Below are 56673 nucleotides of genomic sequence, written 5' to 3'. Positions count from 1 at the left end.
CGGATTTTCCCCTGCAGCCTTCGACAAGCTCGGGGTGAACGGAACCATCCTAGTTTGGCTGCCGGTGGCGCCGAACGCGGGTTCGCTGCTACCCTCGTCCGCTTCCAGCCACAAGCTTGGCCCGCAAACCGGGCAACAGTTGGCTTGGGCGTGAAAGCGGCGGTCGGCCGGATCGTCGTATTCGCGCTGGCAGTCCGGGCACATCGCAAAGGCCGCCATGCTGGTGTTGGCGCGGTCGAAGGGCACGGCGCGGACGATGGACAGGCGCGGGCCGCAGTGGGTGCAGTTGGTAAACGGGTAACGGTAGCGGCGATTGGTTGGATCGGCGATGTCGGCCAGACACTCCGGGCAGGTGGCGGCGTCGGCGGCGATCGGGGTGGCGATGCCGTCCGGCCGGCTGGCGACGATGCGGAATTCGTCCGGCGCGGCTTGATTCAAGTCCAGGCACTCCAGCGCGTCCAACCTCGCCAGCGGCGGCAGTTCGTGCGGAATCAGGGCGATAAACCGCTCCAAAGCCTCGGCGCTGCCGAAGGCATGAATCATCACGCCTTCGCCGTCGTTCCAGACCTCGCCGGTCAGGCCGCAGCGCCGCGCCAAATGCCAAATTGCCGGCCGAAAACCGACGCCCTGCACCACGCCGCGGGCGCGGATGGCCTTGCCCGCCATCAGCAGATGCGCGGCAGTTGCTCGCCTACCGGCCAATCGACGATGCGCCGGCCGCCGAAAGCCGTGGTCATTTGCACGAAACGGTGCGGATCGGCGACGACTTCGCCGATGATGGCGGCGGCGCTGCCCAAGGGATGCCGGCGCATCGTCGCCAGCAGCGTCTCGGCCGCATCGGCATCGCAGATGCAGACCAGTTTGCCTTCGTTGGCGACGTATAAAGGATCGAGACCGAGAATTTCGCAGGCCGCCTTGACTTGAGCCTTGACCGGAATCCGGGCTTCGTCGATCACGATGCCGACCCCGGACTGGCCGGCCAACTCGTTCAAGACCGCCGCCAAGCCGCCGCGGGTCGGGTCGCGCAGGCAGCGGATCGCGCTCGGTGCTGCGGCGACCAGGTCGGCCACCATGCCGTGCAGGGCCGCCGAGTCGGAAACGATGCTGGTCTCGAACTGCAAGTTCTCGCGGCTGGCCATAATCGCCACGCCGTGGTCGCCGATCGAACCGCTCAGCAGCACCGCGCAGCCCGCTGCGGCGCGCTCGCCGGAAATCTCGACGCCGTCCGGCACCAGGCCGACGCCGGTGGTGGTAATGAACACGCCGTCGGCCTTGCCGCGCTCGACCACCTTGGTATCGCCGGTCACAATCGGCACGCCGGCTTTATTCGCCGCCGCCGCCATGCTGGCGACGATGCGATCCAGGTCGGCCAGCGGCAGGCCTTCTTCCAGGATAAAAGCCGCCGCCAGATACAGCGGTTTGGCGCCGGACATCGCCACGTCGTTCAAGGTGCCGTGCACCGCCAGCGAGCCGATGTCGCCGCCCGGAAAAAACAACGGCGAAATCACATGGCCGTCAGTACTGATCGCCAAGCGTCCGGCCGGCACGTTGAACAAAGCCTGGTCGTTGCGGCGGTTCAGCAAGTCGTTGTCGAAATGCTTGATAAACAACTGATCGATCAACTGCGCCATGGCCCGGCCACCGCCGCCGTGGGTTAAATCGACTTGGCCAGATTTGAGATTGAGTGATTGGTAATAGGACATGGGTTTGTATTATTGATGATCTAACAGATCGCTTAGATGTAGGGTACGCATCACGTACCAGCTGAGGCCACGACAAATGGATGGCAAAAACAGTTGCGCGATGCGCATATATGGACTCCTCCCCAATTGCAAGCCAAGTGTTATCAAAATTGATGTTTCCAACAGAGATCAAGATTGCAGCCATATATTCGGTCTCTTGATGAAGGTACTTGATAGGCCTTCGGACCCTGATGAATCTATCCGCGCGCTTTTTCCACTATCATCCTAACGGTTTCTTAAGAACCTATGCGCGGAACGGGATTTAAAAGCACCGGTCTGACCTGTTGAATGTCATCACTTTTGAGTTACTTGCCTCCGCAATCTGTTGAACTCTGTTTGTCTTGCCCTACACCGGATTGAGGGTTATCCACGCTTTGCCCGACGCCGGAGCCCTTCCCTCGCGTGGAGGCGTTGGGCAAAGGGTGGATAACCCGGCATCGAACGGTGGTTATGCCCCCGCTCGGTATGCTTTGCCCTGCGTCGCCATCGCCCAGAGTATCCGGGCATTCTTGTTGGCCAGCGCCACGGCGGCTTTGTTGAAGCCTCGTCGTTCGATCAGACCTTGCAGCCAGCGACTCAGCGGATCGGTCTTGCCGCTGCACACTTTTAGCACTGATCGCGCACCGTGGATCAACAAGGTGCGCAAGTAGCGGTTGCCGCGTTTGCTAATCCCCAGTAATACCTGTTTGTCGCCACTACTGTGTTGTCTGGGCACCACGCCCAGACTGGCGGCGTAATCACGTGCTCGGGTATAGCCCTTGCCGTCGCCAATGTCCGAAGCCAGGATGGTGGCGGTGATCGGCCCAACACCCGGCACGTCCCGAAATCGTTTACTCAGCGCATTTTGCTCGCATAAGCGGCTGATACGTTGCTCGTGGGCCTTAATGTCAGCGTCGATGGCTACCAGACGCTGATACTGTTCGGCAAACAATTCGCGGCCCGTGGACGTCAGTGCATTGTCGGCGTCTTCCAGAATCAGCGGTAAGGCTTTGCGCACGCTGTTAAGGCCTGTTGCCAGCACGATGCCGCGCTCGGCCAGAAAACCGCGCATCTGGTTGGCCAGCGCCGTGCGCTCGGCTACCCGTTCTTGGCGCAAGCGGTGAAGCATCTGCATATCTTGTTGAGCATCGTCTTTCACCGCTACCTTACGTTTGTTGGGCCGGGTGACCGCCGTGAAAATGGCTTCGGCATCGTTAAAGTCGTTCTTGTTGCCGACTACAAAAGCCTTCACAAACTTGGCATTCAGCAGCACGACTTCATGACCGAGTTTGGTCAGCTCCCGCGCCCAGTAGTGAGCGCCGCCACAAGCTTCTAGGCCAATCAGACTAACCGGCAAGTTGGCGAAATAGCTCAGCATCTCTGCCCGTCTCAGTTTCTTTTTCACCGGCCTGTCGTTCGCCGCCTGGCTGTACAGATGAAAAATGCTTTTTGCCGTATCCAGACCCACCACGTTACTATTCATTTCGGACTCCTCGTCGCTCCGTTTAAATTCTCTGGCGCAGTATGACACCGCGTGGGGTGGGGAGGAGTCCATGCCATCATCCTAGTTGGCTAATTGAAAAGTAATTTAGATTCAATTGCATATGAATGAAACTACGTGGTTTGACATCAGTTATCGCGATATTGGAAATACTTCTCTAAGCATTTTTGCTATATGTACATCTCTGGGCGGACAATAAAGCGGCTCATTTTTCTCTTGATAAACATATCCACGCAACTTTAAATATATAAATGTCTCAGCCAGAATATTTTTATTCTTAGTGTCTTTTATAAATATGCGATATCTTGAAATAAATGGGGCTATACTCTCTGCTTTTGAAACAAACAGCCCATATTGTGCATGTATCCTATCAATTTCTATTATTTTATTATCCTTTCGATTATTCCTCAAATAATGACGCTCACAATTGGCACTAGATTTTAAACCAGCACAAAAATAATCCGGCATTTTCAAAGTCCATTCAACACTGCCTATGTTAGAGTGAGGGCAATTTGAGAAATCTTCTTCAAGCCAGCAAACCCTTGTTTCTGGATATCTGGGTTCGAGTAAATTTAAGCCCCAAGTACCACCTTCATCAATCACCTCAATGTCTATCGGTTTGGAATCATACACGACCTTCATTAGTGTTACATCATGTTGCTGATCACAAATATTTTTGAATGTATGGGATGACTGACTTTCAACTTCTAGGCGTATCGCGTTATTTTTATTTTCTAAGCATTTTAAGTACCAAGCATAAAAACGCATATAACTTGGCACGCTTAGCAGAGCGAGTGTAACAAACAGGATCTTTACAGATCGCTTTGATCTTCTGGTGAAAAAAACAGCAGAAACAATTGTAAACACCCAAAGGATGAGAGTTACTGCTATTTGCATTAATAAAATTATCTCTGCCCCTTTCATTTCTATATCTCATCCGCATGGTTACTAATAACACAAGTACTCGTACATAAATAATCCGGCAAAATGGTGATGAGTTTCCGTAAGCGAACGGCAGCAATGCCTGCGTAACATCAGAAAACATTCAGGGCATACGATCTTCATAGCTACATCAGCAAACACCTGGAAATTTTGCATGCGTAGTTAAAAGGCCGCCATAGCCCGACTATCTAGTTTTTCAGTTTGTAGGGCAAACTAGCCTATCTCGGCATTTAGCCCCTATTATTGCGGCTAAATACCGCTTGATTAATCGCACGATGGAATCCATGAATTGTTACGGGGCGTTTGATATGCCGCAAATTAGCTCCAACGATTTGAAAACCAAAGGCATTGCCGCGATCGAATCGGGGCTTGCCAATGCACCGGAAGTTGTGGTGTCGGTGCGGGCAATATCGCGGGTGAAGGTGCCGAGGCTATAGTTATCGAAAGGTAAGCGAAAAACTAGTCACGTATCAGGCCAAAGTTTGAAAACAGGATTTTGAAATGTCCGAACAGCCTCACTTGCAAGCATTCATCGACAATTACAACGTCAATCTCATTTGTTCGGCAATTCGTTTAGCCAATTTTGTGAAATCTTTTTTCGCTTCCTGTACCGCGTTGGCGTGCGAGCCGATCGCACCATCGGCAGAGGTCAAATTGAATATAGGTTTGCGATGTTCTTGGGCCATGGGAATTAAACTACGGTAATGCTTTATGGTTGCGAGACAGTAGGGGTCTTCTTCCTGGCTACCCAGTGTTTCGGACGGGGTTTCACTTAATACGGATTCACGATACACAAAGGGAATCCGTTGCACCCATTTATCGTAAGCTTTTACCGGCCTTTCCAATCTCACGCCGTGTTGCTGACAAAGATAACCAATCGGCTGCATGTTGCCTTTTGGCAACTGAAAATCCGGGCGTCTGAGTTTATCGGTACTGTTGTTCCAATTATCCAGTCTTTTTTGCCAAAGGTTCTTCCAGGTGCGCAGTGTCGGCCCTAAATTTTTCAGGCCTTGTAACGAAAACAAGTCCGCTCCGAGCGGAATCACCACGTAATCCGTCGCCAACAAGACGGAGCGGTTGATCGCGCCCAAGTTAGGGCCAATATCCACCAAAACCATATCGGCCTGCACTTTGGCGGCCGCCATTTGCATCACTTGCCAAAACGAGCTAAGTATCCGCATCGGCCGATATAGATTGTTGTCGCCCATGCTGTTCGGCCATTCGGCCGACAAAATGTCTTCGTATCCGGATAGATTGACATCGCCGGGCAGCAAATACAGGTCGGTTGAGATGTTTTTTAATATTGGCTCGGCAATGTCGCCGACGTCCGTTAGGGGTTTAACGCACTGGTAGATCGTTGAACCGTCATTCTGACTATCCCAAATCGATTCGATGTCATCCTCTTCGAGAAAGGCACCGGTCAAATTTGACTGCGGGTCGAGATCGATGATGACCACACGCTTTCTTAAACTGGCAAAAGTCCAGGCCAAATGATAGATCAGCGAAGTTTTACCCACCCCGCCTTTGTTATTAAAGAATGTCAGGACCGGTGTCGTCATGGTTTGCTTCTAAGTGTGCACAACACGGTGCTTTGGTTAGTTTCAAACTCGGGAGGTGGATTGCCATTGTTTAGCATTGCTCTTCTGGCTGTCGCAATACCGCGTCCGAAAGCTTGGATAAAACCAAACGTTTTTAGTACGTCGGCAATATTCGGATTACGGTAATCGGTAATGCCGGGTTTGCCGAAGTTTTCCGTTGTCACGTTACCGTAAGGCCCGCCGGGACTGTTGATTTCAATGCGATCATTGAACCAGTAAACCCGCACCGGCGCGTTCGTACTCTCATAAGTCCGATGCAAAACCGCGTTATAGAGGATTTGTTGAAGGGCGGCAGGCGGATAAGGCATTTCTTTGCTGTGAACCGGCCCGGCAGTAATGTCGATTGCGGTGCGATTATGGGCTTTGAGTTTTTCTTCGCACCGGCGCAGCATTTCAACCAATGCCCCGCCGATCGATTCTTCATCGATTACGGGGTCCGCCAATTCGGTGCCGTCGATGCGCAGGAATTGAATGAAGGCCCCAGGTAGAAAGTCTTGCGGTGTCTTGCCGAGTGCTAATAGCCCAAGCACGGTTGGCGTCGTGTCTTCGGGCGACACGACCATTTTGCAGGACGCCAACCGTTCTTCATAAGTTCTGCCGTTAGCTTCCAAGACATCGGCTGCAAATGCCGAGGGTAAAAATTCGTTTTCGAATATCGATTTCGATAAATCGGAAAGCTTGGCGCTGGGCACGGGATAAATGTCGAACGGCAGATTTTTATAGCGCCGTTTTTCGTTGAGTATGCGTTCTTCTTGTTCGTTAGCAATTGAGCGGCGCGGTCCGGTGCGAATCCAGATACGACCATCGTATTTAACAGGAGGCATATCCGACGGCATGACGGTGACCACCGCAATTTCAGCCCCTTTCAATGTGCGTTTCTCGACCGATAGAACCGGCAAAGGCAGGATGTTGCCATCCGTTTTCATGTCGGCTAACGACAACAAAAGTTGATCGTCGATAGTTATTCCCGAAGGCTGTCCGTTATCTTTAGCGCCGATAAACAATACTCCCGGCTGGTTGTATCCCGGTAAATCGTTGGCAAACGCGCAGATAGCTTGGCGAGCCTTCTTCGGGACATCGCCTTTGAACGTTTCTTTTCGTTCCACGCGATCGGATTCTGTATCGTCCAATAGGCGTTCTAATTCTTGGTCGGAAAATTGTTTCATTGCTCGATAAACACACTAATTGAACGGCTGGCGAGATTTTTTCAAAAAAGTTCTCGATCGCGGACGATGCAACTCAAGACAGGCAAACCCTTTGGAATGATACCGCCCCGGCGCGCAACTAGGATAGTTTTCTGTAGCAAGTAACGGCATTCATTTGCTTTTGCACGCCAAGCCGGCTGCTTGCCTCAAGGATTGCAATAGTTGCAATGGCCGGCCGAGGCGAAGCGGCGTTCGCGCGCGACTGCAACCTGATGGCCGCAGCGCACGCACGCATGGAGATCGGCTTTGGCGTCGTCAGTCGGCAGTCCGCAATCCTCGCACGGCAAACCGCGCACGCTGCCGGAGACGGCAAAACCGGGCGCGGCGCAGACCGGGCACAGCGACAAGAGCTTTTGCGCCAACACTTCGGCCGCGCGGCGGATGTTCAGCATGCGGGTTGGATTGGCGAAGGCGCGCATGTCGGTTTCGATGAAGGCCTGCCGCGCGGATGAGGCGGCCAGCGCCCAGGCGACCGCCGCCTGCAACTCGGGCCAAGTCGCCAAGCCTTTGCGAAACTCGGGATGGTCTTGCTGGTCCGGACGCACGATCAGATAGTGCTGCGGAAACCCGGCCGCCAAGGCAAAACGTTCGGCATCTTCCCAGTTGGTCACGGTTTGGTGGGCAAAATTAGTGGCGCCGGATGCCGTGGCGACAACCTCGATACCCAAACCGGCATCGAGCCAGACCAACAATTCCAGGTTGTGCGGCAGCATGAAGCTGACCGGGTCGGGCCCGAACGCGCCTTCGCTGGCCAGACCTATGCTCAGGCCGGACAATTCCATGCCGATTTGCGCCTTGCGCCGGGCTGCTTCCAACTGACTGCCGGCGCGGGCAATATCGCGGGTGAAGGTGCCGAGGCTATCGGTATCGAAGCGGTCGACATGCTCGATTCGGCAACCCAAACAGTGGCCCAGCACCTCGCTCAGCGGGGTTTGCTTGCCGTGCTGGGTCAGCAGGGCCACCTGCTGCCCGCAATAAACGCTTTGGCCGGCGGTCGAGATCGGCATGAATCGCTTCCCCGGCCGCTTATCGGCCGCCGGCCAACAGCGGAAACAGTTCCGTCATCCCACCGGCGATAAATTCCACGGCGATGGAGCTGAGCAACAATCCCATCACCCGCGTCACCAGGTTCATGCCGGTTTGGCCCATGATCGCCACGATCCGCGGCGCCAACAGCAGAAACAGCAGGACGATACTGCTGACAGTCACGATCACGCCGCCGAACAACAGGTAGTGGTTCAACGACAAATCGCGGTGGGCGTAAACAATGGTGGTGCTGATCGCGCCCGGCCCCGCCAGCAAGGGGATCGCCAGCGGCACCACCGCCACCGAGGCCTTGTCCTGCGACTCGGCGTCTTCTTCCGGGGTATGCCGGGAGCGATCATCGCTGGCCCGCAGCATCGACATCCCCATCAGCAACAGCAGCAAGCCGCCGGCCACGCGAAACGCCGGCAGGCCGATACCGAAAAAGCGCAGAATCGGCTCGCCGGCCAGCAACGCGGTCAACAATACCATCGTCACCGCAAAGGCGGCGGTGATGGCGGTCTGCCGGCGTTCGGCCGGACTCTTGCGCGCCGTCAACGCCATATACACCGGCATGGCTGTAATCGGATTCACCACCGAGATCAACCCGGCCAACAGTTGAACAAATTCATTCCAATTCATGGCTTCTTCCCTGCTCGATAAGGTATCAACGTACGATTACGCCGGCCGCCACCGTATGCAACGACACCGGATCGATGACGATGAAACTGCCGGTCGTGCGGTTGTCGCTGTAGGCGTCGGCGCAAAGGGGTTGATGCAACTTCAGCGTGGCCCGGACGATATCGTTCATCTGCGCCGAGTCCGGCTGCGGCTGATAGGCCAGGGTATTAACGTCGACCCGATAACTCAGCTCCGCGAACACGGCGTTGACGCTGCGGGTGGTGTGCTTGACCAAGTATTTGCGCCGCAAATCCAGCGGCTGCTCGGACAGCCAGCAGATATCGGCGCTCAGGGTTTTGGTCACCTGCGGCAACTGCTGCGGATCGCACAGCATGTCGCCGCGGGAAATGTCGATCTCGCTATCCAGGGCCACCACCACGGAACGGTCGGCGCCAGCTTCCGCCAAGTCGCGATCCGCCACGCTCAAACCCGCGACGCGGGCGCGCTGGCCGCCGGGCATCACCGCCACTTCGTCGCCCAAGCGCAAGCGTCCCGATGCCAGCGTGCCTTGATAACCGCGGAACTCCGCATCGCTGGCCCCGTCGGCGGCGTTGCCCAGCATCACCCGCACGACCCGCTGCACCGGCAGCCTGAACGGCGCGACGTCGGCATCGCGTCTGGCCGGGCTGGATTCCAGATGTTCGAGCAGGCTGGGGCCGCTATACCAGGGGATGGCCTCGGACCGAGTCGCCAGATTGGTGCCGTTCAGCGCCGACAGCGGAATCGCTTGCACATGATGACGACCCAACTGGCCGACGAAGGCATTGAATTCGTCGACGATGGCGTGGTAGACCGCGGGCTGCCAATCCACCAAATCCATCTTGTTGACCGCCAGCACCAGCTCGGGGATGCCGAGCAAGTGCGCCAGGTACGCGTGGCGGCGGGTCTGGGTGACGACGCCTTTGCGAGCATCGACTAAAAGAATGGCGAGATCGGCGCTGGAGGCGGCGGTGACCATATTGCGGGTGTATTGCTCGTGGCCAGGGGCGTCGCCGATGATGAACTTTCGGCGCGCCGTGGCGAAATAGCGGTAAGCCACGTCGATGGTAATGCCCTGCTCGCGCTCGGCGATCAGGCCGTCGGTCAACAACGACCAATCGATGGCGGCCAGCCCGCGCTTATGCGAGGTGGCCTGGATCGACGCCAATTGATCGGCGGCAACGTTGCCGGTGTCGTAGAGCAAGCGGCCGATCAACGTGCTTTTGCCGTCGTCGACGCTGCCGGCCGTGATGAACCGTAACAAACCGGACGGGCGAGTCGTCGGCTCCGTTCCGGTGTCAAAGCTGTCGGAGCTTGAATTCACGATTGCGTTCATCAGAAATACCCCTCTTTTTTACGTTGTTCCATGGCCGCTTCGGAAGCGCGGTCGTCCAGACGCGTGGCGCCGCGCTCGGTCAGCAGGCATTGCGCGGTTTCGGCGATGATGTCGGCGACGTTGACCGCAGTCGACGCCACCGGCGCGGTGCAGGAAATATCGCCGACCGTACGGAAGCGGCAACTGACCGTTTCCACGGTATCGCCGGCCCGGGCCGGCGTCAGATGCGTCACCGGCACCAGAATGTCGCCGCGCCGCACCACTTGGCGCTGGTGGGCGAAATACAGCTCTGGCAGTTCAATGTCCTCGCGCTGGATGTATTGCCAGACATCGAGCTCGGTCCAGTTCGAAATCGGGAACACCCGCAGATGGTCGCCCAACGCCACGCGGGTGTTGTACAAGGACCACAACTCGGGGCGTTGATTCTTGGGTTCCCACTGGCCGAATTCGTCGCGCACACTGACGATGCGCTCCTTGGCCCGCGCCTTTTCCTCGTCGCGGCGGGCGCCGCCCAAACAGGCGTCGAAGCCGAACTCGGCGATCGCTTCCATCAAGGTCACCGATTGATGCGCGTTGCGCGATTCCTGCGCATGCCGCAGACGCACCGAGCCCTTGCGAATCGAATCCTCGACGCTGCGCACGTGCAGCTGGCAAGCGTAACGCTCGGCCATGCGGTCGCGGTAGGCGATCACCTCGGCGTAGTTATGGCCGGTGTCGATGTGCAACAGGGCGCAGCCGATCCGTTCCGGATGAAACGCTTTGTAGGCCAGGTGCAGCAGTACTGCCGAATCCTTGCCGCCGGAGAACAGCAACACCGGATGCCGGCATTCCGCCGCCACTTCGCGCAAGATGAACAGGGCTTCGGCCTCCAGCAGATCCAGATGATCCGCTGCGGCAGGACCGAGCCCGTCGTGGGTGGATACAGTCATGTCAAAACTCCTCGGGGTTTAGGGAAACCGGGTGCCAAGCGTTCGGGCCGCCGTAGCGGAAACAGCGGCCGTCGTCCGGCTCGATCCGCAGCAAATGCAGCCAGCGGTTCTCGACCAACTGGCGGACTTCGGCCTGGCTGTCCAGCACCTGTTCGATCATGGCCGCCGGGGCTTCGATGATCACGCTCAGGCGCAGCGGCTCGTGGCGCAGCGCCTGGCCATCGTGCAGCGATTGCCAGGGCAGCCCGACCCGCAGGTCGCCGCCGTTACCTTCCAGGATGCCGATGGTGCCGACCACGTTGTGCAGAACCTTGTTACCGCTGCCGAAGCGCCGGTTGTCGACGGCCGAGGCGTAGTACTGCAGATTGATCCAACTGGCGACGACCATCGGCGCCGTCATGATCAGGTTCAAAATCGCGCCGTCGCCATCCTGGCGATAATCGTAGTTGTGCAGAAACACCCGGCCGTCAAAACCGGCGTGAGCGGTGCGTTGCCGCGGCGCGGCAATGAAGGCGGCGTTTCCGGCCAGGCCCCATTCCGGCCGGATCTGGGCCCAGTCGCGACTGCGTTTCAGCATCGCTTGCCACAGCGTCTTGGCGTCGGCATTAGCCAGACCCAGAGCCGACGCCCGCTCCCGCCGCGACAATTGCGAGGCCTGCTCCAGCCAATCCTGCAATTGCGCTAGATCGGCGGCGAAGTAATGCGGTACCTGGTCCAGATCGAACAGCCGCACCTGATCGGTGGTGGTATCGTGCAGCCCGGCGACGAACCAGGTCTCCCTGGGGATGGCAATGCCTTGCGCCGCCAGACCGGCCCGAACCTCGCGGTCGTTGAGCACGGCCGCGGCCACTCGGGCGTTGGCTTCGCCGCTATGGCCGCCGCAGGCACCGCAATCCAGTCCCGCCGCGTAGGGATTGTTGACCGTGCTGCTGCCATGGCCGCAGAGCAAGACCAGGCGGGCGAAGCCGTCGTTCAAGCTCATGCCTTGCAAAGCTTTGCGGGCCAGTTCGATCCGTTCCCCCAAGGCAATGCCGGTTTCGACCACCGGACCGTTGGCGATCAGCCGCCCGCGCTGGCGGGTGATGACCGGTCCGATCCGCTGCACCACGGCCCGGTCCAGTCCGGCGCTGCCCGGTTTGGCCACCGTACGGGTCAAGCCCAGACTATCGCTCAACAGCTTGCCGGCAAAGGTCAAACCGGAAATCTCGACGTAGGAAAAGCAGGAAACCGCCGAGTGTTTGAATCCCTTCCACAACCGATTCAGGCGTTTGTTGAGCCAGCGTTTTTCCAGGATTTTGCGCAGATCGCCGACATCGGCCTCGGCTACGCTCTCCCTGATCCGGAATTTCGGCTGCAATAACACCGGACATTGCGGCTGGCCGTGATGGTGGCCAAGGCCGATGTACTCGATCGGGAACCCAAAGAAACCGGCAAAACCCAAGGTTTCGATGTCGGCGGATACCGCTTCCAGCGCCCGGCGATAGACTTCGGAACGAACGTCGATGCAAAACACCGCCTGCAGCGCCTTGCGCTCGGCCGGAACCAGCTTCGCGGCAGGCGGCGGCGAGGCCAAGCGGGCCAATAGCGAGCGCTGTCCGGCCAGTTCGTAAGCCCATTGCAGCGCATGGCGAATCTGCAGCGAGTCCTCGGCGACCGCGTCGCTGGACACGGCCGACGCCTGCCAGCGCAAACGCCAGGTCTGCAGTTCCAGCGGCTGGGTGACGCGGATGTACAGGGCATAGTCGTAGGCCAGACGAATCGCCAACAACTCCAGCAAAGCCTCCGCGGCCTGCGCCGGCTCGTTCGGCCAGGTTTTATAGCGCAGCCAGGCGCTCCAGCCGGCGACAGTCAGCAGTTGCCGCTGGCAAAAATCCTCCAGCCGATCGTCTGCCACCCCCAGGCCGGCGAGTATCTGCGAAATCGCCGCGGCCGGACTCTCCGGCAGCGTGGCGATGCAGCGGCGGAAGTCGGCGATGCCGGCCAACTCCGGCGTACGATCGAAGGCCGCTGCCCGCCGCCAGGCCGAGTAAAGCGGTTGATTGCGCCAAGGCATGCGCCAAGCCGACTGGCCTTCGTCGAAATAGGCAGCGCACCATTTCGAGATCTCGTCGGTAATCAATCCGGCCCAAGCGCTGCCGGTCTCGGCATCCAGGTGGTCGGCCAGTGTCGGCCAGCACGCCGGCGCGTGGTTCGCCGCCTCCGGCCGGGCATCGTGCAGCGCATCCAGACACCGCTGCAGCGACACGCTGCTGCCGGCCAGCGCCAAGGCCTGCTCGATATCGGCCATTCGGATCCGGCCGCTACGGTATTGTTCGGCGTAGAACCGGGTCGGCATCAACATCTCGCCAAAGCCGCTGCGGGTTGCCCATTGGCAGGCTGCGGCAAACGGCCGATCGCTCCAACCCAAAAACGGATTGACCGCGACGAAGTGTTGCAACGGCCAGAGCGGCGCGATGCGGTGGCAGGCGCGCGTGGCGGCGTCGATGCAGACGGCGGCAGTTACGTCGTTCGGCGCGGCTTTGTCGATAACGCCGGCGCCGGCCGGAGCGGATTTGATTTTGACTGAGGACAAGGCTGGGTTCATTGCGGCATTCCTCCGGAGTGACGATGGCTAAAGCGGGCCGATGCCAACCGCCGGCTAGCGAGCAGCCGGTTGGCGAGGGTACTGATATAAAAACCGTTGTAGATATGGACGTAGGCTGCCTGCCAGATTCCGGCAGCCGCCGGACCGGGGAACTCGATCTGCAACATCAGGATCGAGAAAAATCCGGCCAGGACGATGCTCAGCAACAGGCCGTCGAACAGACTGTCGACCGGGATCGGCCCGGCCACATCGCCCGTCAGCAGGTTCAGGAAGCCGGTTTGCAATGCGAAATACAGCAAACTGGTGCCAGCGGCGATCAGGCTGGCGCGGAATATTTGTTTGGGGCCAGCCTGATGCGCCAGCGCATTCCACAGCAGGTAGGTCAAGGCCATTTGCAGGATCGCGCCGAGGAAAACGATGCCGGGTTCCGTGCCGGGACTCAGCCCGAACGCAGCGGCGCTGCCGACCGTCAATGCCGCTGCCGCCAAAAACGCCAACAGCAGTTCGCCGGGATGGCGGCTGTCGCGGATCGGCGGCGCCCAGGCGGCACGAGCAATGTCGACCACACTGCCGGAGGCGAGAAAGGCATGCGCTTTGTAGAGGGCATGAGCCAGGATATGCAGCAGCGCCGAGGAAAAGGCACCCAAGCCGCACTGCAGCATCATGAAGCCCATCTGACCGACGGTTGAGAATGCCAGCGATTTCTTGATGCTGGTCTGAGTCAACATGGTCAGCGAACCGAACAGTGCGGTGAAGGTGCCGATCACGGCCAGCATGTGCAAGGCCGCCGGCGCTTGCACCAGGATGTGGCTCATGCGAATCACCAGAAAACCGCCGGCGTTGATGATGCCGGCGTGCATCAGCGCGGAAACCGGAGTCGGGGTTTCCATCACCTCCGGCAGCCAGCTATGAAACGGAAACTGGGCCGATTTCATCACCGCGCCGACGATCAGGGCAAAGGCCGCCGCCGTCAGCGCGGTTTCCTGGCCGGCGCCAAGTTCGGCGGCGAATAAGGCGCCGAACTCCAGCGTACCGAAGGCCTGATACAAGCAGACTCCGGCCAGGATCAAGGCAACATCGCCCAGGCGGCTGACGACGAATTTCTTGCGCGCGGCAATTTGTGCGCCCGGCCGCTCCGGGTAAAACAGCAACAAGCGGTGCAGGCTCAGGCTGGTAGCGATCCAGGCCAGCACGAACCCGACAAAATGCCCGGAAATCACCAGCATCAATACCGCCGCGACGGTCCAGGACAGCCACTGCAGAAACCGGCGCTGGCCCGGATCGCCGTCCAGATAATTGCCGGAATAGCGGATCACGATCGCGCCGATCAACCCTACCAAACTGAGCATGATGGCGGACAGCCGGTCGATGTAGAGCGGAATGCCGGCGACATCGCCCTGAAATTTGCCGCCGACGAAGATAGCGACCGCGCAGAGCAGCGCGGCGAGGACCGCGCCGCCGGCCAGCACGGCGCAAACCACCGCGCTGGTTCTGGCCCTGACCGGAACCAGCACGGAAGCGGCGAGTCCGGCGCACACCAGTTGCGCCGGAGCAGCAATTGCGGCATAGGAAATCCAGGCGGTCATGGCCGCCCCCCTGCCGCAACGGCACGGCCGCAGGTTAGGAAAGTGGCTTGGACACGGTTTCTATTGCGGATGACGGTATGCATGACGATCTCCTGAGCAAGGGTAAGTGCGCGACCATGCTAGCAATCGGCCATCAATTCATCCAATATATGTATTTAATACAAACGTTCTCTTTTATTAATGAAAAAATGGCTGCGCTGAATTATCACCACTTGCGTTATTTCTGGATGATCGCTAACGAAAGCAACCTGACCCGCGCCGCCGAACGGCTGCATGTGTCGCAGTCGGCGCTGAGCATCCAGTTGCGACAACTTGAGGAATCGCTGGGGCAAAAACTATTCGAACGGGAAGGCAAGCGCCTGCAATTGACCGAAGCCGGCCGGATCGCGCTGGATTATGCCAACTCGATTTTCCGGGCCGGCGACGAGTTGATCAGCCTGATGCACGGCCGCTCCGCCGGCGAACGCCAACTGTTGCGGATCGGTGCGGTATCGACCCTGTCGCGTAATTTCCAGTTGGAACTGGTGCGCAGCTGGGTGCAACGCAGCGATGTCGAACTGGTGCTGCATTCCGGCAACCTGCGCGAATTGCTGCTGCAAATGCATGCGCACACGCTGGATCTGGTGCTGTCCAACCGGCCGGCACCGCGCGACGCCCAGGCCAACTGGCACTGCCATCTGCTGGACGAACAACCGGTGAGCCTGGTCGGCAAACCCGATGCGGAGGCCGCGCCGTTTCGCTTTCCGGAGGATTTGAACGGCAGGCCGCTGCTGTTGCCCAGCATCGAAAGCGAGATTCGCGGCGCCTTCGATTTTTTGCTGGAGCAAGCCGGGGTGCGGCCTATCGTGGTGGCGGAGGTGGACGATATGGCGATGTTGCGCTTGCTGGCGCGCGAATCCGGCCACTTGACGCTGGTACCGCCGGTGGTGGTGCTGGACGAGTTGCGCCAGGGCCTGTTGGTGGAACATTACCGGATCGCCGACATTCGCGAACGCTTTTACGCGATTACGCCCAGCCGGCAATTTCCGAATGCATTGTTGAAAGAGTTGTTGACGAATTCGGCCTGAACCCTAACCGCTGCGCCCGAGGCCAGGGCAGCATCGGCCGAACGTCATTCGCCGCTCTTGCCGGGCTCAGCCGTTTCTGACCCGGCCATAACTCCAATACGCCGCGCAAGCACCTTCCGACGACACCATGCACGAGCCCATCGGGTTTTCCGGGGTGCAGACGGTTCCCAATAATTTGCAATCCTGCGGCTTTTTGGCGCCGCGCAGGATGGCCGGACATTCGCAGCCTTTGACGTCGCTGGCTTTGATGGCCGGCAGCGCGAAGCGGCGTTCGGCGTCGAATTCGGCATAGTCCGGTTTGATGCGCAATGCGCTATTGGCGATCAAGCCGAGGCCGCGCCATTCGAACTGGGGGCGCAATTCCAACACCTCGTCGACCAAGGCTTGAGCTTTTAAATTGCCGTCGCGGGTGACGGCGCGGCTGTATTCGTTTTCGACCTGGTGCCGGCCTGCATTGAGTTGACGGATCAGCATCAGTGCCGATTGCATCACGTCCAGTGGTTCGAAGCCGGCGATGACGATGGGTTTGCCGTACTGCTCGGCGAAGGTTTCGTAAGGCCGGCTACCGATCACGCTGCTGACGTGGGACGGGCCGAGAAAGCCGTCGATTTGCACCGGTTCCGGCGCATCCAAAATGGCTTGCATCGCCGCCGGGGTCAGCACGTGGTTGCAGAATACGCTGAAGTTTTTCAGGCCTTCGACCTGGGCTTGTTTGATCGCGACCGCGGTCGGCGGGGTGGTAGTCTCGAAACCGATCGCGAAAAACACCACTTGGCGGTCGGGGTTGGCGCGGGCGATATTCAGCGCATCTTGAGTCGAGTAAACCATGCGGATGTCGCCGCCGGCCGCCTTGGCTTTAATCAGGCTGTTGCGGCCAGTCGCGGGAACCCGCATCAAATCTGCGTAGGTGCAGAGAATGACATCATGCTGTTCGACCAGTTGGATCGCGTTGTCGATGCGTCCGGTCGGCAGCACGCACACCGGGCAACCGGGGCCGTGGATGAATTCGACGTTGGCCGGCATCAGATCCTGCACGCCGTAACGGAAAATGGCGTGGGTATGGCCGCCGCAGAACTCCATCAGCCGATAATGGTGGTCAGGATCGACGCTGTGCGCAATCGCGCCGGCCAGTTGTTGGGCGAGGTCGCGCTGACGGAATTCGTCGATGTATTTCATGAGGCAATCAAACCGGCTTCGGCAAACAAAGCCAGGGTCTTCAAGGCTTCGTCTTCATCGATTTTGTTCAAGGCATAACCGACGTGGACCAACACATAGTCGCCGACGTGCACATCGTCGACCAACGCCAGCGATACCTCGACTTGCACGCCGTCAACCGATACGGTGGCCATGTCGCCGGCGGCTGCGATTTCAACAATTTGGGCAGGGAGGGCTAGGCACATAGAACATTCCTAATATTTATTTTAGCCAATCCGTGCTAGCCAATAATCCGGTTTTCGATGCAAATGAGCTACGGCAACAACGATAATCGATTGACGGTCGATGCCGTACAAAACACCATAAGGAAAACGTTTTATCAGGCAGCGGCGAATTTCGGTATCGATTAAAACGTATGATTTAGGGAAGGCTGTGATACGGCGAATCGCTGCATCGAATTCAGACAAATATTGTTTTCCCAATCCGGATTGTTGCTGCTCGTACCACTGATATGCCTGGTCCAGTTCAGTTTCGGCGGCGGCGAGAAACTCGACGTTCATTTATATTTTTGCATGATCGAGTCATAGCTGACGCTAGACATTTTGCCGTCTTTATACGCTTGCCATCTTTTTTGGGCTTCATCGCGCCAAACCGCATCGATTTGGGGATCGGGCGTATCCAGATCTGCCAGTAACATTTCCGCCAGTTGCAGTTTTTCTAGTGGCATCAGTTGACTAAGTTGTTGATAAATTTCTTGAGTCGTCGACATTTAACAGCTCCAATAAATCAGCGATGACAGCTATCGTATGCGCTTGACTGCAGGCAACGCAAACTACGCATAGCCAATCCCCTGCAACGCCAGCTCCGCCCGCAGCCATTGCAGCCAATGGTCCATGCCTTCGCCGGTTTTGGCCGACAGTTGCAGCACCCGGATTTTGGGATTGACCTGCTTGGCGTAGCGGAGGCATTGCTCGACGTCGAAATCCAGATGCGGCAGCAGGTCGGTTTTGTTCAAAATCATCAAATCGGCGGCATGGAACATGTCCGGGTATTTGATCGGCTTGTCCTCGCCTTCGGTGACCGACAGGATCACCACCTTGTGCGCCTCGCCCAAGTCAAAGGCCGACGGGCAGACCAGGTTGCCGACGTTTTCGATGAACAGCAGGCTTCTTTCCGGCAGGTTCAGGCTTTCCAGGGCGTGGCCGACCCGGTGCGCGTCCAGATGGCAGCCCTTGCCGGTATTGATCTGCACGGCCGGCACGCCGGTGGCGCGGATGCGGTCGGCGTCGCGGGCGGTTTGCTGGTCGCCTTCGATCACGGCGATCGCCAATTCGCCCTGCAAGCGCTTGACGGTTTCCACCAGCAGCGTGGTTTTGCCGGAGCCCGGACTGGACACCAGGTTTAAGGCCAGGATGCCGCGCTCGCCAAAATAGCGCCGGTTGTCGGCGGCATAACGGTTATTGGCGGACAAAATATCCTGTTCGATCTGCACCATCCGCGCCGGCGTCAGGCCGGGCGCATGTGCGTGTTCCGGGCCATGGCGGTGTTCGTGGTGATGGTGGTGCTGGCTATGGCTGTGGGCATGCCCATGGTGATGTTCATGCCCGTCGCCATGTTGATGATCGTGTTCATGCGAGTGTTTCAGGCCCTCGCCGCAGCCGCAGACGCCGCACATTACTCTACCTCCAGTTCTTTGATTCGCATTTGGTCGCCGCCGACGATTTGCAGTTGATGGCTGCCGCAGCGCGGACACACATCGTACAACTGGCTAACGCCGACATTTTCCCCGCACGGCAAACACCAGGCCAGGCCGGGCAAGGCAATGATCTCCAAGCGGGCGCCGTCCGCCAACGAACCGCGCATCACCGCATCGAAGCAAAACCGCATTGCCTCCGGCTCGACGCCGGCCAAGGCACCGATTTCCAACCAGACCGTTTTCACCCGGCCGAAGCCCTGGGTCCGGGCTTCGCGTTCGATGATGTGCAAAACGCCTTCGCACAACGACATTTCATGCATGGGGTTTCCATCCGTCCTGTTTCGGAGCCGTTTCAGGCCGTTAAGTTTCGTCCAATGCCAAACGATACGGCACGCAGGGGTCGATCGCCTGTAGCCACCATGCCGTCTGCCGCCGCAAACTCTCCGGGTCCAGCGCCGTCAGTGCTCGCAAACCCTGCGCCAACACCGCGCCGGGCCGGCAATTCCATTCGGTCGGGGCGATCACCCGATAGTCGACCACCCGGCCGGCCGCAAATTCGACCCAATGCATCAATAAACCGCGAGCGGCTTCGACTCGGGCCAACCCGCCAGCGTCCGCGCCGAAGGCATCGGCCATCCGTGGCGGCGGCTCGCCCACGGCAACATAATCCACTAATTTCGCCACTTCCGTTAACACCGCAACGAAGCGTGCCAACAAGCCGTTACCGTAGCGAGCCAGCAATTCGGCCAGTAGCGGATGACGGCGTTGCCGGCTTAACGGCGTCGATTCGCAACAGACACCCTGCCAATCCGGCTCCCGGCCGAACCGATCCAAATCGCGCGCCGCCAAATACTCGAACCACTCGCCGCTGGCCAGCTCCGGTAGCCAGGCCGGCTCGGTGCGCCCCAGCACAAGCCAGTCCCAGCGATACAACGCGCCGATCACGGCGGCGGCTATGCAATTTTGCCCGACCAGCCAAGCCAGCAAATCCGCTTCGCTGGCAAGCTGGCGCCAGCCGGTCAGATTCTCGCCGAAAACGGCGTGGTCCAGCAAAGCGAGCAGTTCGGCGCGAATGCGGTCGACAGCGAACCGATTGCCCGGCAACCCGCTTGCGGCATTCACCGCTTCAGCGTCGTCAAGCAAAGCAGACTTATATTGTCGGTCCAACCCCATCAGCGCCGCCAACGCGGCTTTATCCGGCGGTCGGCCGACCAAAGCCGGCCAGTCCAGCAAGATGCGCCAACAATGCTCGCGCAGACTCTCCAGCACGACCGACATGCGCAGGCCGGCGTCCGCCTCGGTTTCGCCGCCAAGGCCCAGCGCCGCCCGGCAAGCCAAAGAGGCCGCCAAGCTCTGGGCATTGCCGCAGAGGGTAAAAACCAGCGGCACGGTCGCCAGCACTTCTTCGGCGGTTTTCCCCAACAACACTTTTGCCGCGTCCGGCCGGGTCGAAACGATGCGCGGCGGCCGGCTGGCGCCTAGTTCGATAAGCAACTCGCCGGCCAGCGTCAATCAAGTGCCTCGCAAATTGCCGCGCAACAAATCGCGGCGGCTAACGTTACGCGGCGCCGGCACGGCCAAGACGCGGTTCAGGGCCGCTTCCGCCGCGGCAATCGCCGCGGCTTGGTCGGCAAACTCCAACATCGGCGAAAACAGCGAACATTGGCCGTAGCGCCCCAAAGCCGGTTCCGCCGCCAGCGTAAATTCGAAACTGCCGTAGGGCAGCTCGCGCGAGAACTTGGCTCCCAGCGGCAATTGCTGCCATGCGCTGTTCGGCCCCGGAAACACCATTAAATTCATCGACCACGGCGTCACCAAGACCCCAAGCCAGTCGTCGCCGGCACCACGAAACGGCAGCGCCTGCACCGACAACGCCGAATTCAGCAGCGGTACATCCTGCATCCGATCCGCCAGGATCGCATTGAACGCCTGTTCCAATCCCTGTTGGATCTCGTTGCCAGTGCGCCAGTGCACGCTCAGTCCTCAAGCAATAGAAAACCTTGCTTCGGCGCGCCGCATTCCGGGCAACACCAATAATCCGGCAAGGCGGCAAACGGCGTTGTCGGCGGAATTTGGCTCGATGGATCACCGGCAACCGGGTCGTACACATGCCAGCAAATCTTGCATTCCAATTTAGCGTCGGCCGGCAAGCGCGACGCGTCGCCGCCGTAAGCGCCGGCAAAAAAGCCCTCGCTCATGCGTAGACCGCCAATATTTCCTGCAAGCGTTGCGCACTGTCGGCAATGTCTTCCGCCGAAGCGCAGGCCACGCTGGGGATGTCGCTGACTTCCAGCGTATTTAAAATCAACGTGTCCTGCGAATTGAAATACTGCACCCACCAGACGCTCCGCGTCGCCGTGGCGCCGATCCGGCAGTTGCCGTAACCGCGCGACAAAATCGTCGTGGGGCCTCTGCCCAGGCGTTGCTCCAGCAGCGCCAAGTCCTGCTCGGTTTGCGGCAACAAGCTCAAGTTGATCACGTGCGGCTCGACGCCGGGCCGGTATTCGGCAATCTTGGCATTCAATTCGGCCAACAGCGGCAGCGCATTCATCACCCCTTCCGGCAAATCGTGGATGACCGTATCGATGCGGTCCGCAGCACCGGCGAAAGCGTTGTCGGTTAGCGCCTTCGGCATCACGCCGACCTCCAGCGCATCGGCGATCAAACGGTTTTGTCCGTCCAGACGCTGCTCCCGCCAAACGCCGGCCAGCACCGATTCCTGTACCCGCCAGCCATCTTCGCCCAGTGCGCTGACTTCGCCCTCGCCGAGCAATTCGTCGATAAAGCGACGGTTGGCATCGTCCAGTCCGATCAAATCAATAGGCCGACCGGTCTGTGGGAAATGTTGCAGGTCGTGCAGCAATTGGTCCGCTACCGCTTTGGCGGCGGCCAGCACCGGGCTAGTCAAATTGGCCGAAAGCTGCGGCATCCGATAGGTCGCCATTTCTTCCGGCATCGTCAAATAATCCAGCTCGGCGCCGTCTGCCTCGGCGGGTTGGGAGCCTTGGCCGAAAATTGGGAGGGGTATGCTGGTCATGTTTCGGTGGTTTGTTGAATTAAAGTTGTAGGCTGGATAAGTGAAATGCATCCGGCATTGAGTTATTGGTTTATTTGGAGTCGCTATCGCGAAGATGGTTTTAGATGTCGGTTTCACGAAAAACATCCCTGTTTTTCGCCCTTCGGGCCAGCCTATCGGCTGTTCAAATTCGTTCCAGACGAATTTGTGCGTAGCCCAAAGAAATTATTCAAAGAAGAGCCCCCCCGGACGCTCTTATTTCCTGCGCTCCTGGCTTTTGTCGACGGTCGGCAACGGACTCAAAACCATCCCGAAATTAAAAACGAATCTCGAAAATTGTAGGGTGGGCACATGCTTTTCGTGCCCACCATTGACCCAGGCTCATTTGCTTGTGATCCACGCTCCAACGCAAATGCCGACAACGCCTAATATCAAGATCATGGCGGAAACAACATAAGCTCTGGAAATAGCCTGACGCCGTTTTATAAACTCCTCGGAGCTTTCCACCATGAGTTCTTGCAATCGCTGCATTCTTTGTTGCGGTGTTTGTAGTGCTGATAGTTCCTCGACTAATTTTCTTGAAACGTTTTTTTCGAAAGTTGGCGCATCGGCATAGTCCGCATAACCTTTTGCAACTCCTTCAACTAAATGAGCGTCCTGTTTTGAAAGTGGCAAAGCCAGTGACAGTCCACCTGGTTCGATTTTATGAAATACTCGTAACCAACGAGGAAGCCGAGTCTGATAAAACGCTTTATTCATCGTTCCAATTTTCAGAAAGAACGCCTCATTTCCTTTTATTGTTACAGTCTGGAGAAAAATTTCATTCACATCACTCCAAGGAATGAAGCCAAACCGAAAATGCGCCAGGCCGCGTATATCCAGGCGAATAACCGGACGGCGGATCAATCGTTTTCCCGATGCAATTGATGCGATACTAAATAGTATGCCGCCAGACAGAAAACTTGAACCGGCGAACCAATTTGTTACTGGTACATTAGTAAGTAAATGAGCGCCAAAATAGATCGCACCCGAGCTCAAGATCAACAAAAATGCCAAGAATACAAATTGAGTCGGTTTTGCATAGAATTCGACGGGGTGCTTGTAATTCAACGCTGCCTTGATTCTTGCGTCTACACGTTGCCGCAATTTGAGTTCTTCGTCTTGAATACGTTTCTTATCCCAACGAAATAACAGCACCAATGCAGCGACGACCGATATGGCAAGAACACCATAGACGACACTAGCGTTAGTATTAGCTTCGTCCGTTGATTTCGCCAATAAAGCCAGAACAATCATGCCGGCCAATGTTGCTAGGATTACCAGAAATTGAATAACTGATTCCATTTCCTTTTGAGTTCTTAGGCTGGGGAGAGCAAAGCGAAAACCAACAATATAGGCCAAAGCTGGGTTTACACTGTCGTTCCAACCCAGCCTACCAAAAAACCTTTGCTACACACAATAACCGTTGGAGTGGGCTATTCCCGTTATTCCGCCCCGAGCATCGCAGCTCTTGTGCCCCGTGGGTATTTGGTGAGAATAGCCCGCAGGGGAGCGGCAGGGAGAGCCTGCCCCGCTTTTTCGGGCATGCCGCTCGTTTTCGGAGGGCTAGAGATGGCACTTCCGAAAACTCTCGCCAAAAGCGACAAATTTGCCTGGAGCAAATTTGAACAGCCGATAGGCTGGCCCGAAGGGCGAAAACCAGGGATGGTTTTCGTAGCGAAAGTATTTCGGCCGTCGGGCCGAGACCCGACTTTAAAACACCCGTCGCGACAGCGACACATTTACTCAACAAAACGCTGAAGCTAGAGCTTCCAAGACAACGGTTCCCAACCTGGAGGTTGGGAACTAGAAAAATTCAAATCAACAAGGCACGGGCTTTCTCGGCAACTACTTTGCCGGGAATAGATTGCACTTTGCCCGAGTCGAAATCAGCCACGCGCCGCGCCGACTCCTCGCCCCATAACCGCTCAAAATCAGCCTCAGAAACTTCCTCAAGGCTCAATAACAAACGCTGCGCCAAAGCGGCCCGGTCTTGAAGCGGTAAGGAAAATATTTCGGCTTCCAGTTGTGCGAGATTCATTTCGATACTCCCGAAAAATAACAACATGCCACCCCGTATCGGCGCAGCTTTATTAGTATACGTCCAAGCACCACCCCGTCGCGATAGCGACACCAAATTGTTAAAGAGCTGAAGCCTAGTGCCGGAAACGCTGGGCTTATTCCGACCTGCAGGCTTCGAAATGTTGGGTTACGCTCTAAAGAGCTTTTATGCCCCAGGGCAAACCCAACCGACACATTTTTAAATCAGGCATGCCCACCGCAAACCTTATCCAAATCAAACCCCGGCGGTTGGCTGGTCTCGGCGGCTAAAATCCGGGCAATGTCCCGACCGTATTCCGGCCAGTCGCGCAGGCCGGTGATGGCGCCCAGGTATTCGCCGTGACGCAGAAAGACCAGAGTCGGCCAGCCGGTGAAGCGGTAGCGGGCTTGCAGTTCGCGTTCGATGCTGCGGTCGACCAGCGCGCCTTGCAGCAAGCCGCGAAAAGCTTTCAGCAATTCGGGCAGAATCACGGCCAGATCGGCGCTTTCCGGGAACGCCGCCGGATCGCCGGCAAAGCACAACACCACATCGGCGTTGCCGTAAACGAAGTTGTCGTAATTGTCGGCGGTCAGAAGCGGCAGGCCGTGGCGGCTGTGCAGTTGGGCGATCAATCCACTCATGACCGTAAAAACTCCGGCAATTCGGGTTCGCGCTCGACCAGGTCGGCGAACAGGTGGTCGAAGTTGGTGTGGCCCTGCATCGCCAGCCGCATCGCTTCCAGAGCGTCGTCGATTTGCCGGGCTTTGTCGGCGCTGATGACTTCCCGGGCGGTGTCCAGAAACACCAGTAACCAGGCGCCGGGTTGTTGTTCGCCAACCAGCATGGTGTCGATACGGCTGAGTTGGCCGCGGTATTCGCACAAGGCCGACTCGGCGCCAGCCTCGACCACCCGCATCGGTATGCCGATACACATCAGTATTTCCCCCGGTAATCGACATCGATAGGTAGCGCGTCAGTCAGCGGTTGCGGCGGTCGGACCTCGAACGCGGCCGAGCGGACCACGCGCTCGTCTCCCAACCGGCAAGCGCTGTCGGCGTCGGGGCGTTCGGTTTCGTAACGGCCGATGTTCAGGATCGGATCGGCCAGCTCGACTTCGGTTGCCAGCGGTTCGGCCGTCACGCCGCAATCGGCCAGATAAGCCAACGCCAGTTCGATGGCCGGCTGGATTTGTGCTTTGACCTTGGACGTCAAACTGCCACCGTAGTCCTCGAGCTCTTCCGGCTGGACGCCGATCAGCAACAGACTTTCCGGATAAGCACCGAGCATTTGCGCCATCGCCAGCACCTCCTGAAAACCGGTCTGGTGCAGGCTCATTTTTTTGGCGCCAAGAAAGTTAGGCACGTCTTCGTCTTCGACCCGCTTCAACGTACCCGGCGCCAAACCGTAATCGACCGCATCGAACACCACCAGCACCTCGGCGTTTTGCACGTGTTCGATCAGATAGACGCCCTGAGTACCGCCGTCGACAACCTGCACCTGATCCGGGAAACGGTAATGTTTTTGCAAATGCTCCACCACCCGCACGCCAAAGCCCTCGTCGGCCCAGAGCAGGTTGCCGATGCCGAGCAGCAGAATACGTTTTCGTTCCGCACCGCTCATTCTGCGTCGTCAATCGGGTCGTTGTCTTTGAACGTGCGCCAGCCGGTCGCTATCGTCGACAGCATGCTTTGCCCGGACAGTTTTTCTTCGCGCACGGCGACGTAGACGTGAATCAGCACGAAACAGACGATGAACCACATCACCAAATGGTGCCAGGTATGCACGGTTTGACTGTCGCCGAACGCCGCCAGCACCCAACTGCTGAACCAGGTAAATTGCCAGCTCTGTTGGCCGGCGCCTTCGCCGTACAGGGCCAAGCCGGTTACGATCATGAACAGCAAACCCCAGACGAACAGATGCATGGCCAGAATCGCCAGCGGGTTATGGCCGATATAGTGGCGCGGGGCTTTGGCTATGAAAGCGTACCAGCGCAGCTCGTGCCAGACCCCGTCCCAGAAATGGGCTTTCCAGACCGGCGGCATGAAGATTTGCCGGGCATGTTCGTTGCCGGCGTAGGCCCAATAAATCCGGCCGACAAAGCCGACCGCCAGGATATAACCGGCAGCGAAATGGGCGAAACGGATATAGCCCATCAAGAAGTGTGCCGATGCTTCGCCGGTCGGCGAGGCCAACGGCTCGGCGATCAGGTAACCGGTCAATGCCAGGACCACGATAGCCAGTGCATTAATCCCATGCCAGAGTCTGACCGGCAGTTCGTAAACGTAGACCGCAGAGGCCGGTGCGCTCATTGCGGCCGCCCTCCGCGACGGGCGAACAGGGCCAGTCCGGCAATCACCGTCAATCCCAGCGCATACAAATAGGGCTGGCTGGCGCTGTCCATCGCCAAGTGTTCGAGCCGATGCGAGACGCTATCCAGATCGGGCCGGTTATGGGCTTGGGCCGCGCTTACCACCGAGCTCAAAACCATCGCTAACAGAAATTTGTTCATCGTATTCTCCGTACTGGGCGGCACCGGGATACGGAGCCGCCGGGAAATAGTAGGTCTAGCGTACTTTGACGCGCGTCAGTTCCTGGCCGTCCGGACTCATGACGTGGGTCGAACAGGCCAGACATGGATCGAAGCTGTGCAAGGTGCGCAAAATCTCGACCGGTTCTTCCGGACGCTCGACCTTGGTATTCATCAACGAAGCCTCGAACGCGCCGATATTGCCTTGCTCGTCGCGTGGCGAGCCGTTCCAGGTGGTCGGTACCACGCATTGGTAGTTGGCGATCTTGGTGTTTTCGATTTTCAGCCAATGGCCCAACGCGCCGCGCGGGGCTTCGGTAAAACCGACGCCCTTGACGCTGCTCGGCCAAGTATCCGGGTCCCAGCGCTCGACGTTGGCGGTGGCCAGGTCGCCGGCTTTGACGTTGGCGATCAGCTTATCCATGAAGTAACGCATCTTGCCGGCGGCCCATTGCGCTTCCAGACCACGGGCCGCGGTGCGGCCCAGCGTCGAGAACAGCGCGCTGACCGGCACGTCCAACGTTTTCAAGACAAAATTGATTTGCTCGGTGATCTCCTTATTGCCTTGGGCGTAGCCGATCACATAGCGGGCCAGCGGGCCGACTTCCATCGCATGGCCGTTCCAGCGCGGTGCCTTGATCCAGGAATATTTGGCCGATTCGTCCAGCTCCTGGATGTGGGTGCGATCGCCTTTGGTTTTAGCGCCGATTTTGTAGTTCGGTTCGGTGACGCCGTCCCAGGGATGCAGGCCAACCGCTTCGTCGGCGTACTTGTACCAGGAGTGCGGCACGAATTCCTGAATCTGCTTGGGATCGGTCAGATCGACTGCGTGGACCTTGCTCAGGTCGCCGTTGATGATCGCGCCGCGCGGCATCAGCAGATTGGCGGCCGAGTAGTCGTTGGCCTTATCCGGAATGTCGCCGTAGGAGAGCATGCTGGCGCCGGCCAAGCCGCCGCCGTAGAGCCAGCCCTTGTAGAACTGGGCGATGGCCAGCAAGTCCGGAATGTAGACTTGGTCGATAAAGGTGATGGTGCGGTCGATGATCGACGAAATCAGGTTCAAGCGTTCCATGTTGACCGCGCCGACCGCGCCGACGCCGTCGATATTGATCGCGCACGGCACGCCGCCGACCAGCCAGTTCGGATGCGGGTCCTTGCCGCCGAAGATGGTGCGGATTTTCATGATGTCTTTTTGAAAATCCAGCGCTTCCAGATAGTGGGTCACCGCCAGCAAATCGGCTTCCGGCGGCAACAAATAGGCCGGGTTACTCCAGTAGCCGTTTTTAAATGGGCCGAGCTGGCCGGATTCGACGAATTTTTTCAGCCGGTTTTGGGTGTCGCGGAAATAGCCGGGCGAGGATTTGGGATTGCTCGGCGAAATCTGTTGCTGCAACGCCGAGACCGCGACCGGATCGGCTTTCAAAGCGTTGACCGGGTTGACCCAATCCAGCGCGTGCAGATGATAGAAGTGCACCAAGTGATCGTGGGCCTGCAAACTCAATTGCATGATGTTGCGGATCGAGTTGGCGTTTTCCGGGATTTTGATTTTCAACGCATCCTCGACCGCGCGCACAGAGGTCAAGGCGTGGGTACCGGTGCAAACGCCGCAGATGCGCTGGACGAAGGCCCAGGCGTCGCGCGGGTCGCGGCCTTTCAAAATCACTTCCAGGCCGCGCCACATGGTGCCGCTGGACACCGCGTTGCGGATGATGTTTTCCTCGTCGATATTGACTTCGCAACGCATATGGCCTTCGATCCGGGTCACTGGATCGACCACCACGCGGCGGCCGGCGTCGTTCAGATGAAAACCGTTGGGGGTAGCAGTGACGGTCATGATTATTCGGCTCCGGGTTGTTTATCGGCTTGTTTGGCGCGGTTCAAGGCGGTCAGACCGGCATGGGCGGCGACGCCGGCGGTGACGATGCCGGCGGCGGTGCCGCCGACCATGTCGGCATTGGCTTCGATACCGAACTGGTTGATGCCGGTCAGGCGGTCGTAAAAACTGCCCTTATCCCAGAAACCGTCCTCGGAGCAGCCGATACAGCCGTGGCCGGACTGGATCGGAAACGAGGTGCCTTCGTTCCATTTCACCGTGGAGCAGGCGTTGTAAGTGGTCGGCCCCTTGCAGCCCATTTTGTACAGACAGTGACCCATCCGCGCCGCCTCGTCGTCCCATTGCTCGACGAACTGGCCGGCGTCGAAATGCGGCCTTCTATAGCATTTGTCGTGGATGCGCTGGCTATAAAACATCTGCGGCCGGCCTTGTTTGTCCAGGGTCGGCAATTTGTCGAAAGTCAGCAAATACGCCACCACCGCCGTCATCACTTCCGCAATCGGCGGGCAGCCAGGGACTTTGATGATGGGCTTGTCTGCCAAGCCCGGCACTTTGTGTACGGGTGTGGCGCGGGTTGGATTGGGTTTGGCAGCCTGCACGCAACCCCAGGAGGCGCAGGAGCCCCAGGAAATGATGGCTTTACAGCTTTCGGCGGCGTACTTGAGTTGCTCGACAAACGGCTTGCCGCCGATGATGCAGTACATGCCGTCCTCGGCCAGCGGCGGATTACCTTCCACGGCCAGGATGTAATTGCCTTTGTATTTTTCGACGATTTCATCGACGATGGCCTCGGCCTGATGGCCGGCGGATGCCATGATGGTGTCGTCGTAGTCCAGGGATAGCATCGACAGAATCACGTCTTTAGCCAGCGGATGGCCGGAACGGATGAAGGATTCCGAGCAACAGGTACACTCCAGACCATGCAGCCACAACACCGGAATCCGCGGCTTGGTTTCCATCGCATGGGCGATTTTCGGCGCGAAGGCCGGGCTCAAACCCAGCGAGGCGGCGGTCAGGCTGCAAAACTTCAAGAAGCTGCGGCGGGTGATGCCCTGCCGGCGCATCACATCGTAAAAGGTTTCGATCATGGACACTCCCGGCACGGCGCAGCCCGGAGTCATGTGCGGCCCAGTCGCGCGTGTTTATGCCGTTACTCAGTTTATTATTATGGAGACGGCAGCGCCGCCTCGGCCCGCAGAGAAAGAGCAACATCCATGCCGACGCATCGGCCCGGCCAAAACCCTGTGAATCGTAAGAAAATATGCCGCGGACGCGCCTTATGCGTGTCGGCTATGTTACAAACTCGACAATAACCACAACGATTTGCCGCAAAGCAAACAATACCGACCGCGACCCGCTGGCGGATAAATCGGCCGAACCGGACAGGAGAGTTTTATGACGACGCGGATTTTGATACTGACCTTCATCGCCTTGAGCGGCAGCCAGACGGGATGGGCCGACTGGGACCCGGAATTGGAGGCCAAAGCAGCCGCCGAGCAAGCCAGACAACAGCAAGCGCAAAAAATGCCGGATGCCGCCAAGGCGGAGCCGGAGGTGATGGACGACAAACGCAAGGCGTTTGGCGTGGCGGCGCAGGGCAAGACAGACGCCGAAGTCGACCGGCTCTACCAAGCCCAAATCCGGCAAAACCAAGAAGAAACGGAACGATTATCGGCGGAAACCCGCGCGCTATTGAGTAGCGGTCAGGGCGCCGCGGCGGTGAAGCAAATCACCGGTAAAACCTTGCAGGAATTGGAAAACATGTCCGAGGCCGAAGCCGAAGCGCTGGCACGAGAGCTGGAGAAAAAATACGGCCAATAAAACGCGGAGCGTCAACCGGCGCTGCCAATATTGCGGCGCCGCAGCCTTGCAGTGCGACAGCTATTCGCCGTCGATTTCCTGCTCCAATAAGGTCCGCAGGCCGGCCGGCATTTCCAGGGTCTCCATGTCCCAGCCTTCCAGTTCCAAGACGTCTTTCAGGCACTGCTCCATGATCCGGTGCGCTTGCTCGCTGGCTTCGGCGATGCGGGCGTGGACCTTGGTTTGCACCTCGCTCCGACTGCGGTCGGCGCAATTGGCCTGGTAATCGAACAGGTGACGCAAACTGTCGATCTGTACGCCGACCTGGGACGGGCAGGAACACAAATACAGGATGGATTGGACGTTGATGCGTTGCAGTTGAGCTTTGCTAAATTGGGTTTCCAGTTTCATACGGAGGGCTCTGGTATCGGTATTGTTATAGTTATCTAAGCGCCACTCCTGGCTAGAATCCGCCGGCCCGTTCCGTCACGGCTCGGCCGGCATAGGCTATCAAGGCCACCGCCGCTTAGCAATCACTGCCGCTTGATTTTAAACAGGTGGCCGTCGTAGTTGACGACGATGCCGTCTTCCATGATCTGTTTCAACTCCAGCCGGTCTTTGATCATCTGGCCCGGCACGTATTTGACCATATCGATCATGACGAAGCGTTCGGCCGGGACCGGCGAATAACTGTAGACGTTGATCGGCAAGGCGGGCAAGGACTGGCGTACGTCCGCCGGCAGGTCTTCCAGCGCCTGCAACGCGGGTTTAGCCGGCAGCGGGGCCGCCGCTGGGACCGGCTCGGTAACTGTCTCGCGGATTGGCGGGGCGGCCTGGGCGGCAGGGCTGGGGACGCCAGGCTCCGGCAACGGCTTGGCGGCAACGACCGGATCGGGCGGCGGCTGAACTGCAGCCGGTTTGACCGGCTCGAGCGGCGGCTTCTTGGCCTCGACCGGTTTAACGGCCGCAACCGCAGCCGTAGCGGCAACATGGGCCGGCTCCGGCTTGGCCTTGGGCGTAGGCTTCGCCGGCAACGGCAGCCGGTCGGCCGGGTCGGGCCGGTTCGATTCCGCGAGCGGCTGCGGCGGCATCTGAATCGACGCGACCGGCGGCGGGGTGTCGTGCGCGGCCATCCGCGGTGCGATGCCGAGAAAATAGGCCAGAATTGCCGCATTTACGGCCAATAATGCCGCGATGATTTTGGCCGCCGCTTGCCGCTCCGGCGCCTGTTGCAGCACGATTCGGCTGGCCACCGTATCCGGTTGGCTGGCTTGCCGCTCCCGTTCCGATTTGCGCAATGCGTTCAGGATGTAAGACATGTCTAAAACCCTAGTGCCGGCCGGCCTGCAAATGTGGCGAATCGGCGGCGCCGGTTAAATTATCGAGTTCGATCAAAGTTTTGGCGCCGGCGACACCGTCGGCAGCCAAACCCTGTCGGCGCTGAAATTGGATCACCTGCTGTTTTAGCGTCACATCGAAAGAATCGGGCGCGGTCTCGGCCGGCGGCAAAACCATGACTTGCCCCAACTTCTCCCGCAACCACAATACCTCGGCCGACTTCTGCCCCACGCCAATATCGGCGGCGCCAAGGCGCGGCGAACGCCACAATAACAGATAATTCCCGCCCCAAGCCGCCAGCACATCCGCCAATGGAAAATGCATCGTAGCGCCGGACTGGACCAAGGCCTGGTCTTGCTCGACACCTTGAATCGGCAAGAAACGCTTGCGGCCCTGGCTGTCGACAAACTCCAGCAGTACCGGCCGATCCAGACCGAGGACATCCTTCCAATTGCCTTTGCCGGCCAGGCAATGCAGCCCTGATACGGCCACCAGCTGATGGCAGTCAGTCAACCCCTCGGCCGGCAGAGGCACGCCCCAAACTCGCAACAATTCGCCCAGTGCGGCCTCGAACGCCGGTGCCGAGTGCTCCAGCCAATCGCGAAATGCCGGACTTTCCGGTTGGGCGGCAAGCGGTTGCGGCGCAGCCGCTGCTGGAATAGCTAACGGTTTTACCGGCGGTATCGCCGGCAAGCCGTGACGCCAGGCATAAAACCCCGCCATACCGGCCAGCAAAACGAGGCTGGCCGCAATCGACACAGAAAGTCGCGACAGCCAACGCCCTACCCCCAGCGTTTCCCGCGCCGAGCGGTTAACGATGGCCGGCGTAATCCGCCCGGTGTTGGTAGCATAGGCGCCGAGCAAGGCTCTATCGCACAAGATATTGATCAGCCGCGGCACGCCGGCCGAATAGCGGTAGATCAGACGAATCGCGGCGGCGCTGAACAGGCGGTGGCTGCCGTGGCAAACCCGCAACCGGTGTTGAATATAAGCTTTGGTTTCGTCGAACGACAGCGGCAACAGATGGTAGCGGGCGGTGATGCGCTGGTTGAGCTGGCGTAACTCACAGCGCGCCAGCATCGCGTTCAGCTCCGGCTGGCCGACCAGAATGATTTGCAGCAATTTGGCCTTGCTGGTTTCCAGATTGGTCAGCAGCCGAATCTGCTCCAACACTTCCAGGCTCAGATTTTGGGCTTCGTCGATCAACAACACGGTGCGGCGGCCTTTGGCGTAGGCCGCCAGCAGATAGCGGTTAATCGCATCGATCAGGCTTTTCGCCGTCATCGCCTCGTGGGCTATGCCCAATTCGTCGCAAATCGTCGCCAACAGTTCGATGGCGTTCAACTTGGGATTCAAGATCAAGGCGATATCGATATTTTTCCGGCAATTGTTGCAGCAGGCAATGGCACAACGTGGTCTTGCCGGTGCCGACCTCGCCGGTCAACGCGACGAAGCCGCCGCCGCGGTCGATGCCGTACAGCAGATGCGCCAAGCCCTCCTGATGCCGCTCGCTCATATACATGAAATGCGGATCGGGCGAGATCGAAAACGGCGCTTCGCTGAAGTTGAAGTATTGTTGGTACAAGGTAATGGCGATCCCAAAGAAAACTTGGCAGATGCTGATTTAAAGCCGGGCGAAGTGCAGTTAAAAGCTGGTACGTCCTGCAAACGGCCAGCGAACCCTCTCGATCACGGCAGCCCCTTTTTTAATTCAGCAACCACGCTGGCGGAAATCCGGTAACCGGCTTGATTGAGCTGGGTAACCGCTGCCTCGGCGTTATCGAGCAAGCCTTTACGCTGTCCCGCAAACAATACAGCCGCGGTGCCAACGATGTCCAAATGCATGCGTAAAGCCTGCTTGCGCGCCAGACCGTCATCCAAAATCAGCAGTGATTTGCCCGACCGCTGTAAAGCCAACTCGATACTGGACTGTTCGCCCGGTCCCAGGCTTTTGGATAATTTGTGTTTAGGTTCCGGGTTGGCGACACATTGCACCCAAGCCGTGGCCAATGCCTGCCGAATCAGCAGGCCATCCCGGGTAAGATTGCAAAGGCATTCGTCGGCCACCGCTTGCGTGACGGTGATTTGGTGGAACAACGCCGGCAGTAGCGGCAATTGGCCGATCTTGGCCAGCGCGATCAACGGGCCGGCATCGGCGATTACGACAGCCACGAATCCAGGGTCTGCATTTCCTTGCCGGTTTGCTGATCGGCCTCCACCAAATCGATATCCAACTGAGTCAGATGCTCGATAAACTCGGACAAACTCAAGCCGCTGACTTGCGCGGCGGCGCCCAAGGACAACACCCGGTCCTTGAACAAACTCGCCGCCAAAGCGGGTTTGAGCTGTTCGTTAATATCGCCCAGCGACGTTTTTAAATTAAAGAGTAACGCATTCGGCTGATTACCTTTCAAAATCAACACCGGCTCCTGCTCGGCATGGCGCAAAGCTTCCGACGGATTTTTTTTCAAATTCCTGACATTGGTGGCGTACACGGCGCTACTCCCGATTAAAACCCGGAGTGTAGTCCACACTCCGGGCCAACGCAATTCGGTTTAGGGTTATACCCAAGCAGACTCGGTGCTTACGCGCAGATGCTTCGCTACAGTCCTGAAACCTTAGGGCCAAAGCCAATCGTCGGCCTCCGGCAAATCCACACCATGCTCGTAGGCGTAATGCCGGCATTCGATCTGCTTGTCGCGCATCTTCTCCTTGACGTGGGCGCCGGCGACTTTCAAGCCGGGCAAGCGGTCGATCGCATCGATCACCAGACTGAAACGGTCGATTTCGTTTTGAATCGCCAACTCCAGCGGCGTGTTGATGCTGCCTTTTTCCTTGTAGCCGCGCACGTGCAGATTTTTATGGTTGGTGCGGCGGTAGGCCAAGCGGTGGATCAGCCACGGGTAACCGTGGAAGTTGAACAGAATCGGTTTGTCCAGCGTGAACAGGCTGTCAAAATCCTTATCGCTCAAACCGTGCGGATGCTCGCTGGTCGGCGTCAGTTTGTACAAATCGACGACGTTGACGAAGCGGACTTTCAGTTCTGGAAAGTGTTCGCGCAGGATCACGGTCGCGGCCAGTGCTTCCTTGGTCGGGATGTCGCCGGCGCTGGCCATCACCAAATCCGGCTCGGCGCCGGCATCGTTGCTGGCCCAGTCCCAAATGCCGATGCCTTTGGTGCAGTGTTTGATTGCCGCCTCGATATCGAGATATTGCAGGTGCTTTTGTTTGTCGGAAACGATGACGTTGACGTAGTTGCTGCTACGCAGGCAATGGTCGGCGACGGCCAACAGGCAGTTGACGTCCGGCGGCAAGTAAATGCGGGTGACCGCCGGGCTTTTGTTGACCACCACGTCCAGAAAACCGGGATCCTGGTGGGTAAAACCGTTGTGGTCCTGGCGCCAGACCGTCGAGGTGATCAACAAATTCAACGACGACACCGGCGCCCGCCAGGAGACCGCTTGCATCATCGCCAGCCATTTGGCGTGCTGATTGAACATCGAATCGATGACGTGGACGAAAGCTTCGTAAGTCGAGAAAAAACCGTGGCGGCCGGTTAAAAGATAGCCTTCCAGCCAGCCTTCCAGCGTGTGTTCCGACAGCATTTCCATGACCCGGCCATCGACAGACAGCTCGCCACCGTCGGCATCTTCCGGCAGGAAGTCGGCCAGCCAGGTTTTCTTGCTGGCGGCGTAAATCGCATCCAGTTTGTTGGAGCTATTCTCGTCCGGGCCGAACACGCGGAAGTTGGCCATATTGTCGGCCATGATGTCGCGCAGGAACTGGCCGAGCGGCCGGGTGTTTTCGGCGCTGATTTTGCCGGGACCGGGCAAGACCGCGGCGTAATCGCGAAAATCCGGCATCCGCAGTTCCCGGCGCAACACGCCACCGTTGGCGTGGGGCGTCGCGCTCATCCGGCGCTGGCCTTGCGGGGCCAGGGCTTTCAGCTCGGGAAGCAAGCGGCCGTCGGCGTCGAACAATTCTTCCGGTTTGTAGCTGCGCAGCCAGTCTTCCAGTTGTTGTAACTGCGCCGAATTTTCCCGGACCGAGGCCATCGGCACCTGGTGGGCGCGCCAGAAACCTTCGACTTTACGACCATCGACGAACTTGGGCCCAGTCCAGCCTTTCGGCGAACGCAGCACGATCATCGGCCAGCGCGGCCGCGTCACGTCGTCGCCGTTGCGAGCCGCCTGCTGTATCTTGCGGATTTCCAGTAAACAAGCGTCCAGCGTCTCGGCCATTTTCCGGTGCATCGCCAGCGGCTCGTCGCCTTCGACGAAATACGGCGTCCAGCCGTAGCCTTTGAACAAATCCTCCAGCTCTTGATGGGAGATACGCGACAACAGGGTCGGATTGTTGATCTTGTAACCGTTCAGATGCAGGATCGGCAACACCGCACCGTCGCGGGCCGGATTCAGATATTTGTTGGAATGCCAGGACGTCGCCAGCGCGGCGGTCTCGGCCTCGCCGTCGCCGACTACCGCCGCGACCAGCAAATCCGGATTGTCGAAGGCTGCGCCGAAGGCGTGGGAAATGCTGTAACCCAGCTCGCCGCCCTCATGGATCGAACCCGGCGTTTCCGGCGTGCAATGGCTGCCAATGCCGCCCGGAAACGAGAACTCTTTGAAGAACTGGCGCATGCCCTCTTCGTCCTCGCCCTTATTCGGGTAGATCTCGCTGTAGCTGCCTTCCAGATAGGCCGGCGCCAATACGCCGGGCGCGCCGTGGCCTGGACCGGCGATGAACAATACGCTCTGGTCGTATTGTTTGATGATCCGATTCAAATGCACATAGGCAAAACTCAGACCGGGGCTGGAGCCCCAATGGCCGAGCAGACGGCGTTTGATGTGTTCGGGCTGCAAGGGTTCGCGCAGCAACGGATTGTCGCGCAGGTAAATCATGCCGGCGGCCAGGTAATTACAGGCCCGCCAGTAGGCGTCTATCTGTTGCAATTCGTGCTCGGAAACTGGAGTGGTCTTATTCATCGCGGCCTCACCGTTGGGTTAAAAATCCGCCGCAAATCGCTGTCGCGGTCAGGCCGGGGCATAGCCGCCGGCATCGCTTAGTTGCCGGGTGCGGGCATAAGTTTCCTGAATGATTAATGCGTCAGTGCTGGCCCGATGCCGATGCAACGCGAACTCCTGAATGACTTGGCGTTTGGTATGGCTCCAGATTTCCATTTGGGTTTCTCTCAGAATCATTTCCAGAGCGCTGAGGTAAAAACTCGGCTGCAGACCGGACTGGTAAAACAGGCGGGACAGCCAGGGTTTGTCGACTACCCAACCGTCGCAATACACGGTTCTGCCGGCTAAAAACTCATTGAGTTCGGCGGCCACTTGCCGTATCGGTTTACCATAGTTCAGCAACGTGTCCCGGCTCAGGCCGTGCACCTGTTCGGCCTGGTCGTCCCAATACACCCAATTGCCGGCCGGCCGGATCAAGGCGCAGTACTTTTGCCCGGAGCCCAATACCACACCGACCTCAATCGGGTAACTGTCGTTGCCGAAGCCGGAAGCTTCGAAATCAAGTACATTCGGTCTGAGGGGCTGCATCTGCGTATCCTTTTGCGTGCGGGCTGATTCAGTAAGCCTAGCGCAAAGACCCAGTTAACGTGAGGATTTTCGGGAATGGCACCCAAATCGCCAAAGGCGGAAAAGGCACTATCGATGCGGCCGGGTTTTGGCGGCCGTTTTTTTCGAGGCAGCCTGCGCTTTTTTGGCCGATTTACTATGCGCACGCTTTTTGGAATGCGCACCGGTCTCGCTCGGCAACGGCGGCGCGGCCGGCTCGGCATTGGTCGGCACGGCAGCCTCGGCCAGATCGTCGCGGTCCGGCGGCAGGTCGGGCGTCGGCAAGCTTGCCGCGCTGTCCCCATTGCCGGGCTCGTCGACTGCGGCACGGTCGCAGTCAGGCAAGTCCTGATCTTCCGGCGAGCAGATCACCCGATAAACGATGCGGCGGCCGTCGTTTTTGCCGGCTGGCGCAAGTTCCGGCTGCGCTTTCGGCGCGGTGTCGTCGGAGATGCTGCCCAGCAATTCGGCACGGGCCAAACCGCTAACGACCGACAAACCGATCAGGAGACTCAAGTAACAAGCAAGCAACGTAAAGCGACTATTAACCGGCCCCTTAAATATCTTGGTTCCCGTGAAAGCTGGAGCCCAGCCTCCGCGCTGGATTCCCGCTTTCGAGGGAATGACGGCCACAGAGTGTCTACGAGCCAGGCTAATTAATTCGAATCGGCGCGAATCAAACATGGCTTTGCGATTTTTTCAGGGTGCGCTTGGCCTGGTTCCATAAATCGTCCAGTTCGGCCAGCTCGCAGTCGCGCAATTGCCGGCCGGAGGCTGCGACTTCCTCTTCGATGTAATTGAAACGGCGGGTAAATTTTTTGGTGGCATCGCGCAAGGCAATCTCCGGATTGACTTTCAAATGCCGGGCCAGATTGACCGCCACCAGCAACAGGTCGCCGACTTCCTCGTGAATATGGGTCTGATCGCCGGACTGCCAGGCTTCGTGAACCTCCCGCAATTCCTCCCGCACTTTTTCGAACACCGGCTCGGTATCCGGCCAGTCGAAGCCGTGACTGGCCGCCCTGTTCTGGATTTTCTCGCATTGCACCAGAGCCGGCAGACTGTGGGCAACGCCGGCCAGCACGCTTTCGGCTGACTGTTGCGGCTGCTTTTGTTTGCGTTCCTCGGCTTTGGCTTCGTCCCAGGCCTGCTGGCGTTGCGCGTCGCTGTCGAATTTGACGCCGGCGAAGACGTGCGGATGGCGGGAAACCAGTTTTTCGCCGATCGCGGCGGCGACTTGTTCGAAATCGAACAGGCCGCGCTCCTGCGCAATTTGCGAATGAAACACGACCTGCAACAACAGATCACCCAGCTCGCCGCGCAAATCCTCGAAGTCATTGCGCTCAATCGCGTCGGCGACCTCGTAGGCTTCTTCGATGGTATACGGAATCAGGCTATGGAAATCCTGCTTCAAATCCCAGGCGCAACCCGTTTCCGGATCGCGCAAGCGGGACATCAAGCCCAGCAATTCCTGAGTTTTGCTTAGACTCAAAACGTGGAACCGAAGGTTTCCTGATAGCGTTTTTTGAATTCCGCCATCGTGAAGGTATGGTTCTGGGTGCCGTTGTGCTCGATCTTGATCGCGCCCAGCAGCGAGGCGATGCGGCCGGTGACATCCCAGTCGTAATCGTTGCTCAAACCGAACAACAAACCGGCGCGGTAAGCGTCGCCGCACCCGGTCGGGTCGAGAATTTGTTTGGGATTGGCCGGCGGAATGTCGATGACCTCGCCGCGGGTATAGACTTTGGAGCCCTGACTGCCCAAGGTCACGATCAAGGCGTCGACCTTTTCGGCGATTTGTTCCGGCGTCAGACCGGTACGCTGTTGCAGCAGTTCGAATTCGTAATCGTTGAAGGTGGCGTAATTAGCCTGTTCCAAAAACTGCAAGAGTTCCGCGCCGTCGAACATCGGCATGCCTTGGCCCGGATCGAAAATGAACGGGATGCCCTGTTCGACGAACTGGGCGGCGTGCTCCTGCATGCCTTGCTTGCCGTCCGGCGAGACGATGCCGATCGTGATTTCCGCGTCCAGCGGCACGCTGTTGAAATGCGAGAAATTCATCGCTCCCGGATGGAATGCGGTGATCTGGTTATCGTCCTGGTCGGTAGTGATATAGGCCTGACCGGTGTAATGGTCGTCCAGCACCTTGATGTAACGGCTGCTGATGCCGCATTGGCTGAGCCATTGCGCATAGGGCTCGAAATCGTGGCCCACGGTCGCCATGATCCAGGGCTCTTCCTGCAACAATTTCAGATTGTAGGCGATATTGCCGGCGCAACCGCCGTATTCGCGCCGCATCGCCGGCACCAGAAACGACACGTTCAGGATATGGACTTTTTCCGGCAGGATGTGGTTTTTGAATTTGTCGTGAAACACCATGATGGTGTCGTAGGCCATGGAGCCACAGATCAATGCACTCATTGTTTTCCTTTGGGTTTGACTAAACTTTAGCGGCCCTAAGGTAACGGATGTTGCTGACGGGTACAAGATAGCAGGCGAAACAACCCAAACCGCCTGTCGCCTACAGCAGTATCATGCCCCAGGTCGCCGCCGCCCAGATCAAAGACAGCATCACCGCCGCCGAACCGATGTCCTTGGCCCGGCCCGACAATTCGTGGTGTTCGAAACCGACCCGATCGACAACGGCTTCGACCGCGGAATTCAACAATTCCACCAGCAGCACCAACACTACGCTACCGATCAGCAACACCTTTTCTATCGCGGTTTGCCCCAGCCACAAGGCCAGCGGCGTGGTCACAACGAACAACGCCACTTCCTGGCGAAACGCCTCCTCATGCTGCCAAGTGGCCTTGAAGCCGGCAATCGAAAAAAAACAGGCGTTGATCAAGCGCCGCAAACCCTTTGCGTTTTGGTTAGCCATCGGTGGTTCTTATGCCTCTATAAAATCTTGGTAACCCTGCGCGTCCAACAACTGGTCCAGTTCGGCAGGATCGTCGGCCCGGATGCAAAACAGCCAGGTTTGGTATGCATTTTCATTGACCAGTTCCGGTGCGTCCTGCACCGCCTCGTTGACCGCGACGACACTGCCGCCGACCGGGCTGAACAAATCGGATGCGGTCTTGACCGACTCGACCACAGCCAATTGCTCTTGCGCTTTGACCACGCGACCGACCTCCGGCAAACCGATGAAGACGATATCGCCCAATTCGGACTGGGCAAAATCGGTAATACCGACACGCACAATGCTGTCGTCTTCCAACTTGGCCCATTCGTGGGTTTGCGCGTATTTCAAATTTTCTGGTGCTTCTGTCATGGGGTGTCCCTCTAGCCGTAATCAATCCGAAACAGCATAACCGGCTAATTTTTTAACACAACAAAAAAATGTCGGCCCCGCCGCCGCGAACTTTATAATCTGCGCCGACTCCGCTCCCGGCCGGCAGCCAACGCCGACGGCCGGATTTGTTCACCCAACCCTTCGACCGAGTTCATGCTTAGCGCTTATGCCCTGGCCGGCTTATTAGGCTGTTTTTCCATATTGGCCGCCGCCGCGAGCGATGACGACGATGCGCCGGCAGCTCCCGCCACAGCCCCGGCGACAGTCTCGGTACAGGCGGAAACGCTGACCCTGGATGCGACCGCCCAAAACCTGGCCGGTATTCGCAGCCAACCGTTGCAGGCGGTACGCCGACAACCCGAATCCACCGCCTACGGCACCGTGTTGAACCCGGAACCGTTATTGGCGGTGCGCCAGCAATTTCTGGCGGCGAGCGCCCAGCAGGCCGGAGCCCGTTCCCGCTTCAGCGAAGCCGAACACAATTTAAACCGCACCCGCGACCTGCACCGCCAGGACATCGTTTCCACTCGCCGCCTGCAGGAGCAGCAGGCGATACGCGATGCCGACCAAGCCAATCTGACCGCCAACAGTTACCAACAGCAACTAATCGCCGCCAACAGTCGTTTGACTTGGGGCGACACACTGACCGAGTGGTTCACCCACCCGCAGCACAAAGTCGCCGCCGAACTGCTCGAACACCGGGCGCAACTGCTGCAAATCACACTGCCGGCCGGCAGCCGTCTGGAACCCGGCGTGGTCCGGATTCAAGTCGATCCGGCCGGACAACGCCAGTCCGCGCTCAGTGCCGAGCTGGTCTCGGCCGCGCCGTTAGCCGATCCGGTTACGCTGGGTCAGCGCTATTTTTTCAAGTGCGGCCAATGCCGCTGGCCGTTGGGCACCCACGTCACGGCCTGGTTGCCCAGCGGTCCGGCCGGCGAAACCGGCGTAGACCTGCCGCAATCGGCAGTGGTTTGGCACACGGGTCAAGCCTGGGTATTCGTCAAAACCGATGCGACCCATTTCAACCGCCGGCCACTGGCCACCTATTCCGTCAACGGCGGACATTATTTCGTCGCCGAAGGTTTACATCCGGGCGAAGAAATCGTCACCAGCGGCGCGCAAACGCTGTTGTCGCAAATGCTGAAAGCGCAGATTCCGGAAGAGGATAACGATTAGCGGCCGAGCGCCGACCTAATGCTTGATCTGTAATACTTCAACCGATTCCCAGACCCGCTCGACGAACTCGGTATCGATCTGCGGCATGCCGCAGGTGATCCATTGCACGATGCTCTTGGCCACGTTGGGGTAAGTCACCCGCACGCTATGCGGGTTGTGCAGCCAATCCTCAATCGCTTGCGGATCCAGGTCGAACATGGTGTGGCCGTAACCCAGTTGTTTCAGTGCCTCGGCATTGGAGATTTGTTCCATCTGCGCGTGTAACGGCTTGACCAGAATTTTCTTGCCCAACTGCAATGACTCGCTGGCCAGTTCGAAACCGGCGTTGCTGATAATACCGGCACAATCGTACAAGTCACGCTGAAAGCCGTCGCGCGACAGCGGTTTGCATTGCACGTGCGAGTATTTGGACGCCACCGGTTGCGGCGAATAGACGTGGAACTCGAAATTTTCGAACGGACACAACAATCTGACCACTTCCTCGCCGTCTTCGAACGGCAGATACACCACGATTTTGTTGACCTGAACCTGCGGCGGCAACTCCGGCGTCTCGATGATTGGCGGCAGAATCGGCTGGCCGAAATGATGCCAATGCAGGCCGATACCAATATCGGCCGGCGCGAAATATTTCATGACCCGCTCGGCGATCGGATCGCCGCCGGCACGCGGAATCTTGTGACCGAATGCATATTGATGACCGATGCCTAACACTTGTTTCTGCTGCCGTTTCGCGGCCCAGGCCGTGACCGGTTCGAAATCACTGATCACCAGATCATAAGCGCTCAAGTCCAGGCTGCCGATATCCCGCACGAACCGGATCGGACTGGCCTCCAATGCGGTTTTAAAGTAGCTGACCTGACCTTTGTGGGTGTTGAAGGTCAACCCGGTTTTGACTTGGTAACCGTTAAAGACCTCCATGTCGAAATACTTGTCCGCCGGGCGACCGCTGAACTGAAAGTCCACTTCGCAACCGGCCGCGTATAATTCCTTCGCCATTACCCGCGCCCGGGTAATGTGGCCGTTACCCGTGCCCTGCACACCGTAAAAAATTTTCATGATAGAACGTAGTTGAGACTAAAAATTGCGATGCCGACACCCAGCACCATCCCCATCAGCGTGTCGGTCGGAAAATGCACCCCCAGCACGACTCTGGAAAAGCCGACCGCCGCCGCCCAGCAATACAAAACCGTCGCCAACGCCGGCAGGCAATAGCCGAACAGGGTTGCCACCATGAACGCCGCCGAAGTGTGGCCGGACGGAAAGCTGAACTGGTCGGCCGGCTTGATCGCACTAGTAAAATTGCTCAGCGCTTGCTGCGGACGGTTACGTTTGAAACCTTTCTTCAGCGCGAAATACACCGGTCTTTCGATCAAAAACGCCAAAACCATGGCTTGCAACAACCCGTCCTGGCCGCCGCGATCCCAATACAGCCAAGCGGCCGCCAGCACATACAGCAAGCCGTCGGCGGTACGGGAAATACCCCGGCAAGCCGGCATTAGACTGGCCCGAATCGCCACGCCGTTAACCCAGGTGAACATCGTCACGTCGTATTTGTGGATGGAATAAATTAGCTTCATGGCTTAGCCCTCCCGTTTGTTGCGCGCGTCGGCCGCGACTGTCGCGCAAACTCAAAATCTTGGATTTTCCTTACCTTCAACAATCCTTGACTGCACGGCCAGATTAGGGGCGCTTTGTGACAAGCGGATGACGCTTTGTTTAAGGTTTTGTGACAAGGCCAAATTCCGGATTGTTTGTTACAATTGCCGGCTGCGGCGCGCCCGACTCACCTGGCGGCAGGCCCTGAGCTCCCGGCCCGCGCGTTCCCTTTACGGCAACCCTCCTCTCGGATCGATTCAGACGACAAACATGCGACGTTTTTGCACCCTTGGCTTTGTGCTCGGCCTGATTCTGATGGTATTCGGTTTGACTTATATCTTGCCGATTGCGACGTCTTTATATTTCGACGACGGCATGGCCGAACATTTCGTCAACGGCATGTCTTTGAATATTGGCGTCGGCAGCCTGCTCTCGGGCCTGACCATGCGCTTTCGCGGCGACGTCAAAACCCGCGACGGCTATCTGCTGGTGGCTTCGTTCTGGATTTTGATGTCTTCGGCGGCAACCTTGCCGTTGATCTGGGGCATTCCCGGATTGTCGTTTACCGATGCATTTTTCGAATGCGTCTCCGGCTTCACCACGACCGGCGCCACCGTGCTGGTGGGTCTGGATCAGTTGGCGCCGTCATTGAACCTGTGGCGGCATGAATTGAACTGGATCGGCGGCCTGGGCATCATCGTGTTGGCCGTGGCGATTCTGCCGCTGCTGGGCGTTGGGGGCATGCAGTTGTACAAGGCCGAAATCGCCGGCCCGGTCAAGGACAGCAAAATCACGCCGCGCATCACCGAAACCGCCCGTTTGCTGTGGCTGGTGTATGCCGGCGCCACGGTGTTATGCACGTTGAGCCTGAAACTGGCCGGCATGGGCTGGTTCGATTCGCTCTGCCACGCGTTCTCGACACTGGGCCTGGGGGGATTCTCGACCCACGACGCCAGCATCAGTTATTACGATTCCCCGGCGATCGAATTTGTGTTGATCGTGTTTATGCTGATTTCAGCCATCAATTTCGCCACGCATTACACAGTCATACACCAATTCAGCCTGAAACCTTACCTGCTCGATCCGGAAGCGATTCCGATGCTGGGCGTGGTCTCCGGCAGCATTCTGCTGTGCGCCGGCTACTTGTGGCATTTCGGTACTTATCCGGACATGTTCGAAAGCCTGCGCCATGTCGCGTTCAATCTGGTCTCGATTGCGACCGACTGCGGCTTCATGAGCGCAGACTACGACCGCTGGCCGCCGTTCGTGCCGTGGTGGATGTTGTATCTGAGTTGCATCACCGCCTGCACCGGCTCTACCGGCGGCGGCATCAAAATGTTCCGCACATTGCTACTCTGGAAGCAGGCCGGCCGGGAAATGTTCAGCATCCTGCATCCGCGGGCGGTTAATCCGATTCGGATCGGCGATACCCCGATTGCGAACAAGATCATTTTCGCGGTTTTGGCGTTCATCTTTTTGTACTTCATCTCGATCGTGGTACTGACCTTTTCGCTGATCTTTTCCGGGCTGGACCCGATTTCGGCGCTTAGCGGCATCATTGCCTGCATCAACAACGCCGGACCGGGTTTGAACGTGATCGGCCCGGCCCAAAATTACGGCGTACTCAGCGATTTTCAAACCTGGATTTGTTCGATCGCGATGCTGCTGGGACGACTGGAAGTATTCACGCTGATCGTGCTTTTTACACCCACGTTCTGGAGAAAATAGTACAATTCGCCGACTAATTCCGCTTCGGCCCCACTAACTGCGCCCAAGCGATTCCGGCCGCCGGCAAAAACCCATCAATTCTAAAATCAGGAACATTCGACATGACTTCCGCGCGACACATCGACTTTCTCAGCAAAAGAAAAATAGCCTTTTTCTTTTCCGGCAGCCTGCTACTGATTTCGATCATTTCGTTTTTCGCCAAGGGCCTGGATCTGGGCATCGATTTCACCGGCGGCAGCGTCTACGAAATGCATTACAACCAAGCCGCGGATCTGGACAAAATGCGCGCCACGCTGGAGCAGGAAGGCTTTGCCGACGCCAATCTGCAGCATTTCGGCAGTGCGGCGGACGTACTGATCCGGCTGAAACCGGTGGAAAGCATCAGCCAAAAGGAACTTAGCGAAAAAGTCCTGAAAGTCGCCAATAGCAGCCAAGCCCAGCCCGGCGAATTGCGCCGCGTCGAGTTCGTCGGTCCGCAGGTCGGCGAAGACCTGATCAACGACGGCGGTTTGGCGCTGCTGTTCGCCTTTATCGGCATCATGGTCTACGTCAGCATCCGCTTCGAGTGGAAACTGTCGTTGAGCGCGATCGCCGCGCTGTTCCACGACACCATCATCACGATGGGCTTTTTCTCGGTATTCGGCTGGGAATTCGACATGACCGTGCTGTCGGCGATTCTGGCCCTGATCGGCTACTCAATCAACGATACCATCGTCGTCTACGACCGGATCCGGGAAACCGTCCGCACCAGCCGGATCAAAGATTCGATCCACGACATCGTCAACACTGCGCTGAACGATACGCTGAGCCGGACCATCCTGACCTCTTTGACCGTATTCCTGACCTTGCTGGCGCTGGCGTTTCTGGGCGGCAAAACCATCCACGGCTTTGCCATCGCGATGCTGATCGGCGTGGTCAAGGGCACTTATTCGTCGATTTATATCGCCAGCTCGCTGGCGTTGAGCCTCGGCCTGACCCGCGAAGACTTGATGCCGCCGGCCAAGGACAACGTCGTCGACGACCTGCCTTAATCGGCCGCCAAATTCTGATTTCCAACTTCAAGCGTACATATCCGGAATAACTTGATGACCCAACAGCTAAATACTCGCGAACTGACCCAATTGACACTCGGCATCCCCGGCTTCGAATACAAAGACCTTTACGACAGCAAGCGCCTGGCCGATTTGCTGACCGTGTTCGACCAATCGGTCAAGCATCACGACTCGGCTCTGTTCGACGAAATCGCCGCCTACCGCGCCTGCGGCGGCGACGGCATGAAGCCGGAAGAAATATCCGAGTTACTGGTCAGAACGGCGCCGCTGGTCGGCACCTTCGTCGCCAAGCTGTTCAACGTGCAAGACGTGCGCGACAAGCAAATCAGCCACATCCGTGGCGAGTTCGACAGCGTATTTACCTACCGCACCGAGATTGTCGGCAATCTGGCCAAATCGTTCAAAGGACAAACCATCGACGGCTGGGATATCGCCGCATTGCGCGCGGAAATGGACGCTTTATTGGCCGCCGCCGGCAAACAGGATTTGTTCAACACCGACCCGGAACTGGCCGTCAGCGAACTCGGCGCCGACCTGTGGCGGGCAGCGCAACAGGAAAACGCCAGTGCGGAAACGCTGGCCGGTTACGACACGGTTTGCCGCTGGAGCTTTGCTGCCAAGCAGGTTCCGGAATTGCAAAGCCTGGTCGCGAAATGGTTGAGCTTTAAAGTCCCGGCAAAAACCAACCTGGAAAATCTGGTCGACCACGAAACGGTCGATCAAAATGGCTATGGCGTTTGGGCTTGCGACGACCATCACCATCGCCGCCGCGACGGTTTCGCTTTGACCGACAAGCGCTTCAACCAGCGCCAGACCTTGTACGAGGTCGACCACTGCATTTACTGCCACGACCGCGACAACGATTCCTGCTCGAAAGGCATCAAGAACAAAAAAGACGGCACGTTCAAAACCAACCATTTGAACGCACTGATGACCGGCTGCCCGCTGGAAGAAAAGATTTCCGAAATGCACGTGGTCAAACGCCAAGGCGACAACATCGGCGCGCTGGCGATGATCATCATCGACAATCCGATGTGCCCCGGCACCGGCCACCGGATTTGCAACGACTGCATGCGCGGCTGTATTTATCAAAAAACCGAGTCGGTCAACATTCCGCAGATCGAAACCAACGTGCTGACCGACGTGCTGTTCATGCCTTGGGGCTTCGAGATTTACAGTCTGCTGACCCGCTGGAACCCGCTCAACGTCAAACGTTCTGTGGCATTGCCCTATAACGGCAAAAACGTGCTGGTCGCCGGCATGGGCCCGGCCGGTTACACCCTGGCACATTACCTGTTGAACGAAGGCTTCGGCGTCGTCGGTATCGATGCATTGAAAATCGAGCCGTTGCCGCTGCATTTGACCGGCGACCGTAACAATCCGCCCATGCCGATCATCGATTTCAAGGATTTGTACGAAGACCTGGACAAGCGGGTCATGCTCGGTTTCGGCGGCGTCGCCGAATATGGCATTACCGTGCGCTGGGATAAAAACTTCCTAAAAGTGATTTACCTGACCCTGCTGCGCCGCAACGCTTTCAAATGCTATGGCGGCATTCGCTTCGGCGGCACCATTACGATTGAAGAAGCCTGGGAACTGGGTTTCGACCATATTGCGATCGCCAGCGGCGCCGGCAAGCCGACCATCATCGACCTGAAAAACAACATGACCCGCGGCATCCGCAAGGCCTCCGACTTTTTGATGGGCTTGCAATTGACCGGCGCCGCCAAGGAATCCTCGCTGGCCAATCTGCAAGTGCGGTTGCCGGCCGGCGTGATCGGCGGCGGCTTGACCGCGATCGATACCGCAACCGAACTGCTGGCGTATTACCCCGGTCAGGTCAGCAAAATCCTGCACCGTTACGAGAAACTGGTGGCGAAATACGGCGAAGCCGAAGTCCGCCGCCGTTACGACGCCGAGGAACTGGAAATTCTGGAAGAATTCCTGGCCCACGGCCGAGTAATCGAACAAGAACGCGAGCGCGCTGCCGCAGCCGGCGAAACGCCGAATTTCCTGCCTTTCCTGAAACAATGGGGCGGCGTCACGCTGTTCTACCGCAAAGGCATCAAGGACTCGCCAGCCTACCGGCAAAACCATGAAGAAATTCACGAAGCCTTGTCCGAAGGCATTTATTTGGCAGAAGGCATGAGCCCACTGGAAGCGATCGAAGACCAATACGGCCACTTAAAAGCCGTTCGCTTCGAGAAACTAACCGAGCAGGAAGGCCGTTGGAAGAAGACCGACGAAGTCGAAGTGAGCTTGCGCGGCCTGTTCATTGCCGCCGGCACTGCGCCGAACACGATCTACCAGTCCGAGCATCCGCGCACCTTCGCAATGGAAGGCAAATTCTACAAACGTCACGAACCTGACTGGCTGGACAGCAAAGTTCAACTGGCACCGATGGCCGACGAAGCTCAAGTCAAGGTCGGCAAACCGGCGCCGTTTACCTCTTACCAAAGCGAAGGCCGCTACATCACCTTCTACGGCGACAACCACCCGGTTTACGCCGGCAACGTGGTTAAAGCGATGGCCAGCGCGAAAGACGGTTACCCCTATATCGTCAAGCTGTTCGCCAACGAACTGGCTGCACTCGATCCGGCCCAACAAAGCCAACGCGATGCGCAACTGCACGGTTTGCAGGATAAATTGGACGAGTTGTTCATCGCCCGCGTCGTCGAAGTCAACCGCCTGACCCCAACGATTATCGAGGTCGTGATCAAAGCCCCGGCGGCATCCAAACATTTCGAACCCGGCCAGTTCTACCGGGTGCAAAATTACGAATCGCTGGCCCCCGTGATCGAAGGCACTTCGCTCGCCGCCGAAGGCCTGGCATTGACCGGCGCCTGGGTTGACAAGGAAAAAGGCCTGGTATCCTTAATCGCATTGGAAATGGGCAGCTCCAGCCGCCTGTGCGCGACCTGGAAGCCCGGCGATCCGCTGGTATTGATGGGCGTCACCGGCGCCCCGACCGAAATCCCGACCGGCAAGACCGTGTTGCTGTTGGGCGGCGGCTTGGGCAACGCGGTATTGTTCTCGATCGGCAAAGCCATGCGCGCCGCCGGCAACAAAGTGTTGTATTTCGCCGGCTACCGCAACCGGATCGACTTGTTCAAGGTACCGGAAATCGAGGAAGCCTCCGACGTCATCGTCTGGGCCGTCGACAACATACCCGGCAACGACGCCATCCCGGTCACAAGGCCGCAGGATAAAACCTTCGTCGGCAACATCGTCGAAGCGATGGTCGCCTACGCCGAGGGCCACCTGGGCGAGACCACGCTGAAATTGCAGGACGTGGACCATCTGATCGTAATCGGCTCCGACCGGATGATGGCAGCGGTTAAGGCAGCCCGCTTCGCGGCGCTGAAACCGTATTTGAAGGCCGGCCACGAAGCGGTCGGCTCGATCAACTCGCCCATGCAGTGCATGATGAAAGGGGTCTGCGCGCAATGCTTATGCAAGCATGTCGATCCGGAAACCGGCGAGGAAAGCTTCATGTACTCCTGCTACAACCAGGACCAAGCCTTGGATTACGTGGACTTTCCGAATTTGAACGCCCGCTTGCGGCAAAATACCGTGCAGGAAAAACTCTCGTCGTTGTGGTTGACGTATCTGCTGGAAACAGCGGGTAATTAAACCTTCACAACATCCACCCGCATTTCCGGTTTCGGCTGGAAACGCGGGCTGCTTTCGCGGCCAAGGAACTCGATACCGCCGCGACAGTCTGGGCTTCAAATTTTGAAAGGAGTTCGCTCGTGTTACTACGTATTTCGCTGTTTCTGCTATGTGCTTGCTCGCCAATCCTGGCTTGGGCCAGCGCAGACCCCGCCACCGCCCACGTTCTCGACCTGACCCATCATTGGGTAGGCTACTTGGCCATTTGCATCTTCTCGCTGGCCTATACCTTGGCCATGACCGAGGAAGTCACGGAACTGAACAAATCCAAACCCATGGTCTTGGCGGCGAGTTTGATCTGGGCTTTTATCGCCGGCGTCTACGTACACGGCGGCATGCGCGAGGAAGCCGGGCAAGCCTTCCGGGCCGCGCTGATCGGATATGCGGAGCTGTTTTTGTTCATCATGGTGTCTATGGCCTATTTGAACGCAATGGAAAATCGCGGCGTGTTCGATAATTTGCGGGTCTGGCTACTGAGCAAGGGCTTCAGCTACCGCAAATTGTTCTGGATAACCGGCTGCATGTCGTTTTTCATGTCCTCGGTTTGCAACAATCTGACCACTGCGTTATTGATGGGCGCGGTAATTACAGCCATGGGCAAGGACAACCCTCGCTTCGTGACACTGGCGGCTATCAATGTGGTCGTAGCCACTAACGCCGGCGGTTCGTTCAGTCCATTCGGCGATATCACCACGCTATTGGTCTGGCAAAGTGGAGTGGTGCCGTTCGCCGATTTCTTCTCGCTGTTCATTCCAGCTATCGTCAACTTTGCGCTGCCGGCAATCGTCATGCATTTCTGGATTCCTAGGGAATTTCCGGGGGCGGTCGGTCGAGCGCCAATTATGAAGCGCGGTGCATTAGCGATGATTATCCTGTTTTTGTTGACCATCATTACCGCGGTCTGCTTCGAGAACTTTTTGAAACTGCCGCCCGCCGCCGGCATGCTGGCCGGTTTGACCTATCTCAAGTTTCTCGGTTATTACCTGCAAAAAACAGAAGGCAGAGCCAAGGGCAGCGACTTTGCCCACGTTTACAAATTATTCCAAGTGGAGCTGCCAGCTAGTCGCCAAGATCAGAAGTTCGACGTATTCAAAAGCGTCGCCCATCTGGAGTGGGACACCTTGCTGTTTTTCTACGGCGTAATGATGAGCGTTGGCGGTTTGAGTTTCATCGGCTACCTGACGATGGCCTCCAACGTGTTGTACATCGGCATGGACCCGACCATTGCCAACATTCTGGTCGGCATTTTTTCCGCCTTCATCGACAACGGCACAATCATGTTCGCTGTGCTGACCATGCACCCGGATATCTCGCAAGGCCAATGGCTGTTAGTGACGCTGACTGCCGGTGTAGGCGGCAGCCTGTTGGCAATCGGCTCGGCGGCCGGCGTCGGTCTGATGGGGCAAATGAAGGGTGTTTACACCTTTAGCGCCCATTTGAAATGGATGCCGGTGATTTTGCTGGGTTTCTTCGGCAGCATTGCCACCCATTTTTTGCTAAACGGCCATTATTTCTAACGTGGTCTCGGCGGCGACGGAGCGCTGCCCGTTTGGCCAATTGCCAAAAATACCAAATTTGTATCGCCTTCAGCAAAATATTATCGGTTTGCCAGCGCCAACCGGAACCCTGAAGCCGGCCATAGCCCCATCAAAAAAGCACCATTAATTTCAATAACTTGACTAAAATCCCTTTTGCCGACACACATATCCGCTTGCATTCGCCGCAGACACTACCGTGCAAAGCCGGGTCGTTAGGAGCAAAAATCGCTTTACTTTTTGTGGATAGCCGCGACGAGGCATGTATAATGAAGCCGATTTAGCTCGGTATCGTTGTCGCTTTTCAAGCTCGCAATAGGATCAACAAACTTTGTTTTCCGCTTACCCGCTTTAGTCACAAACCCTAGTTCCAAACCAGCGAATAGCACTTTTTAAAGCAAGAGAAATTTATGTCAGTTCAAGTAGAAGGCAAAGTTAAATGGTTCAACGATGAAAAAGGTTTCGGCTTCATCGAACAAGAGGGCGGCAAAGATGTGTTTGTGCATTTCAGCGCAATCAACGGCAGCGGCCGCAGAACTTTGAAAGAAGGCCAAAAAGTCACGATGGAAGTGACCAACGGCCAAAAAGGCCCACAAGCGGAAAACGTTACTCCGTTATAAGCCCGATAAAAAAGCCGCCTCACCAGCGGCTTTTTTGTTAGACCAGTTTGGCCCACAGGTCGTAGTCGTCGGCGTCTTCGATTTCGACGTCGACGAAGCTTCCAACCTGCAGGTGGCTTGCGCCGTCGATGAAGACTTGGCCGTCAATTTCGGGGGCATCGCTTCTGCTGCGCGCCACTGCCCCTTCTTCGACGACCTCGTCGATCAAGACGGTCTCACGGCATCCTATCCGTCGCTGTAAGCGTTCGGCGCTGATCGCAGCCTGATGCTCCATAAACCGCGCCAACCGCTCCTGCTTGACCTGTTCCGGCACCGCATCCGGCAGCGCGTTTGCCGCCGCGCCCTTAACCGGCGAATAGGCAAAACAACCGACCCGATCCATTTGCGCTTCGCTCAAAAACTGCAACAGCTCTTCGAACTCCTGCTCGGTTTCACCGGGGAAACCGACGATGAAGGTGCTACGAATGGTTAAATCAGGACAAATGTTGCGCCAGGCAAGGATACGCTCCAGATTGTTTTCCGCCGCAGCCGGCCGCTTCATCAGCTTCAAAATTCGGCTGCTGGCATGTTGAAACGGAATATCCAGATACGGCAAAATTTTCCCGTCGGCCATCAGCGGCACCACATCGTCAACGTGCGGATAGGGATAGACGTAATGCATCCGCACCCAAATTCCCAGCTCGCCCAATGCCGCCGCCAAATCCTTGAAACGGGTTTGGTAGTCGCGGCCGCGCCAAGCCCGGCTTTGGTAGTGTAAATCCAGGCCATAAGCGCTGGTATCCTGCGATACGATCAACAGCTCTTTTACGCCGGCGGCAGCCAGGCGTTCCGCCTCGGCCATAACGTCGTCGATCGGCCGGCTGACCAGGTCGCCACGCATCGACGGAATGATACAAAAGGTACAGCGGTGGTTGCAGCCTTCCGAAATCTTCAAGTAGGCGTAATGCTTGGGCGTCAATTTGATGCCTTGCGGCGGTAACAGCTCCAGGAAGGGATTGTGCGCCGGCGGCAAGTGTTCGTGTACCGCGTCCAGCACCTCGTCGGTGGCATGGGCGCCGGTAATTTTCAGCACTTGCGGATGGCGGGCCAGAATCTCGTCCTGCCGCGCCCCCAGACAACCGGTGACGATCACCCTGCCGTTTTCGGCCAAAGCTTCGCCGATGCTGTCCAGCGACTCTTCCACCGCGGCATCGATAAAGCCGCAAGTATTGACGATAACCAGATCGGAATCCTTGTAATTCGGCGAAACTTGGTAGCCCTCGGTCCGCAAGCGGGTCAAAATCTGCTCGCTATCGACCAGCGCTTTCGGGCAACCCAAACTGATAAAACCAACACGCGGATTAGTCATTAAATTCTCTCGAAATCGTTATAAACAAGTGGGCGGTTTCGGCAAGCCGGCTATCTTGCAAGCGTATTTCAGCGGCCCTTTGGGAAATAGTTTTTGCAGATAGCGGCTATTGCCTTTGTCTTCGCCAAATTGCTTGCGCACTGCGGCGACAAACATCCGGGCATTGGGCAGGTGTTTAAAGCGGGCGTAGTAGTCGCGGATGAAATACAGGATTTCCCAATGCGCATCCTCCAGTTCCAACGCTTCTGCCTGTGCTAACACCTCGGCGACGCGTCGGTTCCATTGCGCTGCGTCGCGCAAGAAACCGTCTGCCGTGGTGTCCAAAACCACGCCGTCGTAAATCAACACCAGGAATGGATCACGGGGTGTTTAACGGTCAGCTCGACCAGCCCGGCGTAATCTATGGGTTCCACACCGGACAACAGCCGCCCCGCTTGTAAGCCATACGCCTCGACCATGTCCCGCATCGCATAGACTTGGCAGGCTCGCGCCATGACCTGCTGCAACAGCCGGTTATCTTGATGGCCGCGTAACGCGCCGCAGACCGTGGCATCCAGCAACACGATATCGTCGCCGGGCGCCATTCTCGCAAACACCTCGGCCTGCAACGGCAATTGCGACAACAAATGCAACATCACTCGGCGTGGGTAAGTTTCAGGCCGACGATACCGACGACAATAAACATAATCGACGCCAGCCGCACCCAGTCGGCCGGCTCCTTAAACCAGAGGACACCGATAACGGCAACGCCGACCGCCCCCATGCCGGTCCAAACCGCATAGGCGGTTCCCAACGGCAAAGTACGGATAGCCAACATCAGCAAATAAAAGCTGGCAATACCGGAGACGCCGGTTACCACGCTAGGCCATAGCTTGGTGAAGCCATCGTTATATTTCAGACTTACTGCAAACACGATTTCCGAACACCCCGCCACCAACAACAGCAACCAACCCATCAAAACTCCTGCCTATACACTATAATCCTGCTTATTTTACAATAGCCCTTTCCGCACACCGCAATATTTAGCAACTTTAATGGAAAAAGAATCCGACTATCTTGTTAGAGGCTCCAAACTGGTTTTTGGCCACCTGACCGATCTGGTAAAGAAAAAGTGCATCATTTCTGCGCACTTTGGCGAACACAACCAATCGTTTTTGACCACGATTATCGATCTCGACCAGAAAGCCAACCTGTTGGCACTCGATGTCGCGCCCACCGAGTTGTTGAACAAACAGTTGCTGAATTCGCCCAAAGTGCTGTTCCGCACAGAATACGAAGGGATCAAGGTCTCCTTCCGCGGCAAATCGATCAAGAAATCGCAAAGTGACGGCCACCCGGTACTTGCAATGCCGATTCCGGACGCGATTTTCTGGATGCAGCGCCGCCAGTTCTACCGGATTAAAGTACCGCTTTCGCACACCAACAGCCTGTGCGTAATGATGTTTACCCCGCCCCAGGATCCTGACGACATCGAGAATACAGAACCCACGGTGCTAAAAGCCTCATTTAGGTTGGTCGATCTGAGCTTTTCCGGGTTTGCGTTTCTGAATCCGGATTCGCAATTCGACAAATATCTGAATCCGGAAGACAAGCATGAAGGCTGCATGATGTATCTGCACGACGGCGGACAAGCCAAAATCAGCTTCGAAATCAAAGAAATAACCCGAGTACGCGCCACCGTGACCGGTACTCAGCAGCGAGTCGGCTGTCGTTTCACCGACATTCCGCCGGCGTTCGAAACCAATATTCAACGCTACATGCAGGATATCGAAATCCAACAAAAAAATTTGGCTTGATCCTAAAAAACGCTGGCACGCGGCCTTCCTCCAGACAAGACCTACAGCCACTCCGTTTGCCAGTTAGCCTGGCCTCACTGTCGTTCCCGCTATACCCATTCAAATTGCCATGAACGCGTCTCCGCTACAACTTCCCGAATTACCGAAACAGTCCACCCAAGCTCATGTCTGGCGCGACTTAGCCGGCTGCGGCGATGCGCTGGCGCTCGCCACCGCGATCGCCAGCGAAAAACGCTTGGCCGTCATCGTCACACCGGACACGCAAACCGCGTTGCGCCTGGAGCACGAAATGGCCTTTTTTCTGGACAGCGCCTATCCGATATTGCAATTTCCGGACTGGGAAACCCTGCCCTACGATGTGTTCTCGCCGTTGCCGGAAATCATTTCCGAACGCTTGCGTACGCTGGCCCTGCTCCCGGAAACCAAGCGCGGCGCGCTGATCGTTCCGATCTCGACCCTGATGCACCGGCTGGCGCCGCGCGAACATATCCTGGCCCACAGTTTTGCCATTGAAGTCGGCGGCACCTTGAGCCTGGACCTGACCCGCGCCAAATTGGAAGCGGTGGGTTACCAGTGCGTATCGCAGGTGTATCAGCACGGCGAATTCGCGGTACGCGGCTCGATTCTGGATCTGTTCCCGATGGGCTCCAAGCAGCCCTACCGGATCGAACTGTTCGACGACGACGTCGAGTCGATCCGCAGCTTCGACCCCGACACGCAGATGTCGCAGGACAAAATGCAAAAAGTCGAATTGTTCCCGGCCCGCGAATTTCCATTTACCGACGACGCGATCAAACGCTTTCGCCAAGCCTTTCGCGAGCAATTTCCAGACGCCTCGCCGAAAAACAATTTGTACGTCGACGTCTCCAAGCAAATCGCCCCGGCCGGTATCGAATACTATTTGCCGCTGTTCGTCGAGCGCACCGAATCGCTGTTCGATTACTTGCCGAGCAGCGCGCTATTCGTGCTGCCGGCCGAATTTGAAACCGGTGCCGGCCAGTTTTACGCCGAGGCCGAAGAGCGTTATCAGCAACGCAAATACGACGTCGACAGGCCGCTACTGCCGCCGCAGCGCCTGTTTTTAGCCACCGACGAATTGGTTGGCAAAACCCAAGCGTTCAGCCGCATCGTGCTGAACCATCAAGGTGAACAAGGCGAATCGCTGCATTGCCAAACGCTGCCCGATGTCGCCATCGATAGCCGCTTGAAAGAGCCGGCGCAGCGCCTGCGCCAGTTCATCGAAGGCTTTGCCGGCAAAATCCTGTTCGTTGCCGAGACTGCCGGCCACCGCGAGGGCCTGATCGAGAAACTGAAAAGCGTCAAACTGGCCGCCAAGCAAGTCCAAAACTGGCCGGAATTTCTGCAAAGCGAACAGTCGCCGTGCATCGTCGTCGCGCCGATGGATCACGGGCTGTTGCTCGACCAACCGAAGCTGGCCATCATCACCGAAAGCCAGCTCAGCGGCGAAAAAGTCCAGCAACGCCGGCGCCGAGCGAAGTCGGCGGCGCGGGCGCTGGAAAACATCTTCAACAACCTCGACGAGCTGACGATAAGCTCGCCGGTCGTGCATCAGGAACACGGCGTCGGCCGCTATCTGGGGCTGCAGACTCTGACCGTCGGCGGCATCGAAGCCGAGTTTCTGATGCTGGAATATGCCGGCGGCGACAAGATTTACGTGCCGGTCGCC

Annotated in this window: 61 protein-coding genes (2 of these 61 cut by a window edge); 11 read left to right on the top strand and 50 right to left on the bottom strand. The window is 57.7% G+C overall.

The features are described 5' to 3' along the window. The 4 genes from hypF to PL263_RS17455 all read right to left on the bottom strand — a co-directional run. On the bottom strand, positions 1-666 hold the 5' end (the start) of the coding sequence (hypF, locus tag PL263_RS17470; RefSeq protein WP_278210560.1) for a carbamoyltransferase HypF. The gene continues 1812 nt to the left of window position 1, outside the view; the window shows 666 of its 2478 coding nt (coding positions 1-666); its start codon is at positions 664-666; the stop codon falls past the left edge of the window. Next, a complete protein-coding gene (gene hypE, locus PL263_RS17465) occupies positions 666-1631 on the bottom strand; it encodes a hydrogenase expression/formation protein HypE (protein ID WP_278210559.1) in 966 nt (321 codons plus the stop codon). The genes hypF and hypE overlap by 1 nt, the downstream gene beginning before the upstream one ends. Before the next feature lie 559 nt (positions 1632-2190). Next, a complete protein-coding gene (locus PL263_RS17460) occupies positions 2191-3204 on the bottom strand; it encodes an IS110 family transposase (RefSeq protein WP_278209869.1) in 1014 nt (337 codons plus the stop codon). Positions 3205-3354: 150 nt separating this feature from the next. After that, on the bottom strand, positions 3355-4146 hold the full coding sequence (locus PL263_RS17455; RefSeq protein WP_278210558.1) for a hypothetical protein: 792 nt from the start codon (positions 4144-4146) through the stop codon (positions 3355-3357). 326 nt (positions 4147-4472) lie between these two features. Here PL263_RS17455 and PL263_RS17450 point away from each other — a divergent pair, with 326 nt between their 5' ends. Then, positions 4473-4601, top strand: a complete 129-nt coding sequence (locus PL263_RS17450) for a hypothetical protein (protein ID WP_278210557.1) — start codon at positions 4473-4475, stop codon at positions 4599-4601. Between the two features lie 102 nt (positions 4602-4703). Here the strand turns inward: PL263_RS17450 and PL263_RS17445 are convergent, their stop codons facing one another. From PL263_RS17445 to PL263_RS17410, 8 genes are all read right to left on the bottom strand, one after another. Further along, positions 4704-5723 (bottom strand): AAA family ATPase, encoded by a 1020-nt coding sequence (locus PL263_RS17445; RefSeq protein ID WP_278210556.1) that lies wholly within the window; start codon positions 5721-5723, stop codon positions 4704-4706. Beyond that, a complete protein-coding gene (locus PL263_RS17440) occupies positions 5720-6928 on the bottom strand; it encodes an ATP-binding protein (protein ID WP_278210555.1) in 1209 nt (402 codons plus the stop codon). The genes PL263_RS17445 and PL263_RS17440 overlap by 4 nt, the downstream gene beginning before the upstream one ends. Before the next feature lie 185 nt (positions 6929-7113). Next, positions 7114-7974, bottom strand: a complete 861-nt coding sequence (locus PL263_RS17435; protein ID WP_278210554.1) for a DUF6671 family protein — start codon at positions 7972-7974, stop codon at positions 7114-7116. A gap of 19 nt (positions 7975-7993) precedes the next feature. Continuing rightward, positions 7994-8632 carry a MarC family protein gene (locus PL263_RS17430; RefSeq protein WP_256610080.1) on the bottom strand — a complete coding sequence of 213 codons (639 nt, stop codon included), beginning with the start codon at positions 8630-8632 and terminating at the stop codon, positions 7994-7996. 25 nt (positions 8633-8657) lie between these two features. Further along, positions 8658-9986 carry a GTP-binding protein gene (locus tag PL263_RS17425; RefSeq protein ID WP_278210553.1) on the bottom strand — a complete coding sequence of 443 codons (1329 nt, stop codon included), beginning with the start codon at positions 9984-9986 and terminating at the stop codon, positions 8658-8660. Beyond that, positions 9986-10915 carry a sulfate adenylyltransferase subunit CysD gene (gene cysD / locus PL263_RS17420; RefSeq protein ID WP_278210552.1) on the bottom strand — a complete coding sequence of 310 codons (930 nt, stop codon included), beginning with the start codon at positions 10913-10915 and terminating at the stop codon, positions 9986-9988. Before cysD ends, PL263_RS17425 begins: the two co-directional genes overlap by 1 nt. Position 10916: 1 nt before the next feature. Then, on the bottom strand, positions 10917-13499 hold the full coding sequence (locus tag PL263_RS17415; RefSeq protein ID WP_278210551.1) for a DUF2309 domain-containing protein: 2583 nt from the start codon (positions 13497-13499) through the stop codon (positions 10917-10919). After that, entirely contained in the window at positions 13496-15085 is a 1590-nt protein-coding gene (locus PL263_RS17410; protein ID WP_278210550.1) for a proton-conducting transporter membrane subunit, read from the bottom strand. The genes PL263_RS17415 and PL263_RS17410 overlap by 4 nt, the downstream gene beginning before the upstream one ends. Positions 15086-15273: 188 nt before the next feature. On the opposite strand from PL263_RS17410, the gene PL263_RS17405 reads away from it, so the two are divergent. Continuing rightward, the gene (locus PL263_RS17405; protein ID WP_278210549.1) at positions 15274-16152 is read left to right on the top strand and encodes a LysR family transcriptional regulator; all 879 of its coding nucleotides are present in this window, start codon (positions 15274-15276) and stop codon (positions 16150-16152) included. A gap of 66 nt (positions 16153-16218) precedes the next feature. Here PL263_RS17405 and hypD read toward each other — a convergent pair whose 3' ends face one another. From hypD to PL263_RS17310, 19 genes are all read right to left on the bottom strand, one after another. Beyond that, positions 16219-17328 carry a hydrogenase formation protein HypD gene (gene hypD, locus PL263_RS17400; RefSeq protein ID WP_278210548.1) on the bottom strand — a complete coding sequence of 370 codons (1110 nt, stop codon included), beginning with the start codon at positions 17326-17328 and terminating at the stop codon, positions 16219-16221. Continuing rightward, a complete protein-coding gene (locus PL263_RS17395; protein ID WP_278210547.1) occupies positions 17325-17552 on the bottom strand; it encodes a HypC/HybG/HupF family hydrogenase formation chaperone in 228 nt (75 codons plus the stop codon). The genes hypD and PL263_RS17395 overlap by 4 nt, the downstream gene beginning before the upstream one ends. A gap of 21 nt (positions 17553-17573) precedes the next feature. Continuing rightward, a complete protein-coding gene (locus tag PL263_RS17390; protein WP_278210546.1) occupies positions 17574-17867 on the bottom strand; it encodes a type II toxin-antitoxin system RelE/ParE family toxin in 294 nt (97 codons plus the stop codon). Then, positions 17864-18076 carry an addiction module protein gene (locus PL263_RS17385; protein WP_278210545.1) on the bottom strand — a complete coding sequence of 71 codons (213 nt, stop codon included), beginning with the start codon at positions 18074-18076 and terminating at the stop codon, positions 17864-17866. The genes PL263_RS17390 and PL263_RS17385 overlap by 4 nt, the downstream gene beginning before the upstream one ends. A gap of 63 nt (positions 18077-18139) precedes the next feature. Further along, positions 18140-18982, bottom strand: coding sequence for a hydrogenase nickel incorporation protein HypB (gene hypB, locus PL263_RS17380; protein WP_278210544.1), 843 nt, complete (start codon positions 18980-18982; stop codon positions 18140-18142). Beyond that, on the bottom strand, positions 18982-19323 hold the full coding sequence (gene hypA / locus PL263_RS17375) for a hydrogenase maturation nickel metallochaperone HypA (protein WP_278210543.1): 342 nt from the start codon (positions 19321-19323) through the stop codon (positions 18982-18984). The genes hypB and hypA overlap by 1 nt, the downstream gene beginning before the upstream one ends. A 40-nt stretch (positions 19324-19363) precedes the next feature. Further along, positions 19364-20497 (bottom strand): nickel-dependent hydrogenase large subunit, encoded by a 1134-nt coding sequence (locus PL263_RS17370; protein WP_278210542.1) that lies wholly within the window; start codon positions 20495-20497, stop codon positions 19364-19366. A gap of 18 nt (positions 20498-20515) precedes the next feature. Further along, positions 20516-20977, bottom strand: coding sequence for a [NiFe]-hydrogenase assembly chaperone HybE (gene hybE, locus PL263_RS17365; protein ID WP_278210541.1), 462 nt, complete (start codon positions 20975-20977; stop codon positions 20516-20518). Between the two features lie 2 nt (positions 20978-20979). Further along, positions 20980-21201 (bottom strand): rubredoxin, encoded by a 222-nt coding sequence (locus tag PL263_RS17360; protein WP_140911508.1) that lies wholly within the window; start codon positions 21199-21201, stop codon positions 20980-20982. Further along, on the bottom strand, positions 21198-22040 hold the full coding sequence (locus tag PL263_RS17355; RefSeq protein ID WP_278210540.1) for a hydrogenase expression/formation protein: 843 nt from the start codon (positions 22038-22040) through the stop codon (positions 21198-21200). The genes PL263_RS17360 and PL263_RS17355 overlap by 4 nt, the downstream gene beginning before the upstream one ends. A gap of 360 nt (positions 22041-22400) precedes the next feature. Further along, entirely contained in the window at positions 22401-23363 is a 963-nt protein-coding gene (locus tag PL263_RS17350) for a hypothetical protein (protein ID WP_278210539.1), read from the bottom strand. Between the two features lie 511 nt (positions 23364-23874). Continuing rightward, on the bottom strand, positions 23875-24126 hold the full coding sequence (locus PL263_RS17345; RefSeq protein ID WP_278210538.1) for an addiction module protein: 252 nt from the start codon (positions 24124-24126) through the stop codon (positions 23875-23877). A gap of 197 nt (positions 24127-24323) precedes the next feature. Further along, positions 24324-24740 (bottom strand): hydrogenase, encoded by a 417-nt coding sequence (locus tag PL263_RS17340; protein WP_278210537.1) that lies wholly within the window; start codon positions 24738-24740, stop codon positions 24324-24326. Further along, complete coding sequence (gene hypC / locus PL263_RS17335; RefSeq protein ID WP_278210536.1) at positions 24737-25033, bottom strand: HypC/HybG/HupF family hydrogenase formation chaperone; 297 nt, start codon at positions 25031-25033, stop codon at positions 24737-24739. The genes PL263_RS17340 and hypC overlap by 4 nt, the downstream gene beginning before the upstream one ends. Further along, positions 25033-25719, bottom strand: coding sequence for a HyaD/HybD family hydrogenase maturation endopeptidase (locus PL263_RS17330; RefSeq protein WP_278210535.1), 687 nt, complete (start codon positions 25717-25719; stop codon positions 25033-25035). Before PL263_RS17330 ends, hypC begins: the two co-directional genes overlap by 1 nt. Continuing rightward, positions 25716-26408: a Ni/Fe-hydrogenase, b-type cytochrome subunit gene (cybH, locus tag PL263_RS17325; protein WP_278210534.1), complete on the bottom strand. Its 693-nt coding sequence runs from the start codon at positions 26406-26408 to the stop codon at positions 25716-25718. Before cybH ends, PL263_RS17330 begins: the two co-directional genes overlap by 4 nt. Further along, positions 26405-26608, bottom strand: a complete 204-nt coding sequence (locus tag PL263_RS17320; RefSeq protein WP_140911516.1) for a hypothetical protein — start codon at positions 26606-26608, stop codon at positions 26405-26407. Before PL263_RS17320 ends, cybH begins: the two co-directional genes overlap by 4 nt. Before the next feature lie 55 nt (positions 26609-26663). Further along, a complete protein-coding gene (locus PL263_RS17315) occupies positions 26664-28460 on the bottom strand; it encodes a nickel-dependent hydrogenase large subunit (protein ID WP_278210533.1) in 1797 nt (598 codons plus the stop codon). A 2-nt stretch (positions 28461-28462) separates the two neighbouring features. After that, positions 28463-29548 carry a hydrogenase small subunit gene (locus PL263_RS17310; protein ID WP_278210532.1) on the bottom strand — a complete coding sequence of 362 codons (1086 nt, stop codon included), beginning with the start codon at positions 29546-29548 and terminating at the stop codon, positions 28463-28465. A gap of 307 nt (positions 29549-29855) precedes the next feature. On the opposite strand from PL263_RS17310, the gene PL263_RS17305 reads away from it, so the two are divergent. Beyond that, positions 29856-30281, top strand: coding sequence for a hypothetical protein (locus PL263_RS17305; protein WP_278210531.1), 426 nt, complete (start codon positions 29856-29858; stop codon positions 30279-30281). 60 nt (positions 30282-30341) lie between these two features. Here the strand turns inward: PL263_RS17305 and PL263_RS17300 are convergent, their stop codons facing one another. The 13 genes from PL263_RS17300 to gcvH all read right to left on the bottom strand — a co-directional run bounded on the left by PL263_RS17300 (position 30342) and on the right by gcvH (position 40442). After that, positions 30342-30671: a hypothetical protein gene (locus PL263_RS17300; RefSeq protein WP_278210530.1), complete on the bottom strand. Its 330-nt coding sequence runs from the start codon at positions 30669-30671 to the stop codon at positions 30342-30344. 122 nt (positions 30672-30793) lie between these two features. After that, the gene (locus PL263_RS17295; protein WP_278210529.1) at positions 30794-31579 is read right to left on the bottom strand and encodes a general secretion pathway protein GspB; all 786 of its coding nucleotides are present in this window, start codon (positions 31577-31579) and stop codon (positions 30794-30796) included. Between the two features lie 10 nt (positions 31580-31589). Further along, entirely contained in the window at positions 31590-32960 is a 1371-nt protein-coding gene (locus PL263_RS17290; RefSeq protein ID WP_278210528.1) for an AAA family ATPase, read from the bottom strand. Continuing rightward, positions 32851-33114, bottom strand: coding sequence for an AAA family ATPase (locus PL263_RS17285; protein WP_278210527.1), 264 nt, complete (start codon positions 33112-33114; stop codon positions 32851-32853). Before PL263_RS17285 ends, PL263_RS17290 begins: the two co-directional genes overlap by 110 nt. A gap of 173 nt (positions 33115-33287) precedes the next feature. Beyond that, entirely contained in the window at positions 33288-33770 is a 483-nt protein-coding gene (locus PL263_RS17280) for a DUF3368 domain-containing protein (protein ID WP_140914386.1), read from the bottom strand. Then, positions 33758-34093, bottom strand: a complete 336-nt coding sequence (locus tag PL263_RS17275; protein ID WP_186289697.1) for a UPF0175 family protein — start codon at positions 34091-34093, stop codon at positions 33758-33760. The genes PL263_RS17280 and PL263_RS17275 overlap by 13 nt, the downstream gene beginning before the upstream one ends. A gap of 123 nt (positions 34094-34216) precedes the next feature. Continuing rightward, a complete protein-coding gene (locus tag PL263_RS17270; protein WP_278210526.1) occupies positions 34217-36583 on the bottom strand; it encodes a phosphoketolase family protein in 2367 nt (788 codons plus the stop codon). A gap of 48 nt (positions 36584-36631) precedes the next feature. Then, positions 36632-37150 carry a hypothetical protein gene (locus tag PL263_RS17265; protein WP_278210525.1) on the bottom strand — a complete coding sequence of 173 codons (519 nt, stop codon included), beginning with the start codon at positions 37148-37150 and terminating at the stop codon, positions 36632-36634. Between the two features lie 108 nt (positions 37151-37258). Then, on the bottom strand, positions 37259-37684 hold the full coding sequence (locus PL263_RS17260; protein WP_278210524.1) for a hypothetical protein: 426 nt from the start codon (positions 37682-37684) through the stop codon (positions 37259-37261). A 160-nt stretch (positions 37685-37844) separates the two neighbouring features. Further along, positions 37845-38660, bottom strand: coding sequence for a nucleoside triphosphate pyrophosphohydrolase (gene mazG / locus PL263_RS17255; protein ID WP_278210523.1), 816 nt, complete (start codon positions 38658-38660; stop codon positions 37845-37847). After that, positions 38657-39589 carry a carbohydrate kinase family protein gene (locus PL263_RS17250; protein ID WP_278210522.1) on the bottom strand — a complete coding sequence of 311 codons (933 nt, stop codon included), beginning with the start codon at positions 39587-39589 and terminating at the stop codon, positions 38657-38659. The genes mazG and PL263_RS17250 overlap by 4 nt, the downstream gene beginning before the upstream one ends. A gap of 100 nt (positions 39590-39689) precedes the next feature. Then, complete coding sequence (locus PL263_RS17245; RefSeq protein WP_140914379.1) at positions 39690-40049, bottom strand: diacylglycerol kinase; 360 nt, start codon at positions 40047-40049, stop codon at positions 39690-39692. A gap of 9 nt (positions 40050-40058) precedes the next feature. After that, complete coding sequence (gene gcvH, locus PL263_RS17240) at positions 40059-40442, bottom strand: glycine cleavage system protein GcvH (protein ID WP_140914378.1); 384 nt, start codon at positions 40440-40442, stop codon at positions 40059-40061. 174 nt (positions 40443-40616) lie between these two features. Here gcvH and PL263_RS17235 point away from each other — a divergent pair, with 174 nt between their 5' ends. Next, the gene (locus PL263_RS17235) at positions 40617-41639 is read left to right on the top strand and encodes a hypothetical protein (RefSeq protein WP_278210521.1); all 1023 of its coding nucleotides are present in this window, start codon (positions 40617-40619) and stop codon (positions 41637-41639) included. Positions 41640-41654: 15 nt separating this feature from the next. Here the strand turns inward: PL263_RS17235 and PL263_RS17230 are convergent, their stop codons facing one another. Together PL263_RS17230 and PL263_RS17225 are read right to left on the bottom strand one after the other, a co-directional pair. After that, entirely contained in the window at positions 41655-42695 is a 1041-nt protein-coding gene (locus PL263_RS17230; protein ID WP_278210520.1) for an MJ1255/VC2487 family glycosyltransferase, read from the bottom strand. After that, a complete protein-coding gene (locus PL263_RS17225; protein WP_140911384.1) occupies positions 42692-43216 on the bottom strand; it encodes a phosphatase PAP2 family protein in 525 nt (174 codons plus the stop codon). The genes PL263_RS17230 and PL263_RS17225 overlap by 4 nt, the downstream gene beginning before the upstream one ends. 289 nt (positions 43217-43505) lie before the next feature. On the opposite strand from PL263_RS17225, the gene PL263_RS17220 reads away from it, so the two are divergent. The 5 genes from PL263_RS17220 (at position 43506) to PL263_RS17200 (ending at position 51842) form a co-directional block, all read left to right on the top strand. Then, positions 43506-44963 (top strand): potassium transporter TrkG, encoded by a 1458-nt coding sequence (locus tag PL263_RS17220; protein WP_278210519.1) that lies wholly within the window; start codon positions 43506-43508, stop codon positions 44961-44963. A gap of 101 nt (positions 44964-45064) precedes the next feature. Further along, positions 45065-45994, top strand: a complete 930-nt coding sequence (secF, locus tag PL263_RS17215; protein WP_278210518.1) for a protein translocase subunit SecF — start codon at positions 45065-45067, stop codon at positions 45992-45994. 54 nt (positions 45995-46048) lie between these two features. Beyond that, positions 46049-49648, top strand: a complete 3600-nt coding sequence (locus PL263_RS17210) for an FAD-dependent oxidoreductase (protein WP_278210517.1) — start codon at positions 46049-46051, stop codon at positions 49646-49648. Between the two features lie 164 nt (positions 49649-49812). Next, a complete protein-coding gene (nhaD, locus tag PL263_RS17205) occupies positions 49813-51204 on the top strand; it encodes a sodium:proton antiporter NhaD (RefSeq protein ID WP_278212891.1) in 1392 nt (463 codons plus the stop codon). Positions 51205-51632: 428 nt separating this feature from the next. After that, positions 51633-51842 (top strand): cold-shock protein, encoded by a 210-nt coding sequence (locus PL263_RS17200; RefSeq protein WP_054760518.1) that lies wholly within the window; start codon positions 51633-51635, stop codon positions 51840-51842. A gap of 37 nt (positions 51843-51879) precedes the next feature. Here the strand turns inward: PL263_RS17200 and rimO are convergent, their stop codons facing one another. Genes rimO through PL263_RS17180 form a run of 4 tightly spaced genes read right to left on the bottom strand, consistent with a single transcriptional unit; the run spans position 51880 to position 54145 of the window. Beyond that, entirely contained in the window at positions 51880-53190 is a 1311-nt protein-coding gene (gene rimO / locus PL263_RS17195; RefSeq protein ID WP_278210516.1) for a 30S ribosomal protein S12 methylthiotransferase RimO, read from the bottom strand. An 18-nt stretch (positions 53191-53208) separates the two neighbouring features. Further along, entirely contained in the window at positions 53209-53541 is a 333-nt protein-coding gene (locus PL263_RS17190) for a TusE/DsrC/DsvC family sulfur relay protein (RefSeq protein ID WP_278212890.1), read from the bottom strand. After that, a complete protein-coding gene (tusB, locus tag PL263_RS17185) occupies positions 53532-53825 on the bottom strand; it encodes a sulfurtransferase complex subunit TusB (protein WP_278210515.1) in 294 nt (97 codons plus the stop codon). The genes PL263_RS17190 and tusB overlap by 10 nt, the downstream gene beginning before the upstream one ends. Further along, positions 53825-54145 (bottom strand): multidrug efflux SMR transporter, encoded by a 321-nt coding sequence (locus PL263_RS17180; RefSeq protein WP_140911392.1) that lies wholly within the window; start codon positions 54143-54145, stop codon positions 53825-53827. The genes tusB and PL263_RS17180 overlap by 1 nt, the downstream gene beginning before the upstream one ends. A 79-nt stretch (positions 54146-54224) precedes the next feature. Between PL263_RS17180 and PL263_RS17175 the strand changes: the two genes are divergently transcribed. Both PL263_RS17175 and mfd read left to right on the top strand, forming a co-directional pair. Next, positions 54225-54986 (top strand): flagellar brake protein, encoded by a 762-nt coding sequence (locus tag PL263_RS17175; protein ID WP_278210514.1) that lies wholly within the window; start codon positions 54225-54227, stop codon positions 54984-54986. A 109-nt stretch (positions 54987-55095) separates the two neighbouring features. Beyond that, positions 55096-56673 carry the 5' portion of a transcription-repair coupling factor gene (mfd, locus tag PL263_RS17170; protein WP_278210513.1) on the top strand. Its footprint extends 1878 nt past the window's final position, so 1578 of the gene's 3456 nt are visible here — the first part of the coding sequence; it begins with the start codon at positions 55096-55098; its stop codon lies off the right edge, out of view.

The sequence above is a fragment of the Methylomonas sp. EFPC3 genome (assembly GCF_029643245.1).
In the GTDB taxonomy this organism is placed as follows: Bacteria; Pseudomonadota; Gammaproteobacteria; order Methylococcales; family Methylomonadaceae; genus Methylomonas; species Methylomonas koyamae_B.
The sequence above is the reverse complement of the archived record's forward strand: the minus strand, read 5'-3'. Positions and strand labels throughout refer to the sequence as shown.

Bases quoted from the DNA above. Each gene is read 5' to 3' on its own strand.
- hypE (WP_278210559.1), bottom strand. From the start codon at position 1,631: ATGGCGCAGTTGATCGATCAGTTGTTTATCAAGCATTTCGACAACGAC.
- PL263_RS17460 (WP_278209869.1), bottom strand. From the start codon at position 3,204: ATGAATAGTAACGTGGTGGGTCTGGATACGGCAAAAAGCATTTTTCAT.
- PL263_RS17455 (WP_278210558.1), bottom strand. From the start codon at position 4,146: ATGAAAGGGGCAGAGATAATTTTATTAATGCAAATAGCAGTAACTCTC.
- PL263_RS17450 (WP_278210557.1), top strand. From the start codon at position 4,473: ATGCCGCAAATTAGCTCCAACGATTTGAAAACCAAAGGCATTGCCGCG.
- PL263_RS17445 (WP_278210556.1), bottom strand. From the start codon at position 5,723: ATGACGACACCGGTCCTGACATTCTTTAATAACAAAGGCGGGGTGGGT.
- PL263_RS17440 (WP_278210555.1), bottom strand. From the start codon at position 6,928: ATGAAACAATTTTCCGACCAAGAATTAGAACGCCTATTGGACGATACA.
- PL263_RS17435 (WP_278210554.1), bottom strand. From the start codon at position 7,974: ATGCCGATCTCGACCGCCGGCCAAAGCGTTTATTGCGGGCAGCAGGTG.
- PL263_RS17430 (WP_256610080.1), bottom strand. From the start codon at position 8,632: ATGAATTGGAATGAATTTGTTCAACTGTTGGCCGGGTTGATCTCGGTG.
- PL263_RS17425 (WP_278210553.1), bottom strand. From the start codon at position 9,986: ATGAACGCAATCGTGAATTCAAGCTCCGACAGCTTTGACACCGGAACG.
- cysD (WP_278210552.1), bottom strand. From the start codon at position 10,915: ATGACTGTATCCACCCACGACGGGCTCGGTCCTGCCGCAGCGGATCAT.
- PL263_RS17415 (WP_278210551.1), bottom strand. From the start codon at position 13,499: ATGAACCCAGCCTTGTCCTCAGTCAAAATCAAATCCGCTCCGGCCGGC.
- PL263_RS17410 (WP_278210550.1), bottom strand. From the start codon at position 15,085: ATGACCGCCTGGATTTCCTATGCCGCAATTGCTGCTCCGGCGCAACTG.
- PL263_RS17405 (WP_278210549.1), top strand. From the start codon at position 15,274: ATGGCTGCGCTGAATTATCACCACTTGCGTTATTTCTGGATGATCGCT.
- hypD (WP_278210548.1), bottom strand. From the start codon at position 17,328: ATGAAATACATCGACGAATTCCGTCAGCGCGACCTCGCCCAACAACTG.
- PL263_RS17395 (WP_278210547.1), bottom strand. From the start codon at position 17,552: ATGTGCCTAGCCCTCCCTGCCCAAATTGTTGAAATCGCAGCCGCCGGC.
- PL263_RS17390 (WP_278210546.1), bottom strand. From the start codon at position 17,867: ATGAACGTCGAGTTTCTCGCCGCCGCCGAAACTGAACTGGACCAGGCA.
- PL263_RS17385 (WP_278210545.1), bottom strand. From the start codon at position 18,076: ATGTCGACGACTCAAGAAATTTATCAACAACTTAGTCAACTGATGCCA.
- hypB (WP_278210544.1), bottom strand. From the start codon at position 18,982: ATGTGCGGCGTCTGCGGCTGCGGCGAGGGCCTGAAACACTCGCATGAA.
- hypA (WP_278210543.1), bottom strand. From the start codon at position 19,323: ATGCATGAAATGTCGTTGTGCGAAGGCGTTTTGCACATCATCGAACGC.
- PL263_RS17360 (WP_140911508.1), bottom strand. From the start codon at position 21,201: ATGAGCGAGGGCTTTTTTGCCGGCGCTTACGGCGGCGACGCGTCGCGC.
- PL263_RS17355 (WP_278210540.1), bottom strand. From the start codon at position 22,040: ATGACCAGCATACCCCTCCCAATTTTCGGCCAAGGCTCCCAACCCGCC.
- PL263_RS17350 (WP_278210539.1), bottom strand. From the start codon at position 23,363: ATGGAATCAGTTATTCAATTTCTGGTAATCCTAGCAACATTGGCCGGC.
- PL263_RS17345 (WP_278210538.1), bottom strand. From the start codon at position 24,126: ATGTTGTTATTTTTCGGGAGTATCGAAATGAATCTCGCACAACTGGAA.
- PL263_RS17340 (WP_278210537.1), bottom strand. From the start codon at position 24,740: ATGAGTGGATTGATCGCCCAACTGCACAGCCGCCACGGCCTGCCGCTT.
- hypC (WP_278210536.1), bottom strand. From the start codon at position 25,033: ATGTGTATCGGCATACCGATGCGGGTGGTCGAGGCTGGCGCCGAGTCG.
- PL263_RS17330 (WP_278210535.1), bottom strand. From the start codon at position 25,719: ATGAGCGGTGCGGAACGAAAACGTATTCTGCTGCTCGGCATCGGCAAC.
- cybH (WP_278210534.1), bottom strand. From the start codon at position 26,408: ATGAGCGCACCGGCCTCTGCGGTCTACGTTTACGAACTGCCGGTCAGA.
- PL263_RS17320 (WP_140911516.1), bottom strand. From the start codon at position 26,608: ATGAACAAATTTCTGTTAGCGATGGTTTTGAGCTCGGTGGTAAGCGCG.
- PL263_RS17315 (WP_278210533.1), bottom strand. From the start codon at position 28,460: ATGACCGTCACTGCTACCCCCAACGGTTTTCATCTGAACGACGCCGGC.
- PL263_RS17310 (WP_278210532.1), bottom strand. From the start codon at position 29,548: ATGATCGAAACCTTTTACGATGTGATGCGCCGGCAGGGCATCACCCGC.
- PL263_RS17305 (WP_278210531.1), top strand. From the start codon at position 29,856: ATGACGACGCGGATTTTGATACTGACCTTCATCGCCTTGAGCGGCAGC.
- PL263_RS17300 (WP_278210530.1), bottom strand. From the start codon at position 30,671: ATGAAACTGGAAACCCAATTTAGCAAAGCTCAACTGCAACGCATCAAC.
- PL263_RS17295 (WP_278210529.1), bottom strand. From the start codon at position 31,579: ATGTCTTACATCCTGAACGCATTGCGCAAATCGGAACGGGAGCGGCAA.
- PL263_RS17285 (WP_278210527.1), bottom strand. From the start codon at position 33,114: ATGAGCGAGCGGCATCAGGAGGGCTTGGCGCATCTGCTGTACGGCATC.
- PL263_RS17270 (WP_278210526.1), bottom strand. From the start codon at position 36,583: ATGAATAAGACCACTCCAGTTTCCGAGCACGAATTGCAACAGATAGAC.
- PL263_RS17265 (WP_278210525.1), bottom strand. From the start codon at position 37,150: ATGCAGCCCCTCAGACCGAATGTACTTGATTTCGAAGCTTCCGGCTTC.
- PL263_RS17250 (WP_278210522.1), bottom strand. From the start codon at position 39,589: ATGAGTGCATTGATCTGTGGCTCCATGGCCTACGACACCATCATGGTG.
- PL263_RS17245 (WP_140914379.1), bottom strand. From the start codon at position 40,049: ATGGCTAACCAAAACGCAAAGGGTTTGCGGCGCTTGATCAACGCCTGT.
- gcvH (WP_140914378.1), bottom strand. From the start codon at position 40,442: ATGACAGAAGCACCAGAAAATTTGAAATACGCGCAAACCCACGAATGG.
- PL263_RS17235 (WP_278210521.1), top strand. From the start codon at position 40,617: ATGCTTAGCGCTTATGCCCTGGCCGGCTTATTAGGCTGTTTTTCCATA.
- PL263_RS17230 (WP_278210520.1), bottom strand. From the start codon at position 42,695: ATGAAAATTTTTTACGGTGTGCAGGGCACGGGTAACGGCCACATTACC.
- PL263_RS17225 (WP_140911384.1), bottom strand. From the start codon at position 43,216: ATGAAGCTAATTTATTCCATCCACAAATACGACGTGACGATGTTCACC.
- PL263_RS17220 (WP_278210519.1), top strand. From the start codon at position 43,506: ATGCGACGTTTTTGCACCCTTGGCTTTGTGCTCGGCCTGATTCTGATG.
- secF (WP_278210518.1), top strand. From the start codon at position 45,065: ATGACTTCCGCGCGACACATCGACTTTCTCAGCAAAAGAAAAATAGCC.
- PL263_RS17210 (WP_278210517.1), top strand. From the start codon at position 46,049: ATGACCCAACAGCTAAATACTCGCGAACTGACCCAATTGACACTCGGC.
- PL263_RS17200 (WP_054760518.1), top strand. From the start codon at position 51,633: ATGTCAGTTCAAGTAGAAGGCAAAGTTAAATGGTTCAACGATGAAAAA.
- rimO (WP_278210516.1), bottom strand. From the start codon at position 53,190: ATGACTAATCCGCGTGTTGGTTTTATCAGTTTGGGTTGCCCGAAAGCG.
- tusB (WP_278210515.1), bottom strand. From the start codon at position 53,825: ATGTTGCATTTGTTGTCGCAATTGCCGTTGCAGGCCGAGGTGTTTGCG.
- PL263_RS17180 (WP_140911392.1), bottom strand. From the start codon at position 54,145: ATGGGTTGGTTGCTGTTGTTGGTGGCGGGGTGTTCGGAAATCGTGTTT.
- PL263_RS17175 (WP_278210514.1), top strand. From the start codon at position 54,225: ATGGAAAAAGAATCCGACTATCTTGTTAGAGGCTCCAAACTGGTTTTT.